Below are 56,801 nucleotides of genomic sequence, written 5' to 3' on the forward strand. Positions count from 1 at the left end.
CATTTCGCAAAACCCCTATCTGCGCATGCAGGTAGGGGTTTTGTCTTTGTGCGATGAAAAAGCGACGCTGGTCGGGCCCGTGAACCGTCGCCCCTTTGGGCCTGCCTAGACACAAGCGCCTCCCACAAACCCAGCCAAGGCCACTAGAATAACCCCACCCACCCAGTCAGAAGCACCCTATGCCCAACCCTGCCGAACCAGAAGCACTGGCCGACCTACCGCTGGACGAACTGGTCGCCTGCCATGAATGTGATCTGTTGCTGCGCAAGCCTGTTCTACACAATGGTGAAAAGGCGTTATGCCCACGCTGTGGATACGAGCTATACGCCCACCGGCACAACGTGGTGAACCGCAGCCTGGCCCTGGTGCTCACTGCGCTGCTGCTGTTCATCCCGGCCAACTTCCTGCCGATCATGCAGTTGCACCTATTGGGTCAAACCTCGGACGACACGGTCTGGAGTGGCGTACTGGGCCTGTACGACTCGGGCATGCGTGGCGTGGCCATTGTCGTGTTCCTGTGCAGCATGGCGATTCCGTTGTCCAAGCTGCTTTGCCAGTTGGCTGTGTTGCTGGCCATTCGGCTGAACGTTGGGCGCAAATTTGGGTTGCTGTTTTATCGCATCTATCACCACCTGCGAGACTGGGGCATGCTCGAGGTCTATTTCATGGGTGTGTTGGTGGCCATCGTGAAACTCGTGGACCTGGCCGAGATTACCGTGGGCCTTGGCCTGTTCTGTTTCATCAGCCTGTTGCTGGTTCAGGTGTGGCTTGAAGTGGTGATGTCACCGCACCAGATCTGGAGTGCGTTATCGGGGGAGGACCTGCATGCGGGCGATTGATGCAGGCATTGTTGTCTGCAATGAGTGTCATGAACTGAACCGGCAGGTGCCTGGCGACACTTCGCAAACCTGCACCCGGTGTGGTGCCTTGGTGCACGCACGCAGGCCCAACAGCATCGTGCGAACTTGGGCGCTGCTGGTGGCGGCGTTCATTCTGTACATCCCTGCCAATGTGCTGCCGATCATGACGGTCAGCTCATTTGGCCAGGGCAGCCCCGACACCATCATGTCGGGCGTCATTGCCCTGCTCAAACACGGCATGGTACCGATCGCTGCGGTAGTGTTCGTTGCCAGTATCCTGGTGCCGACGTTCAAGCTGGTGGGTATTGCCTTGCTGCTGTATTCGGTCCAGCGTCGCCAGCCACTGTCAGCACGGCAACGCATCTGGATGTACCGCTTCATCGAATTCATAGGGCGCTGGTCCATGCTCGATATCTTCGTCATTGCCATCCTGGTGGCAGTGGTGAATTTCGGGCGGATAGCCAGTGTCGAAGCCAATTTGGGCGCTGTCGCCTTTGCAACCGTGGTGATTCTGACGATGCTTGCTGCTTTGACCTTCGATCCCCGACTGATTTGGGACAATACGGAGTCGGATGACGACCATGAGTGACCTGCCAACGGCCAAAACCCGCCCCGCTTCCAACTGGTCGGCCATCTGGATCCTGCCCCTGATCGCCTTGATGATCGGCGGCTGGCTTGCGTGGCAGGCCTACCGCGAAGCTGGCGTGCAGATTGAAGTGCGCTTCGAGTCGGGCGAAGGCATCGTCGCCAACAAGACCGAGGTAATCTACAAGGGCATGCCTGTCGGTAAGGTGAAAAGCCTGGTGCTGGATGCCAAGGGTGAGAATCAGGGCGTCATCGCCACTATCGAAATGAACCAGGCGGCAGAGAACCACCTGAACAAAGGCACCCGCTTTTGGCTGGTGAAGCCCAGCGTCAGCCTGGCAGGTATTACCGGGCTAGAAACGCTGGTATCAGGTAACTACATTGCCGTCAGCCCAGGGGAGGGCGAGCCGACCAAGCGCTTCACCGCACTCAAGGTTGCGCCCCCGCTCTCGGATTCCGAACCGGGGCTGCACCTTGTGCTGAAGGCCGAGAGGCTGGGGTCACTCAACCGCGACAGCCCGGTGTTCTACAAGCAGATCCAGGTTGGGCGGGTGAAGAGCTATCGTCTGTCTGACGACCAGAGCACGGTCGAGGTAAAGGTCTTCATTGAACCTGCCTACGCCAACCTGGTGCGCAAGCACACGCGCTTCTGGAACGCCAGCGGCGTCAGCATCGATGCCTCGCTCTCTGGCGTGAAAGTGCGCAGCGAGTCGTTGTCCAGCATCGTTGCTGGTGGTATCGCCTTCGCTACGCCGGAGCATCGCAAGGACAGCCCGCCAACCGACCCGAGCCTGCCGTTCCGGCTTTATGAGGACTTCGATGCCGCCCAGGCGGGCATCCGTGTGAAGGTGAAGCTCAGCGACTACGAGGGCCTGCAGGCTGGCCGTACGCCGGTCATGTACAAAGGTATCCAGGTGGGGTCGCTGAAAACCCTGAAGATGGAGGACAACCTTTCCAGCGCCACCGCCGAGCTCACCCTGGACCCGCTGACCGAGGATTACCTGGTGGAGGGCACCCAGTTCTGGGTGGTCAAGCCGTCGATCTCGCTTGCCGGGATCACCGGCCTGGAAGCGCTGGTAAAGGGCAACTACATCGCCATCCGCCCGGGTGAGAAGGGCGCGAGGCCTGAGCGTGAGTTCGAAGCGCGGGCCAAGGCGCCGCCACTGGACCTGAAAGCGCCCGGCCTGCACATGGTGCTGTTCGCCGATACCCTGGGCTCGCTCGAAGTGGGCAGCCCGGTGATGTACCGCCAGGTGAAAGTGGGCAGCGTGCAAAGCTACCAGTTCGCCCGCGACAGCAACCGTATCCTGATTGGCGTTCACATCGAAAAGGAATACGAAAAGCTGGTCAATGCATCGTCACGCTTCTGGAATGCCAGCGGCATTACCCTTACCGGTGGCCTCTCGGGTATCAAGGTGAAGAGTGAATCCCTGCAAACCTTGATGGCAGGGGGTATCGCCTTCGACACGCCACGGGCGAATGCACCGCTCAAGCGCCACATTCCGCGCTTCCGCCTGCATGAGAACCAGGAGGCCGTAAACCGTGCGGGCACCCTGGTTACCATCCGGGTGCAGCGGGCTGATGGATTGAAGCCAGGTACCGCCATCCGCTTCCGTGGGCTGGATGTGGGTAGCATCGAGAGCGTCGACCTTACGGCAGACCTTCAGGCCGTGCTGTTGCGCGCGCGTATCACCGAGGCGGCTGACAAGATCGCCCGTGTTGGCACCCAGTTCTGGGTGGTCAAGCCGGCCCTGGGCCTGGTGCGTACAGAAAACCTTGATACCTTGATCAGCGGGCAATACCTGGAAGTGCAGCCTGCCGCCAAGGACCGGGGGCCGCAGCGTGATTTCATTGCCCTGGCTGATGCGCCGGAGGTAGCGGGCCCTGAAGTAGGCCTGCCGTTGACCCTCAGTGCACCGCGCCGCGGCTCGATCAAGGCTGGTGTGCCGGTGACCTACCGCGAGGTCGCAGTGGGCAAGGTCACTGGCTTCGAGCTTGGCCAGAGCGCTGACCGCGTGCTGATCCACATCCTGATCGAGCCCCGTTATGCCAGCCTGGTGCGCAGCGGCAGCCGTTTCTGGAACAGCAGTGGCTTCGGTTTCGACTGGGGTCTGTTGAAAGGGGCGACCGTGCGTACCGAGTCGCTGGAAACCCTGATCGACGGCGGCATCGCCTTTGCCACGCCGGATGGAGAGCGCATGGGTAACCCTGCGCGGCCGCAGCAGACCTTCGCGTTGTTCGACAAGGCCGAGGATGACTGGCTGCAATGGGCACCGAAAATTCAGCTGGGCAAGTGACCCATCGAGGGGCCGTTGGCAGCGGCCCCTTGATGTAGAGGGCTCAAACTACAAACTGCAGGCAACAAAAAACCGACCCTAGGGTCGGTTTTTCGACTAGCACGTCGCTTAGGCAGCTGCAGTTTCTTTCAGCGCCTTGATGTGGCCATTCAGACGGCCTTTGTGACGAGCAGCTTTGTTCTTGTGGATGATACCCTTGTCGGCCATACGGTCGATTACAGGTACAGCCAGAACGTAAGCAGCTTGTGCTTTGTCGGCGTCTTTTGCGTCGATGGCCTTGACTACATTCTTGATGTAGGTGCGGACCATGGAACGCAGGCTGGCGTTGTGGCTGCGACGCTTCTCAGCCTGTTTTGCACGTTTCTTGGCGGAAGGTGTGTTGGCCACCGTCGAGCTCCTCGAAAGACTTTAGGTAAATAGCAAACAAAATAGGCCGCGAATCATGCCGATGAGTCGACCGGATGTCAAGGCCACTTGCAAGGTTCCGCCGAGCGGTGCACCAACAGGCGGGAAAGATTCCTTTCTGCTGCGCGACCTGTAAACTCGGGAATTTTTGGCTCCCCTGCGAAGGCGCGGGAGTATCGCACATTCGGACGCTGTCTGGCAGCGTCCTCTGCCATTGGCGTGAATCTTTTCGATGAACCTGCTCAAATCACTGGCTGCGGTCAGCTCAATCACCATGATTTCCCGGGTGCTGGGCTTTGTCCGCGACACCATCCTTGCGCGCATCTTTGGCGCCGGGGTGGCCACCGACGCCTTCTTCATTGCTTTCAAACTGCCCAACCTGCTGCGGCGCATTTTTGCCGAAGGCGCGTTTTCCCAGGCATTCGTGCCCATCCTGGCCGAATACAAGAGCCAGCAGGGCGAAGAGGCCACGCGCACGTTCGTGGCCTATATCAGCGGGCTGCTGACGCTGGTGCTGGCCGTGGTCACCGCCATCGGCATCCTGGCCGCACCCTGGGTGGTGTGGGCCACTGCCCCAGGGTTCGTCGACAGCGCCGAGAAATACCAGCTCACCACCGACCTGCTGCGGGTGACGTTTCCTTATATATTGCTGATCTCGTTGTCGTCCCTGGTGGGCGCCATCCTCAATACCTGGAACCGCTTCACGGTGCCGGCCTTCACGCCCACCCTGCTGAACGTGGCCATGATCGCCTTCGCCGTGTGGCTGACGCCGTACTTCAACCCGCCGATCATGGCCCTGGCCTGGGGTGTGCTGGCGGGCGGCCTGGCCCAGTTGCTGTATCAACTGCCGGCGCTGAAGAAGATCGGCATGCTGGTGCTGCCGCGGCTGAACCTGCGCGACGCCGGGGTGTGGCGAGTGCTCAAGCAGATGCTGCCCGCCATCCTCGGGGTGTCGGTGAGCCAGATCTCGCTGATCATCAACACGATATTCGCGTCGTTCCTGGTAGCCGGTTCGGTATCGTGGATGTACTACGCCGATCGCCTTATGGAACTGCCTTCGGGCGTGCTGGGCGTAGCGTTGGGGACCATTCTGCTGCCGACCCTGGCCAAGACGTACGCCAACCGGGACCGTGAGGAATACTCGCGGATTCTCGACTGGGGGCTGCGCCTGTGTTTCCTGCTGGTACTGCCCTGCACGCTGGGCCTGGCCTTGCTGGCTGAGCCACTGACGGTTGCGCTGTTCCAGTACGGCAAGTTCAGTGCGGTAGATGCGGCCATGACCCAGCGTGCCCTGGTCGCCTATTCGGTAGGGTTGCTGGCAATCATCCTGGTCAAGGTGCTGGCACCCGGCTTCTATGCCCAGCAGAATATCCGCACACCCGTGAAAATTGCCGTGTTCACCCTGGTGTGCACACAACTGTTCAACCTGGTACTGGTAGGCCCCCTGGCACACGCTGGGCTGGCCTTGGCGATCAGCCTGGGCGCCTGCCTGAATGCCGGCCTGCTGTTCTGGAAGCTGCGCAGCCATCAGCTGTTCCAGCCGCAACCCGGTTGGGTGTTGTTCCTGTGCAAGCTGGTGCTGGCGGTCAGCCTGATGTCGGCGGTATTGCTGGCCGGCCTTCATTACCTACCCGCCTGGGAGCAGGGCAACATGCTTGAGCGCCTGTTGCGGTTAGGGGCGCTGATCATGGCAGGGGTGGTGACCTATTTTGGCTGCCTGTACCTGTGCGGTTTCCGGCCCCGGCATTTCGCCCGCAAAGCCTTGCACTGAAGCACGGCCGGGCCAGGTGTCGGTTTTTCACATTCCATGCCGCCCTTGGGCGCTGTTGCCTGTTACCGGCGCCCGGGTGTGGTTATAATCGGCCACTTTATGAGCAAGAAGCGCGTTATGCAGCTGGTTCGAGGTCTTCACAACCTGCGCCCCGAACACCGGGGGTGTGTCGCCACCATTGGCAACTTCGACGGGGTTCACCGCGGCCACCAGGCTATCCTGGCGCGCCTGCGTGAGCGCGGCCAGGCACTGGGCCTGCCCACCTGCGTGGTCATCTTCGAACCGCAACCGCGCGAATATTTCGCCCCCGATACTGCACCGGCCCGCCTGGCCCGCCTGCGCGACAAGGTCGAGCTGCTGGCCGACGAGGGCATCGACCGGGTGCTGTGCCTGGCGTTCAACCAGCGCCTGGGTGAACTCGGCGCCGATGACTTCGTCAAGGCCATCCTGGTCGATGGCCTGGGCGTGCGGCACCTGGAGGTGGGCGACGACTTCCGCTTTGGCTGCGACCGCGCAGGTGACTTCGCCTTTTTGGTCCAGGCCGGCCAGCAGTACGGTTTTACCGTCGAGGCCGCCAATACGGTGATCCAGGACGGCCTGCGGGTCAGCAGCACCGAAGTGCGCAAGGCCTTGGCCGATGGCAACTTCGAACTGGCCGAACACCTGCTGGGCCGCCCTTACAGCATCACTGGCCGCGTGTTGCACGGCCAGAAGCTGGCCCGCCAGCTCGGTACTCCCACTGCCAACATCCAGCTCAAGCGCCGCCGCGTGCCGCTGTCCGGGGTCTACCTGGCCAGCATCGAGATCGACGGCAAGGCCTGGCCGGGTGTCGGTAATATCGGCGTGCGCCCCACCGTTGCCGGTGATGGGCGCCCGCACCTGGAAATTCATCTTCTGGATTATGCCGGCGACCTGTATGGCCGGCGCCTGACGGTGGTGTTCCACCACAAGCTGCGTGAAGAGCAGCGATTCGCCTCCCTGGAGGCGCTGAAGTCGGCGATCGATGCGGATATCGCCGCCGCACGTGCACATTGGCACGCTCAACCGCTAACCAAGAGCCTGAAATGACCGACTACAAAGCCACGCTAAACCTTCCGGACACCGCCTTCCCCATGAAGGCCGGCCTGCCTCAGCGCGAACCGCAGATCCTGCAGCGCTGGGACAGCATTGGCCTGTACCAGAAGCTGCGCGAAATTGGCAAGGATCGTCCCAAGTTCGTGCTGCACGACGGCCCGCCCTATGCCAACGGCAAGATCCACATCGGTCACGCGCTGAACAAGATTCTCAAGGACATGATCGTCCGCTCCAAGACCCTGTCCGGCTTCGATGCGCCGTACGTGCCGGGCTGGGACTGCCACGGCCTGCCGATCGAGCACAAGGTCGAGGTTACCCACGGCAAGCACCTGTCTGCCGACCGCACCCGCGAGCTGTGCCGCGAGTACGCTGCCGAGCAGATCGAAGGGCAGAAAACCGAGTTCATCCGCCTGGGCGTGCTGGGTGACTGGGGCAACCCGTACAAAACCATGAACTTCGCCAACGAGGCCGGTGAAATCCGCGCCCTGGCCGAGATGGTCAAGCAAGGCTTCGTGTTCAAGGGCCTCAAGCCCGTGAACTGGTGCTTCGACTGCGGTTCAGCCCTGGCCGAGGCCGAGGTGGAATACGCCGACAAGAAGTCCCAGACCATCGATGTGGCGTTCCCGGTCGCCGACGAAGCCAAGCTGGCAGCTGCCTTCGGCCTGCCGGCACTGGGCAAGCCCGCTGCCATCGTGATCTGGACCACCACCCCGTGGACCATCCCGGCCAACCAGGCGCTGAACATCCACCCGGACTTCACCTACGCCCTGGTCGACACCGGCGAGCGTCTGCTGGTGCTGGCTGAAGAACTGGTCGAGCCGTGCCTCGCCCGCTACGGTCTGGAAGGCGCAGTCATCGCCACTGCCAAGGGCCAGGCGCTGGAACTGATCAACTTCCGCCACCCGTTCTACGACCGCCTGTCGCCCATCTACCTGGCCGAGTACGTCGAGCTGGGTGCCGGTACCGGCGTGGTTCACTCCTCGCCAGCCTACGGTGAAGACGACTTCGTTACCTGCAAGCGCTATGGCATGGTCAACGACGACATCCTCACCCCCGTGCAGAGCAACGGCGTGTATGCCGAGTCGCTGCCGTTCTTCGGCGGCCAGTTCATCTGGAAGGCCAACCCGGCCATCGTCGAGAAACTGAGCGAAGTCGGTGCGCTGATGCACACCGAAACCATCAGCCACAGCTACATGCATTGCTGGCGCCACAAGTCGCCGCTGATCTACCGCGCCACAGCGCAGTGGTTCGTTGGCATGGACAAGCAGCCAAGCACCGGTGAGCCGCTGCGCGAGCGCGCCCTCAAGGCCATCGAAGACACCAAGTTCGTCCCGGCCTGGGGCCAGGCACGCCTGCACTCGATGATCGCCAACCGCCCTGACTGGTGCATCTCGCGTCAGCGCAACTGGGGCGTACCGATTCCGTTCTTCCTCAACAAGCAGACCGGCGAGCTGCACCCGCGCACCGTCGAGCTGATGGAAGAGGTGGCCAAGCGAGTGGAGCAGGAAGGTATCGAGGCCTGGTTCAAGCTCGATGGCAGCGAATTGCTGGGTGCTGAAGCCGACCAGTACGAGAAGATCGCCGACACCCTGGATGTGTGGTTCGACTCCGGTACCACCCACTGGCATGTGCTGCGCGGCTCTCACAGCATCGGCCACGCCACCGGGCCGCGCGCCGACCTGTACCTGGAAGGTTCCGACCAGCACCGTGGCTGGTTCCACTCGTCGTTGCTGACCGGTTGCGCCATCGACGGCCACGCGCCGTACCGCGAGCTGCTGACCCACGGTTTCACCGTGGACGAGAACGGCCGCAAGATGTCCAAGTCGCTGGGTAATACCATCGAGCCAGAGAAGGTCAACAACACCCTGGGTGCCGACATCCTGCGCCTGTGGGTTGCTGCTACCGACTACTCCGGTGAAATGGCGGTTTCCGAGCAGATTCTGCAGCGCAGCGCCGATGCCTACCGCCGCATCCGCAACACCGCCCGCTTCCTGCTTTCCAACCTGTCTGGCTTCGACCCTGCGCGCGACCTGCTGGCGCCGCAAGACATGCTGGCACTGGACCGCTGGGCGGTTGACCGTACCTTGCTGCTGCAGCGTGAGCTGGAAGAGCACTACGGCGAGTACCGTTTCTGGAACGTCTACTCCAAGGTGCACAACTTCTGTGTGCAGGAGCTGGGCGGCTTCTACCTCGACATCATCAAGGACCGCCAGTACACCACCGGCGCCAACAGCGTGGCGCGTCGCTCCTGCCAGACCGCGCTGTACCACATCAGTGAAGCACTGGTGCGTTGGATTGCACCGATCCTGGCCTTTACCGCCGACGAAATCTGGCAATACCTGCCGGGCGAGCGTAACGAGTCGGTCATGCTCAACGGCTGGTACGAGGGCCTGAGCGAGCTGCCTGAAGGCACCGAGCTGGACCGCGCCTACTGGGACCGCGTGATGGCGGTCAAGGCGTCGGTCAACAAGGAGCTGGAAAACCAGCGCACCGCCAAGGTCATCGGTGGCAACCTGCAAGCCGAAGTCACCCTGTACGCCGACGAAGGCCTGAGCACCGACCTGGCCAAGCTGGGTGACGAGCTGCGCTTCGTGCTGATCACCTCAGCCGCCAGCGTGGTGCCGTTCGCTCAGGCGCCGGCCGAAGCCGTGGCCACCGAAGTGGAAGGCCTGAAGCTGAAAGTGGTGAAGTCCGGCTACATCAAGTGCGGCCGTTGCTGGCACTTCCGTGCCGACGTTGGCAGCCACCCGGAGCATCCGGAAATCTGCGGCCGTTGCGTCGAGAACCTGACCGGCCAGGGCGAGGTGCGCCACTATGCCTAACCCTGCAGCGGGGCGCTTCGGGCGCCTTGCATGGCTGTGGCTGAGCTTGCTGGTGCTGGTTCTGGACCAGGCCACCAAGCTGTATTTCGACAACGCCCTGACCATGTACCAGCAAATCGTGGTAATCCCTGATTACTTCAGCTGGACGTTGGCCTACAACACCGGCGCTGCCTTCAGCTTCCTGGCAGACGGGGCAGGCTGGCAGCGCTGGCTGTTCGCCCTCATCGCCGTGGTGGTCAGTGCCGTGCTGGTGGTGTGGCTCAAGCGCCTTGGGCGTGACGAAACCTGGCTGGCCGTGGCGCTGGCGCTGGTGCTGGGTGGCGCTATCGGCAACCTGTGGGACCGCGTCGTGCTGGGGCATGTGGTCGATTTCATCCTGGTGCACTGGCAGAACCGGCATTACTTCCCGGCGTTCAACCTGGCTGACAGCGCTATCACGGTGGGTGCGGTGATGCTGGCGCTGGACATGTTCAAGAGCAAGAAGACCGAGGAGCCGGCCCATGACTGACATTCGTATCGGCCAGAACACCGAAGTCACGCTGCACTTCGCCCTGCGCCTGGAAAACGGCGACACCGTCGACAGCACCTTCGACAAGGCCCCGGCCACCTTCAAGGTGGGCGATGGCAACCTGCTGCCCGGTTTCGAAACCGCACTGTTCGGTTTCAAGGCCGGTGACAAGCGTACGGTGGTGGTTGCCCCGGAGAACGCCTTCGGCCAGCCCAATTCGCAGAACGTGCAAGTCATGCCGCGGTCCCAGTTCGAGGGCATGGAGCTGTCCGAAGGGCTGCTGATCATTTTCAAGGATGCCGCCAACGCCGAATTGCCCGGTGTGGTCAAAGCGTTCGATGATGACCAGGTGACCATCGACTTCAATCACCCACTGGCTGGCAAGACCTTGACGTTCGAGGTGGAGATCCTCGAAGTGAAGGCCCTGTAAGCCTGGAGCCGAGCATGCAAATCAAACTCGCCAACCCCCGCGGATTCTGCGCGGGGGTCGACCGGGCGATCGAAATCGTCAACCGTGCCCTGGAAGTCTTCGGCCCGCCAATCTATGTGCGTCACGAAGTGGTGCACAACAAGTTCGTGGTCGAAGACCTGCGCAACCGTGGCGCCATTTTCGTCGAAGAGCTGGACCAGGTGCCGGATGACGTCATCGTCATCTTCAGCGCCCACGGGGTTTCCCAGGCCGTACGCCAGGAAGCAGCAGGCCGTGGCCTGAAGGTGTTCGACGCTACCTGCCCGCTGGTGACCAAGGTGCACATCGAGGTGGCCAAGTACAGCCGTGACGGCCGCGAATGCATCCTGATCGGCCACGAAGGGCACCCGGAAGTGGAAGGCACCATGGGGCAGTACGATGCCAGCAATGGCGGTGCCATCTACCTGGTCGAAGACGAGAGCGATGTCGCCAGCTTGCAGGTCAGAGACCCTGACCACCTTGCCTTCGTGACCCAGACCACGTTGTCCATGGACGACACCAGCCGGGTGATCGACGCCCTGCGTGCACGCTTCCCGAACATTGGCGGGCCGCGCAAGGATGACATCTGCTACGCCACGCAGAACCGTCAGGACGCTGTGAAGCAACTGGCCGACGAGTGTGACGTGTTGCTGGTGGTGGGCAGCCCCAACAGTTCCAATTCCAACCGCCTGCGCGAGTTGGCCGAGCGCATGGGTACACCGGCCTATCTCATCGATGGTGCCGAGGACCTGCAACAGGGCTGGTTCACCGAGGCTGCGCGGGTTGGCATCACGGCAGGTGCGTCGGCCCCCGAGGTACTGGTACGGGGTGTGATCGAACAGCTCAAGGCCTGGGGCGCAACCGGTGCCGAGGAGCTGGACGGGCGTGCGGAGAACATCACCTTCTCCATGCCCAAAGAGCTGCGCGTGCGCTCGCTGCTTTAAGGCGGGCCTCAACTGCCGCCTTTGGTCAGGTGCCCCGGCACTGTGGCGTCTCATTCACTTCGGTCGCCACCCTGACCCTGCCGCTCGAAGCCAGCACCACCTGATGCCGGCTTAGCGCGGTGTCCCGCTCGCAAATGTCCAGCGTGCCCCCCAGCCAGCCACCGCCAGGCCTCATGGGGATGCCCACCGCGCTGAACTTCAGGGTTGCGCCAACGTTGCCCGCAATGCGCAGTGGCCGTGGCAGGCGGTGTTCGCGCAGCACCTGCCCATTGTGCTCGAGCATCACCACCCAACCATTGCCCCACGCGTTGTCCAGTGCCTGCACCCGTACCGGCTGGCCCTGCAGCATGGCGTGCCCACGAGCGCTTCGCAGGGCTTGTGCCAGGTCCCGCGCGGCAGCGGCCCGATGTAGGTCGTCGCTGAACGTGGCGTAGGCCGGCATGCCCAGCTGTGACAGCAGCATCGCGATGGCCAGTGCCGACAATATTTGTATCAGTGTTACGCCACGTTGCTTCACCGTGCATTCCTCCCGGGAAGTGCTTGGCTGTAGCTTCACGGGCGTTGAGCAACCCTGCCAGTGGCAGGTGTACACCACACCTGCGCGAAAAGTCACAGGAGGTGCAAGGATGCACGCAAGGGAACAAGGCATGACCTTGCTGGAAGTGCTGCTGGCAGTGCTGGTGCTGGGCGCCGGCCTGTTCGCGGCAGCGGCGCTCCAGGTAAAGGCACTGCAGGCCACCGACAGGGCCAGGGTCGACGTGCAGGCGGCGCTGGCGGCTCACAGTGATCGTGAGCGGGCGCAACCATGAGGCGCGTCGAACGGGGCTTCGGCTTACTGGAGCTGCTGCTGGCGCTGGCGATTGGGCTGATGTTGCTGACAACTGCCAGCCAACTGTTCGCTTCTGCCCATCAGGTGTGGCGGTTGCAGGGCGCTGCCTTGCGCATGCAGGAGGACGCACGCCTGGCGTTGCTGCGCATGGCCCAGGATATTCGCATGGCTGGCATGTTCGGTTGCCTGCGCTTGCTGCCTGGCGACTTTCCCGACAGTGCCACCCGCCTGGCTTTCACCCGGCCAGTGGAGGTAGGCCCGTCGAGCCTGAACCTGATCGTGGCGGATGTGGCCGGCCACGTTCTGCACCCGGACTGGACCGTGCTTACCAATTGCCGGGACCACGCCCAGGTTGCCGTGGGGCAGGTGCAGGGCAGCGGTGAACTGGCTATTCCCATCAGCCGGCACCGTTACGAACTAAGGGGCAGCACGTTGTATTTCACTCGCAGTAACAGCACCCAGCCGCTGATGGAGCACGTGCGGTCGTTGGATATCGCCTACCTCACAAGCGCTGGCAGCCAGCGTATCGACCTGGACCTTGCGTTGCATGACCCCGCCTTGCAGCTGCAGCAGCGGCACCGCTTGAGTGTTGCCCTGCGCAACCCTGTTTTGCCATGAAGCGTCAGCGCGGGGTGGTGCTGTTGCTGGCGCTGGTCATCAGCCTGTTGCTGGGTGTACTCGCAGCCTCGGCCTTGCGTGCCGCGCTGGTTGAGACGCAGATGGCCGGGGTGCTGCGTGATGGCTTGCTGGCATTTGAGCAGGCCGAGGCAACGTTGCTGGCAGGGCAGGGGGCTTTGCATCACCAGGCGCCTGCACCGTGCCAACCGTGCGCCCCGCCTGAACGCCCCCACGCACTTGAGGGCCACTGGCACAAAGCGCCGGAGGGGTTCTATCAGGTACAGCAGTTGGGTATCAGCACGCGTGCCGCCCATGTGCCGGAGGGGCTGCCTGTCACGTTGTTCAGAGTCACGGCCGTAAGCCTGCAGGCGCAGCCGCGGCATGTGCTGGAGGCGGTCTACGCCACCAACGGCGATCAAATCCGCCGCATCGCATGGCGGCAAAGAGTGCAGGGAGACTGACATGCAGCAAGGCTTGAGCTTGATCGAGCTGTTGATTGTGCTGGCCGTGACCGGCATTCTGGCAGCCATTGCCTACCCCGCCTACAGCGACCACCTTCGGCAGGCCGCCCGTAGCGAAGTGGCCGGCCTGCTGCACGACGCTGCGCTACGGCTTGAGCGGCATCGTGTGCTCACCGGCCAGTATGCCGAGGGCGAGCTGTACCTGCCCGCCGGTAACCGTGACTACAGCCTGCAGGCCCTGCGTGGCAGCGATACCTTCACGCTGCGCGCCCTGCGGCTGCCGCAGGGGCGCATGGCCGACGACCGTTGTGGCGACTTCCAGCTCGACCATGCTGGGGTACGCGGCAACCCAGGTGCCATCGACAGCACGCATTGCTGGGGAAGCTGAAGGTTCAATGATGCCCGGTGCATTGCAGTTTAACTTCAGGTGTTGGATCTACACATGAGCAAGCAAGTAGTGGTGGTTGGGGGCGGGGTAATCGGCCTGCTGACCGCATACAACCTGGCGGCGAGCGTCGGGCAGGTAGTGGTGTGCGATCAGGGCGAAGTTGGCCGTGAGTCGTCCTGGGCTGGCGGTGGCATCGTGTCGCCGCTGTACCCGTGGCGGTACAGCCCTGCCGTCACCGCGTTGGCGCACTGGTCGCAGGATTTCTATCCACAGCTGGGCCAGCACCTGTTCGCCACCACCGGCGTTGACCCGCAAGTGCACACCACCGGCCTGTACTGGCTGGACCTGGACGACGAGGCCGAGGCACTGGCCTGGGCGGCGCGTCAGCAGCGGCCCTTGAGTGCCGTGGATATTGCAGCGGTTTACGCTGCAGTGCCGGTGTTGGGGCCGGGGTTTGGCCGGGCCATCTACATGGCCGGCGTAGCCAATGTGCGCAACCCGCGCCTAGTGAAATCGCTTAAGGCAGCGCTACTGGCATTGCCCAACGTCACCCTGCGTGAACACTGCCAGATCTCCGGCTTCGTCCAGCAAGGCGGGCGGGTTACCGGTGTGCAACTGGCCGACGAGGTGCTGGCAGCGGATGATGTGGTGCTCAGTGCTGGTGCCTGGAGTGGCGACCTGTTGCGCACCTTGGGCCTGGCATTGCCGGTGGAGCCGGTGAAGGGGCAGATGATCCTGTTCAAATGCGACGAGCATTTTCTGCCGAGCATGGTGCTGGCCAAAGGGCGATATGCAATCCCCCGGCGAGACGGCCACATTCTGGTGGGCAGCACGCTCGAACACGCCGGCTACGACAAAACCCCGACGGACGAAGCGCTGGGCAGCCTGAAGGCGTCGGCGGTGGAGTTACTGCCCGAGCTGGAAGGGGCGCCCGTGGTGGCGCATTGGGCGGGGCTACGGCCCGGTTCGCCTGAAGGCATTCCGTACATCGGGCCAGTGCCGGGCCATGATGGGTTGTGGCTGAACTGTGGGCATTACCGCAACGGGCTGGTACTGGCGCCTGCGTCCTGCCAACTGCTTGCAAACCTGCTGACCGGGGCCGAGCCCATCATCGACCCGGCACCGTATGCCCCGCAGGGGCGCTTGGGTTAGCAGCCCGGGCGCAGTTTCAGCCCTGACGGCCAGGCCCCTGTTGCAGGTGGGCCTGGCTGCAATACCACTCGTTGCCTTGGGTGAGCGCACGGTCGGTGGGCAAGTGCACGCCGCAATGGGCGCACCGCACCATTTTCAGGGGCGCATCCAGCTTCGTTTCGGGGCGGGATTGCTGGCTGACTTTGAACTTGCGCCACAGCCAGAACGCGGCGGCGATCAGGACGATCCAGAAGAGTAGGCGAACCATGGTGTTCAGCTTGTCGAATGATGAAGCCGACAGTCTAGGACGGCGCCAGAGAAAAAGGGAGGCCTAATTCGGGGTCACCCCAGGCCTCCCTCTCGGCAGATCAGTCAAACATGCCGAAGGTCATGTAGCTGAACCACGAACGATCCTTCTCGGCTTCCTTCGGCCCTTGCGGCTCGATCGGGTCGCCGTTCTCGTCCTTGGGCAGCAGCTCTTTCGGGATTTCGTCGCGCGCGTCCTGGAACTGCTTGACCACGTCCTGGTTGGCGCGGGTTTCGCCTGGCGGCAGCGGCGTGTCGGTTTCGATCAGGCCCAGCGTGGCCTTGGACAGCCAGCCGCGGCCGTCAGACTCGGTCTGCTTGGGCTGGAACTCGCCATCGGCCAGGCTCGGGTGGTCGGGGTAGTTGAGCTTGAGGGTTTCCAGGCTGGTGGCGGCCAGGTCGTCCAGGTGCATCTTCTGGTACGACTCCACCATCACTGCCAGGCCATCGCCAACCGAAGGGGTTTCCTGGAAGTTCTCGACCACGTAACGGCCACGGTTGGCCGCTGCCACGTAAGCCTGGCGGCTCAGGTAGTAGTCAGCCACATGGATTTCGTACGAGGCCAGCAGGTTGCGCAGGTAGATCATGCGCTGCTTGGCGTCCGGCGCGTAGCGGCTGTTGGGGAAGCGGCTGGTCAGCTGGGCGAACTCGTTGTACGAGTCGCGGGCGGCACCCGGGTCACGCTTGGTCATGTCCAGCGGCAGGAAGCGCGCCAGCAGGCCGCGGTCCTGGTCGAACGAGGTCAGGCCCTTGAGGTAGTAGGCGTAGTCCACGTTCGGGTGCTGCGGGTGCAGGCGAATGAACCGCTCTGCAGCCGACTTGGCAGCCTCCGGCTCGGCGTTCTTGTAGTTGGCGTAGATCAGCTCGAGCTGCGCCTGGTCGGCATAACGGCCGAACGGGTAGCGCGACTCCAGGGCCTTGAGCTTGTTCACGGCGCTGGTGTAGCTGGAATTGTCGAGGTCAGCCTGGGCCTGCTGATACAGCTCGGCCTCGCTGAGGTTCTCGTCGATGACTTCCTTGTTAGAGGAACAGGCCGCGGTGAGCCCGAGGATGGCGATCAGCAGCAGGTGTTTCACTTGCATGGCGGCTTGCGTCCCTTTGACGGCCGCTGTCTTGGGCGGGGCCGTCCTGTTATGATGAGCGCCCCGGCCAACCCCGGGACAAAAGAAGCCGTATTTAACCACAAGCTCGCAGCCGAAACCAAAGGCTGTGCGCCCGCCGAATCGAGCATGTCCGAGATCATTCAACTTAGCGCAGAGGTACCGTCCGAACTGGGCGGTCAACGCCTCGACCAGGTCGCCGCCCAATTGTTCGACGAGTATTCGCGCTCGCGGCTGACTTCGTGGATCAAAGAAGGCCGTCTGACGGTCGATGGCGCTGTCCTGCGCCCGCGTGACACCGTCCATGGTGGCGCCGTTCTGGCCCTTGAGGCCGAACAGGAAGCCCAGGGCGAGTGGGAAGCCGAGGACATCGCACTCGACATCGTCTATGAAGACGACCAGATCATGGTCATCAACAAACCCGCCGGTCTGGTAGTGCACCCGGCTGCCGGGCATGCCAGCGGTACCTTGCTCAATGCCCTGCTGCACCATGTGCCAGACATCATCAACGTGCCCCGTGCCGGTATCGTTCACCGCCTGGACAAAGACACCACGGGGCTGATGGTGGTGGCCAAGACCCTGCAGGCGCAGACCAACCTGGTCGACCAGCTGCAAAAGCGCTCGGTCAGCCGGATCTACGAATGCATCGTGGTCGGTGTGGTAACCGCAGGTGGCAAGATCGATGCCCCCATCGGCCGCCACGGCGGCATGCGCCAGCGCATGGCAGTAACCGACGGCGGCAAGCCTGCGGTCAGCCATTACCGGGTGCTCAAGCGCTTCCGCTCGCACACCCATGTGCGGGTGAAGCTGGAAACCGGGCGTACCCACCAGATCCGTGTGCACATGGCCCACGTCGGGTTCCCCCTGGTGGGTGACCAGACCTACGGCGGGCGCTTCCGCATTCCGCCGGCTGCCAGCCCGACCATGGTCGAGGCCGTGAAAACCTTCCCGCGCCAGGCGCTGCATGCACGCTTTTTGGCGCTGCACCACCCGACCACCGGTGAACGCATGGAGTGGGAATCGCCGCTGCCGGACGACTTTGTGTGGTTGCTGTCCTTGCTGAACCAGGACCGCGAGAGCTTCATCGGATGAGCGAGCTGACGCAGACGCTGCTGATACCTGACTGGCCCGCGCCAGCCTCGGTTCGCGCCTGCGTCACCACTCGTCGGGGCGGTATCAGCCTGCCGCCTTACGACACGCTCAACCTGGGCGACCACGTGGGGGATGACCCTGTTGCGGTCGCCGAGAACCGTCGTCGCCTGAGCTGTGAGTTCGCCATTCAGCCAGCCTGGCTCAAACAGGTGCACGGGCTGGTGGTCGCCGACGCCGACCCCACTGCGGTAGCCGAAGCGGACGCCAGCTGGACACACCAGCCCGGTATCGCTTGCACGGTCATGACCGCCGATTGCCTGCCTGCGCTGTTCTGCGACCGCGCCGGTACCCGTGTGGCCGCAGCCCATGCCGGCTGGCGCGGGCTGGCAGGTGGCGTGCTGGAAGCCACGCTGCAACGCCTGGCCCTGGCGCCTGAAGAGGTGCTGGTGTGGTTGGGCCCGGCTATCGGCCCGCAAGCGTTCGAAGTGGGGCTGGAAGTGCGCGATGCTTTCACCGCCGTGCACCCCGAAGCAGCGCGTGCCTTCGTCGAGGGCGCGCGGCCTGGCAAGTTGATGGCCGACATCTATGAGCTGGCGCGTATTCGCCTGGCAGCCAGCGGTGTAACGGCTGTTTATGGCGGCGGGCTGTGTACCGTCAGTGATGAGCGGTTCTTCTCTTACCGCCGTACACCGCAAGGTGGGCGTTTTGCATCGCTGGTCTGGCTCGGTCAGCGCTAACCGCTCTGGCTTCATCGCCTGCACTAATCCATCCCAATGACTTCGGTCAACCCCGCTAAGCTTGAATCTTCCAGAATCAGCCTTATCTATAAGGCATCTCAGGCAGGTTTCTTCATAACAGGCGCTGTCCATCGCTCCGACCTGCCCTTTTAAAGGAAGGTAACCCATGCGAATAGACCGTTTGACCAGCAAGCTGCAGCTTGCAATATCCGATGCGCAATCCCTCGCCGTTGGCATGGACCACCCGGCCATCGAGCCCGTGCACCTGTTGCAGGCACTGCTCGAGCAGCAGGGCGGCTCCATCAAGCCACTGCTGATGCAGGTGGGCTTCGATATCCACAGCCTGCGCCAGGCGCTGGTAAAAGAACTCGACCAGCTGCCGAAAATCCAGAACCCCACTGGCGACGTGAACATGTCCCAGGACCTGGCGCGCCTGCTCAACCAGGCCGACCGCCTGGCCCAGCAGAAAGGCGACCAGTTCATCTCCAGCGAGCTGGTGGTGCTGGCGGCCATGGATGAGAACAGCAAGCTCGGCAAGCTGCTGCTGAGCCAGGGCGTGAGCAAGAAAGCCCTGGAAAACGCCATCAATAACCTGCGCGGCGGCGCTGCCGTCAACGACGCCAATGCCGAAGAGTCCCGCCAGGCCCTGGACAAATACACCGTCGACCTGACCAAGCGTGCCGAAGAGGGCAAGCTGGACCCGGTGATCGGCCGTGACGACGAAATCCGACGCACGGTACAGGTGCTGCAGCGTCGCACCAAGAACAACCCTGTGCTGATTGGTGAGCCCGGCGTGGGCAAAACGGCCATCGCCGAGGGCCTGGCCCAGCGCATCATCAACGGCGAAGTGCCCGATGGCCTGAAAGGCAAGCGCCTGCTGGCGCTGGACATGGGCGCGTTGATCGCCGGTGCCAAATACCGGGGCGAGTTCGAAGAGCGCCTGAAAGGCCTGCTGAACGAGCTGTCCAAACAGGAAGGGCAGGTAATCCTGTTCATCGATGAGCTGCACACCATGGTCGGTGCCGGTAAAGGCGAGGGCGCCATGGACGCCGGCAATATGCTGAAACCCGCATTGGCCCGTGGTGAACTGCACTGCGTGGGCGCTACCACGCTGAACGAGTACCGCCAGTTCATCGAGAAAGACGCAGCCCTGGAGCGCCGCTTCCAGAAAGTACTGGTGGAAGAGCCCAGCGAGGAAGACACCATTGCGATTCTGCGTGGCCTTAAAGAGCGCTATGAAGTGCACCACAAGGTCGCCATCACTGACGGTGCAATCATCGCCGCCGCCAAGCTCAGCCACCGCTACATCACCGACCGCCAGTTGCCCGACAAGGCCATCGACCTGATCGACGAGGCGGCCAGCCGCATCCGTATGGAAATCGACTCCAAGCCGGAAGTGCTCGACCGCCTGGACCGTCGCCTTATTCAGCTGAAGGTTGAATCCCAGGCGCTGAAGAAGGAAGAAGACGAGGCTGCGAAGAAGCGCCTGGAAAAGCTGACCGAAGAAATCGAGCGGCTTGAGCGCGAATATTCCGACCTGGAAGAGATCTGGGCATCGGAAAAAGCCGAAGTGCAGGGTTCGGCGCAGATTCAGCAAAAGATCGAGCAGGCCCGCCAGGAGCTGGAAGCCGCACGCCGCAAAGGTGACCTCAGCCGCATGGCCGAGCTGCAGTACGGGGTAATCCCGGACCTGGAGCGCAGCCTGCAGATGGTCGACCAGCACGGCAAAACCGATAACCAGTTGCTGCGTAACAAGGTCACCGAGGAAGAAATTGCTGAAGTTGTTTCCAAGTGGACCGGCATTCCTGTGTCGAAGATGCTGGAGGGCGAGCGCGAGAAGCTGCTGAAGATGGAAGACTTGCTCCACCAGCGTGTGATTGGGCAAGGCGAGGCGGTTACCGCGGTGGCCAACGCCGTGCGCCGTTCCCGCGCAGGGTTGTCCGACCCCAACCGGCCAAGTGGTTCATTCCTGTTCCTTGGCCCTACCGGTGTGGGCAAGACCGAGCTGTGCAAGGCCTTGGCCGAGTTCCTTTTCGACACCGAAGAGGCCATGGTGCGCATCGACATGTCCGAGTTCATGGAGAAACACTCCGTGGCTCGCCTGATCGGCGCCCCACCAGGCTATGTGGGCTATGAAGAGGGCGGCTACCTGACCGAAGCCGTACGGCGCAAGCCTTACTCGGTGGTGCTGCTGGACGAAGTGGAGAAGGCGCACCCTGATGTGTTCAACGTGCTGTTGCAGGTGCTGGAAGATGGCCGCCTGACGGACAGCCATGGCCGCACCGTGGACTTCCGCAACACGGTCATTGTAATGACCTCCAACCTGGGCTCTGCACAGATCCAGGAACTGGTCGGCGACCGTGAAGCCCAGCGTGCGGCGGTGATGGATGCAGTAGGGGCGCACTTCCGCCCCGAGTTCATCAACCGTATCGACGAGGTGGTGGTGTTCGAACCGCTGGGCCGCGAGCAGATCGCCGGCATTACCGAGATCCAGCTGGGCCGCCTGCGCAGCCGCCTGCTGGAGCGCGAGCTGTCGCTGAGCCTGAGCCCAGAGGCGTTGGACAAGTTGATTGCGGTCGGTTACGACCCGGTGTATGGCGCACGGCCGTTGAAGCGTGCGATTCAGCGCTGGATCGAAAACCCCTTGGCGCAGCTGATCCTGGCCGGCAAGTTCATCCCCGGGACGGCGATTACCGCCAAGGTGGAAGGCGACGAGATCGTCTTCAGCTGATTACCCCGTTTGAAAGCCCCGCTTCGGCGGGGTTTTTTTTGGGTGATAGTGCCATCTCCCCGAGCTGTGCAGTACCAGTGGGGGCGGGTTTGCCCGCGATGCCGCCGGCACAACCCCAGTAAAATCGGGCCTTTCCGGGCGGGTTTGTTAACTTGCTGAAAATTTTGAAATTTTTGCTTGCATCAATTTTAGAGTGCCCCTAATATACGCCGCGTTGTCAGGCACTAAGCGAATCACCAGCAACACCGGTGACCGCAAAACAACTTACAAATCAGTAAGTTGAATGAAAAAAAGTGGTTGACAAGCAAAACGAAGACTGTAGAATAGCCGGCCTCAGCAGCGACAACGCGAAAGCGGATAGCCAAAGAGACCGAAGCTAACACAAGCTTCGAAGTAGCAAAAAAGTTGTAAAGTTGTACCGAAGTTCAGTTCCGCGATAGCTCAGTCGGTAGAGCAAATGACTGTTAATCATTGGGTCCCTGGTTCGAGTCCAGGTCGCGGAGCCAATCTCGGGGTGTAGCGCAGTCCGGTAGCGCGCCTGCTTTGGGAGCAGGATGTCAGGAGTTCGAATCCCCTCACCCCGACCATTTTCAGGGTCGTTAGCTCAGTTGGTAGAGCAGTTGGCTTTTAACCAATTGGTCGTAGGTTCGAATCCTACACGACCCACCATGTAAAAAGGGCATCTCAAATGAGATGCCCTTTTTCTTTTGTCTCGATTTTTCCAAACCCTTGGTTGTGCCGTAAATCCGCTATCCTGCCTCGTGTCACTGGGCGGTATAAGGACGATTTGGCATGGTAGCCAATACATCAAGCGTCGTGGTTGTAGGCGCGGGCATCATGGGGGCCTCCGTTGCCTGGCACCTGGCCAGGCTGGGGGCCAGGGTCACGGTGTTGGAGCAGGGGGCCAGGCCCGCAGCAGGTGTTACCCGGTGGTCGTATGGCTGGGTGGGTACTGCCAGCGCCTCTGCCTCTGAAAACCCGGTTGCGCTTAACGCAACGCTGCAGGCCATCGCCGACTTCCGCCGCCTGGCACTCGACCTCGGGCCTTTGCCTGTCGCTGCCCGTGGGGCGCTGGTATGGCTAGACAACGACGAGCAAACCGCTTGCCTGATCGACCAGCAGCAGGCCGCGGGTGTGCGGCTGCACCCCTTGGATGCCCAGCAGGCCAGTGCCCTGGAGCCCTGCCTGGTAACCCCACCCAGGCTGGCCGCCTGGGCCCCAGACGATTTTGCGGTCGAGCCCGTCGCGCTGACCCGCCAGTTGCTCCATGGCGCCAAGCAAGCGGGTGCGCAGGTGCTGTATGGCCGTTGCGTTGATGGGCTGGAGATGAACAACGGGCGTGTCACGGCAGCACTGTGTGCAGGTGAACGCTTCGCCGCACACACCGTGGTATTGGCCAATGCCGATGCGGCCATTGGCCTGGCCGGGCAGCAGGCATTTCAATTGCCCATCCTCACCAAGCCTGCAGTGTTGATGCGCTTCTCGGCGCCTGCGGGTGTGGTGAGGCACCTGGTCTACGGCAATGGCCTGGAACTGCGCCCGGCGCTGGAAGGTGGTGTGGCCTGCGCGGAAGATGCCCCTGCAGAAGGCGAGGCAGGCTTGCCGGCCCTTGCCGAACACACCGCCGAGGCGATCAAGCGCATGTTCATCGGCACCTCTGGGCTGTCGCTGCGTGCCGTCAGCATCTGCCGGCGGCCAATGACCCAAGGGGGCGAACCCGTGCGGGGTTACTTGCCGGGCGCGCATGGGGTGTATGCGCTGATAGCCCACCCCGGGGTCATCCTGGCGCCGTACCTGGGCCGCCTGGCTGCCGAGGAAATTGTTCAGGCCGGGTGCTAGGCCGTGTTTTTAACTGGACGTGGCTGATGCGCAACTGCTGCAATGGGTGTTGAGGGTTTCCATGCCCTCTTGAGGCTGCTTCCCCAACACCCTTCGCAGGAGCGCAGTAATGCAGTGGCAACGTAACTTGGCAATCTGTTTTTTTGGATCGTTCGTCAATATCGTTGCCATGACCGTGCTGCTACCGTTTCTGCCGGTGTACGTGGAACATCTAGGTGCCACGGGCGATGCAGATATTGCCCGCTGGTCAGGCATCGCCTATGCCGCGACCTTTTTTAGCGCCGCGTTGGTAGCGCCGTTGTGGGGGCACCTGGCAGACCGCTACGGCAGCCGGCAAAACCTGATCCGGGCCAGTTTCGGCATGGTTGTCAGCATGGCGCTGATTGGCATGGCGCAGACTGTGGAGCAGTTGGTGGTATTGCGCTTGCTGGTCGGCCTTGCCGGTGGTTATACCTCGGGGTCGTACGTGCTGGTGGCGGCGCAAACGCCGAAAGAGCGCTCCGGCTGGGCGCTTGGCATGCTCTCGTCGGGCATCATGGCCGGTGGGTTGGTGGGGCCGCTGCTCGGCGGCATTCTGCCGACCGTCATGGATATCCGCACCATCTTCCTGGGCGCCAGCGGGCTGATCTTCTTCAACTTCCTGGCGACGTGCCTGTTCATTACCTCGCCACCCCGTCAGAGCAAGGCCGACAAGGCCCGGGCCGACAGCGCGCCTGCGCCCCGGCCAGACATGTCTGTCGTCTTCACCATGCTGTTCGTTGCCATGATCCTGATGATGGCCAACATGTCGATCGAGCCGATCGTCACGCTGTATATCCGCAGCCTGGACGTGGGCGCGCAGTCTGTCACCTGGCTGGCGGGGTTGTGCATGGCGGCCTCGGCGCTGGGCAGCATCATCTCGGCACCCAGGCTGGGCAAGCTGGCCGACCGCGTCGGGGCGTTGAAGGTGGTGGTGGTATGCCTGGGCATCGCCGGGTTGCTGTTGATTCCCCAGGCGCTGGTCACCCAGGCCTGGCAACTGATCGTGTTGCGCCTGGCCATGGGCTTGGCATTGGGCGGGTTGATCCCCTGTGTGTCGGCTGTCATCCGGCAGAACGTCGGGGCCAACAGGGTGGGCAAGATGCTGGGCTATTCCACCTCGGCTCAATACCTGGGCCAAGTCGCCGGCCCGGTGCTTGGCGGCTTTGCGGCCGGCTCACTGGGCCTGCGGTTTGTGTTCGGCGTTACCAGCGTGGTGCTGCTGGCAACGGCCGGTTGGTGCCTGTTGCTACTGCTGCGTGGCCCGGCGGCGGCCAACCGTACATCGCTCAACGATGGCTGAATGGGCACCACCGGGCAGGTGCAGCTGGGGTCAGTGCAGCTTCAACCGCGGCTCTGTACCCCGGCCAATCTTGCTGCCCAGCATCATCAGTGCCGTGCGGAAAAACCCGTACAGGGCCATCTGGTGCATGCGGTACAGCGACACATAGAACATGCGCGCCAGCCAGCCTTCCAGCTTCACACTGCCCATCAGGTTACCCATGAGGTTGCCCACTGCCGAAAAGCGTGACAGCGAGACCAGCGAGCCGTAGTCCTTGTATGCATAGGTCGGCAGCGGTTTGTTCTCCAGCCTTGCCTTGATGCTTTGCGCCAGCATCGACGCCTGCTGGTGCGCGGCCTGTGCACGTGGCGGCACATTGCGGTCGGTGCCAGGCTGCGGGCAGGCGGCGCAGTCGCCGAAGGCAAAGATATCGTCGTCGCGGGTAGTCTGCAGGGTAGGGCGCACCACCAGCTGGTTGATGCGGTTGGTCTCCAGCCCGTCGATGTCCTTGAGGAAGCCCGGTGCACGAATGCCCGCCGCCCATACCTTCAGGCTGGCCTGGATCACTTCGCCGTCCTTAGTCTTCAGGCAGTCGCCCGTCACCTCGCTCACCGCCGCATTGGTCATCACCTTGACCCCCAGTTTTTCCAGGGTCTGGTGCACCGGCACGCTGATGCGCTCGGGCAGCGCCGGCAGCACGCGCGGGCCGGCCTCGATCAGGGTGATGTGCATGTCCTTGGGCTGGATGCGGTCCAGGCCATAGGCTGCCAGCTCGTGGGCGGCATGGTGCAGTTCGGCGGCCAGTTCCACACCCGTGGCGCCGGCCCCGACGATAGCAACGCTGATTTTTTCGCTGGCCACATCCCCGGCGTGAGCGCGCAGGTAGTGGTTGAGCAGTTGCTGGTGGAAGCGCTCGGCCTGCTTGCGGGTATCCAGGAACAGGCAGTGCTGCGCCGCGCCCAAGGTGCCGAAGTCGTTGGTGTTGGACCCCACGGCAATCACCAGGGTGTCGTAGCCCAGCGTACGGGCCGGCAGCAGTTCACGGCCCTCTTCATCAAGGGTAGCGGCCAGCTGGATCTGCTTGCCTTCGCGGTCCAGGCCGCTCATGCGGCCCAACTGGAAATTGAAGTGGTTCCACTTGGCCTGGGCCACGTAGTTCAGCTCGTCTTCCGAGGAGTTCAGCGAGCCGGCCGCCACTTCGTGCAGCAGGGGCTTCCAGATGTGCGTGAGGTTGGCGTCCACCAGGGTGATGTAGGCCTGCTTGCGCTTGCCCAGGGTTTTACCCAGGCGGGTCGCCAGTTCCAGGCCGCCGGCGCCGCCGCCGACAATCACGATGCGATGAGTCATGGGGGTATCTCATAAGGTTTACGGAATTCTTGGCCCAATGGGCCGGCCGCACCGTGCACGAGGGGAGGGCGAGCGCCAGGCAGCTCATAGCACCAGTCCACTCAGCAGGCGGCTGACAAGGCCCAACCCGATGGTCACTGCCAGCACCACCACCAGCAGCAACCATGGCCGAAAAGGCCGGCGCTGCACCTGGTGTTGCGGGGCTTGCAGGTATTCATCGACGCGACGCTGATCTTCAGGGTTCAGGCGGCTGGTCATGGTGGGCCTCGTCAGATAGACGTTTGTGACTGCGCAAACGCTACAGTGTTCGTGCAGGCGCATGAAACAAATGATAATGCTTTCTATCTTGGCCGCCGAGTGTACGGCATCCTGATCAGCGGCGGCACAGGATCAAAGGCTGATACCCACATCGAACACGATGCTGCGGCCCAGGTTGCCGCGCAGAAAATCCGGTGCATCGGGGTGGGCGAACAGCACCCGGGCAAAGGTCGGCCCCACCAGCGACAGCGAGCGCCAGCCCTGGCGCAGGTATTCGGTGGGGGGCGGAAAGTGCGTGTTCAGGTCCAGCACTTCGCGCTTGAGGCTGGCGAAGGCAATGATGTCCAACTCGTTCAGCTCAAGCCCGCGCTCGCGGTAGTTGTGCGCCTTCTTGCGCAACGTGGGCGCCAGCCGCCCCAACAGCTCGGTGGCACTGATACGCCGGGGCCTGGCTTCGCGGCGTACCAGTTGCGCCAGGGAAAATGCACTGCGCCGGCGTTGCAGCTCTTCACGCCATTCATCGTTCAGCCGGCGCCCCTCGTCCAGTACGAAAAACACCTCGAACGCCGCGTCACGGAACAATACGTCAGGTGGCTCCTGCCCGGCGGGGGTGAAGTCGTCAGTGCGGTAGGGGATGTTCAGGCCCTGCAAAAGGCGCTGGCACACCCAACGCTCACGCTCCCATTTACGTGCATTGGAAAGAAAGGCATTGGCTTGTTCGGCCTGGATGGTAAGCAGGCGCAGGTAGTCTGAGTCATCCATGTAGCTAGCTTAGCTGCTATTAGATGACGATAAGATGCTGTTTGTGCGCAGAAATCGGTTTGGCCGGGGCCAGTCGCCTGGGCAGGCGTGGAATGGGTGTAGACTCAGGTTTGTCCATGCTTTTTTCAGGGGTATTTGGCAGGTGATCAGCGCACACGTTTTGTCCGGTACCACCCTGACACTGGGTTGGCTCGGTTATGTGCCATTGCTGGTGTGGGCTGCGAGCCGGGTGTACTGGGTAGAGCTGGTAACCGACCGGCGCCGCCAGCACCTGCTGTTTGGCACAGTGGTCTGCCTGTTTGCCTTGTGGTTGGTGCGGCGTGATTTCGATACCGGCGTGTCGTACCACTTCATCGGCATGACGGCCGTGACCCTGATACTGGACTGGCCGCTGGCGGTGGTGGGTGGGTTCATGGCCCAGCTAGGTCTGCTGGCGCTGGGGCGGCAGGACCTGGCGGCACTAGGGGTTAACGGCCTGCTGCTGGTGGGCCTGCCGGTGTTGATTACCGAGGCCTGCGCCCTGTGGGTAGAGCGCGCCCAACCAAGAAACCTGTTCGTGTATATCTTCTGTTCCGGGTTTTTCCCGGCAGCCTTGACGGTGGTCGCCTGCCTGGCCGCTGCATTGGGTGTGTTGTGGCTGGACGGCATTTTCGACATGCCCGAGTGGCTCAGCGACTTTGCCGGCTTCTTGTGGTTGATGATGTTTCCAGAGGCATTTATCAACGGCACCATTATCAGTGCGCTGGTGGTGTTCTGCCCGGAGTGGTTGGAAACCTTCAACCGCACCCGCTATTTGCAGGCGCCGTGGAAGGAAGAGGACCGCTGAGCATCAGGATGGGGTTAGTGGCGCGGCTCCAGGTCGCCGGAATACAGCTCATCTTCCGACTCTTCTGCCCCCGGGATCTTGTGTTCCTCCGAAGCCCAGGCCCCCAGGTCGATCAGTTTGCATCGGTCCGAGCAAAACGGCCGAAAGGCGCTTTTCTCATTCCATTCCACAGGTGCGCCACAGGTTGGGCAATCCACGGTCATTGGCTGGCTCATGGCTGGCCTCCTCGTAAAGTCAGGTAAAAATGGTGCAGGCGGTCAATCTGCTCGTGTAGCGCGGCCAGGTCGCCGTCGTTCACCACCACATCGTCGGCATGGCGCAGGCGATCCTCCCGGCTCAGTTGCGCCTTGAGAATGGCCTGCACCTGCTCGGCGCTGGTGTTGTCGCGGGCCAGGGTGCGGGACACCTGCAGGTGGTGCGGTGCATCGATCACCAACACCCGCTGGGTTTTCCGATACTGCCCCGACTCGATCAGCAAAGGTGATACGTACACCGCATAGGGCGATTGCCCCTTGGCCAGGTAACTGAAAATCTCCTGCCCGATCAGCGGGTGCAGCAGCTGCTCCAGCCATTTGCGCTGTACCGGGTCGGCAAAAATCAGCTGCCGCAGCGCGGCGCGGTCCAGTTGCCCGTCTGCCTGCAACACGCCGGGCCCGAAGTGTTCGACGATGCTGGCCAGGGCAGGGCGGCCAGGCTCCACTACCCAGCGCGCCGCCTGGTCGGCATCAACCAGGTGCACGCCCAGCTCGACAAAGCGCTGGGCAGCCGCGCTCTTGCCGCTGCCAATACCGCCGGTAAGGCCAAGAATCCAGGGGGTGAAGGCCGCAGTGGTCATCGGTATCCAAGCAGTTGCATGTAGGAGAGGTGTATTTCATCACCCCAGAGCACAGCAATCCACCCCGCGATGGCCAGATAAGGCCCAAAGGGGATTGGCGTACCCAGCGCATGCCTGCGCAAACCCACCAGGCACAGGCCAACCACCGCACCCACTACCGACGACAACAGCAACGTCAACGGCAGTACCTGCCACCCGCCCCAGGCCCCAATCAGCGCCATCAGCTTGAAGTCGCCAAAGCCCATGCCCTCTTTGTTGGTGAGCAACTTGAACGCCCAGTACACGGCCCACAGGCTCAAGTACCCCGCCACCGCACCCCACAGCGCATCGGAGAGCGGCACATAGAGCCCGGCGCAGTTCACGATCAGCCCCAGCCACAACATTGGCAGCACCAGCACATCCGGTAGCAGCTGGTGTTTGGCGTCGATCAGGCTCAGCGCCAGCAGGCACCAGGTCAGCAGCAATGCCATCACAGCCTGGGCCGAGGGCCCAAAGTGCCACGCCACCGCCAGCGACAACAACGCGCAGGCTGCTTCAATGAACGGGTAGCGCAGGCTGATGCTGGCCTTGCAGGCCCCGCAGCGCCCACCCAAGGCCAGGTAACTGAGCAGCGGAATGTTCTGCCACGCCCGAATGCGCTGCCCGCACCCCGGGCAGTGCGAGGCCGGCAGGCACAGGTCGAAACGCTGGTAGAGCGTAACTGGCAGGTTCAACACCGCTTGCGCTTCACGCCGCCACTGCCGCTCCAGCATGATCGGCAGACGGTGCACCAGAACGTTCAGGAAGCTACCCGCCAACAAGCCAAGCAGGGCCACCAGGGTAATGAAGTACGCCGGCTGCATCGCCAGCAAGTTCCATACAGTCATCGTCAGATCAAACTACCCAGCTGGAAAATCGGCAGGTACATGGCCACCACCAGGCCACCGACCAGCACCCCCAGCACCAGCACGATGGCGGGCTCCAGCAGGCTGGTCATCTGGTCCAGCGTCTGGCTGACCTGTTCTTCATAGTGGCTGGCGGCCTTGTCCAGCATCTGGTCCAGCGTGCCGCTGGACTCGCCGATGGCCGTCAGCTGCACCAGCAACGGCGGGAACAACACCTCCCCAGCCATCGCCCGATGCAGCCCCAGCCCATTGGCCATGCCCTGGCGCAGCCGCAGCACCGCCTGCTCGTGCAGCTCACCCCCGCACACCTTGGCCACCGTGCCCAGCGCATCCAGCAGCGGCACGCCCGCCGTGTACGATGTAGCCAGGCTGCGCGCAAACCGCGCCAAGGCTGCCTGCCCCAGCAGCGCCCCGAACACCGGCACCTGCAGCGCCCTGTGCGCCCACCATAAACGTACCGGCAGATGCCGCCGATACAGCTGCCGCACAGCCACACCCAGCCCCACTGCCACCAACAGCAGCCAGGGTGCATGCCGCCCAAACCCCGCCGCCAGGTCGATCACAAATTGCGTGAACGCAGGCAACGCGGTATTCATGCCTGCGAACAAAGACTCGAACTGCGGAATCACCTCCAGCAACAACACCGCCGACACCCCCAGCCCCGTCAGCAACAGCAACAACGGGTAGATCATCGCTTTACGCACCTTCTTCTGCAGCGCCCGCCGCTGCTCCAGCATGCCGGCAAGCTGTTCCAGTTGCCGGTCGAGCGTGCCCGACTGCTCACCCACCCGCACCAGGTTGCAGTACAGCGCATCGAACCATCCCGGGTGACGCTGCAGTGCATCCGCCAGCCCAAGCCCCGCGTGCAAATCCTGTTTCAATTTACCCAGCAACTGCGCCTGCCCCGCATCGCAACCACTGCGGCCCATCACCTCCAGCGCCTGCAACAGCGGCACGCCGGCCTTGAGCAACGTTGCCAGTTGCCGGCTGAAACCCGCCGGGTCCGCTTTCGCCTGCCGCTTGGGCAACCCCAGCGCCAGCCCGCCAGCAGGCCGCAGACTCACCACATTGATGCCTTGGCGTATAAGCCCCGCCCGCACATAGGCAGGGCTGCGCCCTGCCGTTTGCCCAGTGACCGGCGTGCCGTGGGCATCCGTGCCACGCCAGGTGTAGCGCTGTGTTGTCGCGTTCATAAAAAGGCCTTTTGTGCCCGTGGGACAAGCCTGGAAACAGCTTGCCCCGTCCATGGAAGGGCGCGCGTCCGTGATGCTCACTAGAGTAGATCAGCGATGGCGAAGCCCACGCAGGCAGGGGTGACAAAAGGTGTCTGTTCAGGCCTACTGCGCCGCTGCCGGTGGGGCGCGCCGGCTTTCCAAGTGCATGCGTATCGAAAAGGAAACTGTTCATGAAAGGGCAACGCGGTATCACCCTGATCGAACTGATGATCGTTGTCGCGATCATCGGCATTCTGGCGACCATCGCCTTACCGATGTACACCAACCACCAGGCCCGTTCCAAGGCCGCCGCCGGCCTGCTGGAAATCAGCGCGCTCAAAACCCCGATGGACCTGCGGCTGAACGGTGGCCGCGACGTCACCGACGTCGCCAGCCTGGGCGGCCAGCCCACCACCGCACACTGCGCCATTACCGCCAGCGGCAAGGCCGCAGACGCCAGCGCCAGCATCGTCTGCACCCTTGTCGATGCCCCGGCCAATGTGCTGGGCAAGGCCCTGACCCTGACCCGTTCTCCTAGTGGTTGGGCGTGCAGTACTGACATCGAAGAAGAGCTGGCGCCCAAGGGGTGCAAGGCGCCGTGAGGGTAGGGGAATAAGCCAGCGGAAACAGAGGTTTGCGTAACGGGTGCGGCAGTGGTACGTTGCGCTACACGCCGGTGTAGCTCAGTCGGTAGAGCAGCGCACTCGTAACGCGAAGGTCGCAGGTTCGATTCCTGTCTCCGGCACCAGTTCAGGTTCCAGCGAAGGCCAGCAAAATCTCTGGAACCCCGTAAAACCCGCCTTCTGGCGGGTTTTTTCGTTATGGCGTTCCGTCGGATTCCGACAGCTGCCAGCCGATTTAGGGGTAGCGTTTGGGATAAAGTCGATTCGATAAAGGGGTTTACCCTTATGGCTCGTACTACTGCTCCCCTGACTGACACCGCATGCCGCTCGGCCAAGCCTACTCACCGCCCCTACAAGCTTTTTGACGGTGATGGTCTTTACCTCCTCGTTTACCCCAATGGCCGCAAAGGCTGGCGCCTCCGGTATGTAAAGCCGGATGGGCGCGAGGGGCTGACCTCGTTTGGCAACTATCCCGTCATCGGTCTCGCAGATGCTCGACAGAAGCGTCTGGAGACTAAGCGGATGCTGGCGGAAAGCATTGATCCGCTCGCGTCCAAGCAGCAGGCCAAGGCCGAAGCGGTTGTCAGAGGACACACATTCGAACGCGTTGCCCTGAACTGGCATAAGGAAATGTCCGTGAAGTGGGCGCCTGGCCATTTCAGGACCGCATCGAGAACTACAAGGGGCGCATGCTCACTCGGCTGACAGTCATGCTGTCACTGCATCTGTTTGTTCGGTCCAGCGAATTGCGCTTCGCACGTTGGAGTGAGTTCGACCTGAAGCGCGGCATATGGGGGATACCGGATACGCGACCCGGGTTGGACGGCGTTCCGTATTCGACCAGAGGGACGAAGATGGCGGGCGATATCCATGTGGTCCCTCTGTCACCGCAAGCGGTGGCGTTACTCAAACAGATTCATGCGATCAAGGGGTACTTCGATCTGGTGTTTACCAGTGACGCTCGCTCGTGGAAGCCTATGTCTGAGAACACGGTCAACAGCGCTTTGCGGAACATGGGCTACGACACTAAGACCGAACTTTGCGGGCATGGCTTCCGGTCTATGGCGTGCAGTGCCTTGGTCGAATCCGGGCTGTGGTCAGAGACGGCTATTGAGCGGCAGATGAGCCACAGGGAGCGCAACAACGTTCGAGCGGCGTATATCCACAAGGCTGAGTTTCTGGAGGACCGGCGAAAGATCATGAGTTGGTGGAGCCGTTACCTGGAAGCGAACCGGCAGGAGCATATCTCGCCGCATGAGTTCCCGAATCAGGCCGGGGCAAACGTTTCTAGCCTAAGAGCAAGGCGTGGCGCAGTCGAGTGAGCGCACGGCTTTGAAGCTTCGGTGATCCGCTTTTCCATGCGGGTCCATCCAAACAGGGCTGCGAAGCCGCCCTGTTTGGATGGACCTCACCTAAAAAATCAAAAGCACCCAATCGGCCACTGGAAACCACCGGATTCCGTACACGCCTAACGCCATTTTAAACCGCAAAATCCCGCGGGCGAGTCGCTTGACCCACTCGGATTGCGGGCGTAGAAAAAACAGTGCAAAGGCTGTCGTTGACAGCACCCCAGGTGACCCGAGCCTTCAAAGTCACGCCGCTCTCGCGGTGGCTCTACCCAAGGGCGATTCTCATCCGGCAGCTCGCCCGGTCACTACCCATGTGATGGATGCTCTTACACATATAGCGATCGTGCGCCAGATACGCCGTACCTCGCTGCCCTGCAGCAACCTATCCGCTTGGCCGAAATATTGCGCCAACCTGTGCCCGTCTCTTTCTGCTGGAAAAAGACGGGCACTTCTACCAGTGCTGCAGCCCTGATCGCACAAGGCTTTGCGGCATTCCCCCTCGTGACAATCGGCGTGTGACACGATCGGCGCGAAGACTACGACGCGGTGTATGGCGCTAGTCTGACCGGTGAACCCTCTTGAAAAATGCAAGACAAATACCTAGACCGCAACCCTCCGCCCGATTGCCCACGACCATTCATCCAAGCTACCATTGCTAATAATTCCTATTAGCACAATGGCGTCCTCCCATGAATGCCCCTCCCCGTGCTCCAGCCCCGGGTTTCGAACTGGAGGCACTCTACCGTGCCCACCACGGCTGGATCCGCCAGTGGCTACAGCGCAAGCTCGGTAATGCCCATGATGCAGCGGAGCTGGCGCAGGATGTGTTCGTGCGGTTGCTGACCAAACCCCGCGCCTTCAATGACCACGACCATGCCCGTGCGTACTTGGGGCGCATGTCGCGCAATGCCTGTGTGGATTTCTGGCGGCGGCGGCGGGTGGAAGAGGCCTACCTGGAAGTGTTGGCAGCCCAGCCAGAGCACCTGGTGCCTTCGCTGGAGCATCAGGCCGTAATTCTCGAAACGCTGGGGCAATTGCAGGCGATGTTTGAACGCATGCCCAAGCGGGTGGTCGAGGCGTTTTGCATGGCGCAGTTGCAGGGCATGAAGCAACGCGAGATCGCCGAGCAACTGGGCGTGAGCGAGCGTAGCGTGAACACATACCTGGCTCAGGCGATGTACCAGTGCTTGCTGCTGGAAGTGCAGCTGGATGACGCGCTGACATGAGCAGGGCACACCTGGACCATGCCGTGCTGCAAGCGGCTGCCGGATGGTTTGCGCGGCTGTACGCAGCCCAGCATGATCCAGCTGCCAACGCGCAATGGCGTGCCTGGCTGAACGAAGATGCGCGCCACCGCCTGGCCTGGTCCTATGTAGAAAACATCAACCAGCGTTTCGGTACCCTCGACGGCCAAGCAGAGCAGGCGCGGCAGGTATTCGACAGCGTCCGCCGAGGCCAGCAATCGCGCCGTGCCGTGCTTGGCAGCATCTGCGTGGCGGGTGCAGCAGGGCTGTTGGGGTGGGGCGGCTGGCAGCGGGGTTGGGTGGACTCGCCACGGGCGTGGTTTGCCACATACCGCACCGGCTTGGGCGAGGTGCGGTCGCTCACCTTGGCCGATGGCAGCCAGCTGTGGCTGAACGGCGAAACGGCGCTGGATGTGCAGTTTGATGAGGGCGTGCGGCAGATGCGCCTGTATCACGGTGAAGTCCTGATTGAAACCGGCAAGGACCTTCGGCCCCTGGCCGTGGTGACGCGGGCAGGCCGCATGCAACCGCTTGGCACGCGCTTCAGCGTGCGGGATCAGGGCTTGCAAACGACCTTGAGCGTGTTCGAGGGCAGCGTGCAGGCAACCTGTTCAGACAGTGGTTTGCAAACCACACTGGGCGCCGGGCAAATGCTGGTGTTCGATGCGCAGCAGGCCAGCACATCCACGGCTGCACAAGCCCTGCGCCAGGACTGGAGCCGTGGAGTGCTGGTTGCAGAAGACATGCCGTTGGGCCGAGTGATCGACGTTCTGCGCGACTACCGCCATGGTCACCTGGGCATCGATCCTTCGCTGAACAGCTTGCGCGCGGTAGGTACCTTCCCGTTGCTGGACACGGACCGAACCCTGGCAATGCTTGAGCGTGCGTTGCCCATTCGGGTAGTGCGCACCTTGCCTTGGTGGGTCTCCGTCGAGGCGAACTGAAATAAAACAAAATTCTTTTTCTGGTTTTGAGGTGCTCATGCGCTTGGTGGGATGAGGCTATTTCATTCTACTTCCGCAAGGACCCCTTCATGCTGCTTCGCGACTCTGCTTCCTCGCGCCGTCACCCGCTGGCGCTGGCCATTTTCCTTGCCCTTGGCTGCCACACTGCTGCCGCCCAGGCCGACAGCAACGGCGCAGCGGCACAAGGGGTAATGTATGACATGCCGGCCGGGCCGCTGGCGCGGCAACTGAATCTGCTGGCCAGCCAGGCCGGGTTGTTGATTGGCGGTGATGCCACGCTCACCGCCAACAAGCAGAGCCAGGCGGTGCACGCTACCAGCGTGGAGCAGGCGCTTGCGCAGATACTGGCAGGCAGTGGTGTGCAAGCGGTGCGCACCGGCGAGCGGGAATTCCAGTTGACGCGTCAGGCCGAGGACCCAGCGGGTGTAGTGACCCTGGGCAGCACCACCATCTCCAGTCAGGGCCTGGGCGATGTGACTGAGGGCACCGGGGCTTACGCCACGGGCCGTTCGTCCACCGCCACGAAGCTACCTATGAGCCTGCGCGAGACGCCGCAGTCGGTCACCGTGGTCACCCGCCAGCGCATTGACGACCAGAACATGCAGAACCTCGACGACGTCATGCGCAACGCTACCGGCATCACCATCGTCAAGAACGGCGGCGAGCGTTCGGTGTACCAGGCGCGCGGTCAGTCGGTGGACAACCTGCAGATCGACGGGGTGCCGACCAATATCAGCAACCCTTACTCGATGGATGCCATCTCCAAGCCCAATACCGATATCTACGACCGCGTGGAAATCGTCCGGGGCGCCACCGGCCTGATGGAAGGCGCAGGCAACCCTTCGGCATCGATCAACCTGATCCGCAAGCGCCCAACTTCCGAGCGTCAGGCATTGATCGAGACCTCGGTCGGTTCGTGGGACGACTACAAGACCATGGTCGATCTGTCCTCTCCGCTCAACGAAGCCGGTACCCTGCGCGGCCGCTCGGTGATCTCCTACAACAACGCCAACAGCTACCTGGATACCGCCCAGAAGGAAAACCAGCTGTTCTACGGCATTCTCGAAGCCGACCTGAACGACTCGACCATGGCGACCTTCGGTTTAACCTACCAGAAAGAGCGCAACTCGGGCTACGACTGGTCCGGCCTGCCGACCCAGGAGAGCGGCGAGTTCTACCCGATCTCGCGCTCGACCTCGCTGACCGGTGACTGGAACAAGCTGGACAAACGCAACACGACGATCTTCGCCGACCTGCAGCACACCTTCGACAATGGCTGGAAGTCGGTGATCGCGGTCAACCAGATGTGGGCCAAGTCCGACTTCCTAGGCAACTACACCTTCCCGGGCGGTGCCACCGACCTGTTCACCCTCAATCCCCGGCACTTTCGCTACGACGACACCCAGACCAGCATCGACGGCTACCTGACCGGCCCGTTTCAGCTGCTCGGTCGCCAGCACGACCTGATCATCGGCGGCAACTGGCGCAAGGATGACTTCGACTATCACGGTGGTCGCGATGTGTCCTACCGCTACATCGTCGACATGAACAACCTAGGCGCCTTCGACCCGCCCAAGCCTACCGGCCTCAATGTCAACCAGTGGCAGTACAACCGCACCCAGGAACAGAAAGGTATGTATGTGGCCAGCCGCTTCAGCCTGACCGACAGCACCAAGTTCATCCTCGGCAGCCGTATCAGCTGGTTCACCTACGACACCCTGAACGACACCAACGGCATCCGTACCGCCGATGACTACGATCACTTCTCCAAGAGCGGCGAAGTCACGCCGTACGCAGGCCTGGTGCAGGACCTCAACGAGAACTTGACCGCCTACGCCAGCTACACCGAAGTGTTCAAACCGCAGGACGTCGAAGCCGAGGACGGTGGCATTCTCAAGCCGATGACCGGAAGCAACTACGAGATTGGCCTCAAGGGCGAATTCTTCGACAAACGCCTGCAGACCTCGATGGCCATCTTCCAGGCCGACCAGACCGGTCGTGCCGAGCTGGTCACCTCCAACACCTGCGCCGGCGGCTGCTACCGCTCTTCCGAAAAGGTTCGCAACAAGGGTATCGAGCTGGAAATGAACGGCGAGATCCTGCCGGACTGGAACCTGTCCGCCGGCTACACCTACACCCAGTCTAAGTACATCAGCGGCGAACAGAAGGGCGACGACTTCAACGGCGCCTCGCCACGCCATCTGTTCAAACTGGCCACCGACTACCGTCTGCCGGGTCAGCTCAACCACCTGCGCGTGGGCGGCAGCTTCTATGCCCAGAGCAAGATGACCCAGACCGAGGTCGGCGAAGACTACAAGATCCAGCAGGACGCCTACCACTTGACCAACTTGCATGCGATCTACGAGATCAACAAGAACCTCGAAGTACAGTACAACCTGGATAACGTGTTCAACAAGAAGTATTACCAGACCTTGGGCAACCCCAACTACTGGAACTTCTATGGCGAGCCACGCAATTTTAACGTGGCGCTGCGGGCAAGGTTCTAACTAGCTAATGCGCCGGCAAACTCATTGGCGGCGCTTTGGGAGAGCGGGCTCAGTCGCAAAGCATTCAACGCGGCGGATGGCGCCGGCTTGGCCGGTGTTCGCGGCTGAAGGCGCATCTACGAGGGGCAGCTACAGGTCCAGCCTGTGTGAAAACGCAAGTATGTACGTCAAGTAGCGAAAGAAGCTGAGGCAGCTTGAAATTCGCAGCTGTAAGTGGAGATCGATCCCAGTTGGGCACCGGCCGCGGCCTGTGCTATCTGAGCCGAGGCAGCGGCGAGGATAGCCGCATCCGGGCGCAAAAAACGATTGGACTCATGTCCTGATCGCTTCAATCAGCCCAGCGATGCCAAAGATGCTCATCATTCGTTTGGGATTGTAGGCAGCACGTGAAGGCATCATTTCGATGCTAACTCTCGGTAGGGTTATGGTCAGGCCTCACCTTCAATAAACCGTTTCGTGAACGTCCCCGCCACAATCTCGACGATCAGAAGGTTAGACAATCGCAGTTGTTTTCATAGAGTCTGGGTCGCTAGCTGCCATCTTCGCACGGATTCTGTCGTTCCTCACCTAGCATTTGAGGCGGGGGGGGGCGCTCTTGCTCCCACTAGAGTTCAAAAATCCGGACTCGATTCCACGGAAAGCCATTACTAGCTGATTTATTTATAGATACCCTATGAGATACATCAAAAAATCTACTAAATTCCAACCCCACGGAAACCGGGCGCTCACGGCCAGTAACCGTCCGTCTGTCTCCGCGCCAGTTCAGGTTCCAGCGAAGGCTATCAAAATCTCTGGCCCCCCGGAAAACCTAATGGTCTTGTCATTCACACCCATTTGAGATTCGCCTCCTGCGATTTTCCAATACTAGTGACCCTTCCTTTTTCTCGCCACGGGTCGGTGTCCTAGCGTGACTGCTCCATAACCCCATATTCAAGGCGCCATACATGATTCCCATGCTCTGCTCCCGATATCTTTCTGCAGCCCATCCCGCCCCAACACCGTCACCCCACATGACGATTCCTTCACAGACCTAACCGAACACCCCCCACCCCACGCCTGTCTCTATTCCCATCGATCACTTCTTCCCGTTCGCACCAGGAGTTCTCATGGCAAAGATCAACATGGCCCAGCAACTGGCTTCCACCCTCGAACAGGCCGGTATCAAACGGATCTGGGGTCTCACCGGCGACAGCCTCAACGGCCTTACCGACGCCCTGCGCAGCATGGACAGCATCGAGTGGATGCACGTGCGCCATGAGGAAGTCGCAGCCTTCGCCGCCGGTGCAGAGGCTGCGGTCACCGGCGAGCTGACGGTATGCGCAGGCAGTTGCGGGCCGGGTAACCTGCACTTGATCAATGGCTTGTTCGACTGCCACCGCAACCGGGTGCCGGTGCTGGCCATCGCCGCACAAATCCCGTCCTCGGAGATTGGCCTGAACTACTTCCAGGAAACCCACCCGCAGGAGCTGTTCAAGGAATGCAGCCATTTCATCGAGCTGGTCAGCAACCCGGCGCAGATGCCGCAGGTACTGCACCGGGCGATGCGCTCGGCCATTCTCAATCGCGGTGTAGCAGTGGTGGTGATACCCGGTGATGTGTCGCTGTTGGAGGTGGAGGAAAAGCCGGCAGCCTGGCCTGCGTTGCAGCAGCCGCGCATCCTGCCAGCCGAAGCCGACTTGCAGCGCCTGGCCGAGTTGCTGGAAGACAGCCACAAGGTAACCCTGCTGTGCGGCAGCGGTTGCGCGGGTGCTCATGACCAGGTGGTGGCGCTGGCCGATGCGCTTGGCGCGCCGGTGGTCCATGCGCTGCGGGGTAAGGAGCACGTGGAGTGGGACAACCCTTTCGACGTTGGCATGACGGGGTTGATTGGCTTCAGCTCCGGTTACCACGCGATGTTGGGCTGCGACACGCTGGTCATGCTGGGCACCGACTTCCCTTACCGGCAGTTCTACCCGAGCGATGCCAAGATCGTACAGGTTGACCGTGACCCGCAAGCGCTTGGGCGCCGTGCCACCCTGTCGCTTGGCATCGCTGCCGATGTCGGCGAAACGCTCAACGCGCTGCTGCCGCGCCTGACGCGCAAAACTGATCGCCGTTTCCTGGAGGACTCACTGAAAGCTTACGGAAAGGCGCGCCAGGGCCTGGACGACTTGGCGGAGCCATCCAAGGGCGACCGGGCGATCCATCCGCAATACGTCACGCGTCTGCTCAGCGAACTGGCCACCGAAGACGCGATATTTACCGCTGACGTGGGTTCGCCCACTGTCTGGGCAGCGCGTTACCTGAAGATGAATGGGAAGCGTCGCCTGGTTGGCTCGTTCAACCACGGCTCGATGGCCAATGCCATGCCACAGGCCATGGGCGCGCAGGCAGCCTTCCCGGGTCGCCAGGTCATCTCGATGAGTGGCGACGGTGGGTTCAGCATGTTGATGGGGGACTTCATTTCGCTCTCGCAGCTGAAATTGCCCGTGAAGGTAGTGGTGTTCAACAACGCCTCACTGGGTTTCGTCGCCATGGAAATGAAGGCGGCTGGCTATCTCGACACCGGCACCGACCTGCACAACCCTGATTTTGCCGCCATGTCCAATGCCATGGGCATCCTGGGGATTCGCGTAGAGCACTCGGAAGACCTGGAAGACGCCCTGCGCCGTGCACTGGCGCACGATGGCCCGGTGCTGGTCGACGTGGTCACCGCTACTCAGGAGTTGGTCATGCCGCCGGCGATCAAATTGGAGCAGGCCAAGGGCTTTAGTCTGTACATGCTCAAAGCGGTAATGAGCGGGCGCGGTGACGAGGTGCTGGACTTGGCGAAGACTAACCTGCTGCGCTAGCGGCTGCGCGTGGGAGGCATTCACGGTTCAGGCCGATGGGTATACATTCAGAGCCTGTGCCGTGAGTCTTCAAGTTAGTTTCCTATACTAGAGAAACGCCATGACTGATGAAAAAAGCGATGATCGCCCTGTTTACCAAGCAGCCTGCCATTGCAGGACAGTGCGGTTTTCGCTGCGCTTGACCGACGGCCTGCGAACCGCACGCAGGTGCAACTGCTCACTCTGCCGTATGCGAGGTGCTGTGGCGGTATCGGCCAGTCTGGGGGATATCACTGTCACCCAGGGGCAAGAGGCGCTGACCCTTTATCAGTTCAACACTCGCGAAGCCAAGCACTACTTCTGCTCGAAGTGCGGTATCTATACCTTCCACCAGCGCCGCTCTTCGCCCGACCAGTACGGGGTCAATGTTGCGTGCATTGAGGGGATGAGCCCGTTTGATTTTGCAGAGGTGCCTGTTAATGAAGGGCGTGTTCATCCCAAGGATCGCGCAGGGGGAGGCTCCAGTATCGCGGGATGGTTGCGGTACGAAAGCAATCCAGATTCTGTTCAGGAGAAGGGCTAGAAGGGTAGGGCCATGTCTGGTCAAATCCTTCCAGACATGGACCATGGTGACGAATCCGCCGCTCCTTCAAAATTTCTGACGTTCCTGAACGAGCGGCTGTTTGCGATCTGTCATGGCATCTGCGTCGACGCCAATCCCGTCGAACCAAGCGTCCCATGTCCCGTTACCGATGGCTGTAATCTGGTCTCGATCAGCGTTGATCCCACCATCCAGCCCTAAATCATCAATCAGCGAAACCACATCGGACTGGTTCAGTGCTTGGTCCTCGCAACTCGCCATTACTTTTGACTTTTCCATGGTGCACCTCGCATAAGTCCTCAGCCCCCGCACCCCCGTCGCCACACGGTTAAGGTGGCCGCTGTACGCAGGTTGGCGAACCGAGGAAAAGGAACCCGGCAGACCCTAAGGTCTCCCACGCACAGCCGCCATTACTCGAAACAGCACCCCTAAAAAAGCGCCTGCAGTCGTGGTTGTAATGCTGTCGCGCCTTCTCGTTCAGGTCGCCGAGAGCGATCAAGCAATGTACGTCGACTAAAACAACGTATCGCTGGCTGTGGCTGTTCGCAAGTCGCGCTCCTGTAAGGCTTCTCGCTGGATCACGTAGGGGCAATCTGCACAAGCTCAGTCGTTCCCCTAATGAAACATGATGGCCTGCCGATATCATTGCAACACCCACGCCCGGCAGGACGCCCCCATGGTTTCGATAACAGCAACCTATCGCCTGGACCAAAGCGCCACCCTTTCGCATTCATCTCCAGCGATCGCGGGCAAGCAGGCCGCTACTCCAATCGCCGATACGCCATCCTCGCCGAGCAGTCACGTCGTTCTCGCCCAGGCCCCTACCGGCAATGATCCAGACATCTATTCCCGCCATAGCCTGCTCTCAGCCCGCACCCGCTATGCCTGGGAAAGTGACAGCCAGAATACGTTATCCACAACCCTGCAAACTGCGTTCGAGTCGTCCAGAACCGCCAGCCGCTTCAAGGGTATCGGCGGCGCGCTCATGCAGCAGCTGGCGCTAAATGGCGGTAACAGCATTTCCCAATCGCTATTCACCTACACAGATAACGCGCCGCTAACTGCGGATGAACTCAAGCTCCAGCAACAGAACCTGCGCAATCACCCGGACAACGGCGTTACGTTCAACCTCACCACCGCTTCCGGGGCTACTGTAAAGCTGTTGTTGGCCAGCAGCGAAAAGGGCTTGGCTGCCAGCGCCGAAGTTGAAGGTGCTGAACTCACTGCTGATGAGCTGAAGGGGCTAGGCGAACTGGCTGATTCATTCCAGTCCGCTATCGATGGCTTGTATGAAGTACCGCCGCAACTGAAATTGGGCAGCCTGGTAAAGCTTGATCCAGCGGTGTTTACGTCACTGCAAATGACGGCAAAGCTGGAAACCCCGAGCGGCGAGCAGGCCTTTGATCTGGCACTCAATGACAAGGCGCGAAGCCTCAGCCTCAAGGGCCCATCCGGCCAGGTGAAACTTAGCCTGGACACACAGGATGCCGAGTTACTGGGTAACCGCGCCCAACGCAAAACCGCAATCGACAATTACCTGAACCAGTTCGACGCGGCGCAAAGTCGTGGGCATGGCGACAGCCACCTGGTGGGCCTGCTCAAAGATGCATTCACCGCGCTCAACAGCATGGATGACAACCGCCAGCCGGTTACTCAGCGGCCGTTGCCGCTGACCGATAAGGACCGTGCCCTGTTGAGTGGCTTGGCAGACTTCAAAGCATCGATCAGCGAGAACGCACGCAGTTCAAACCCGATGCGGCCAGATGAAGTGGACAGTTTCAGCTTCAACCTGTCGCAGACCACGTCTATCAATGGGCGGGCCTTGCAGAACTTGTCCGTTGAGCAGCATCAGCAGAGCAAACTGCAGGCTTCGTTCCATCGCGCTATTGGCCAGCAGGGAGCCCTCAATCTGGATAACGACCGCAAGTCGCAGAACTACACCTATCACCTGATCGATGACCAGGCGAGCAGCAGTACGCGCCTGGCCTACGATGAGGGGATTCTGGTAGAGGCCAGCGCCACTCAGCAGGCAAGCCAGAAAGAGCGAGTGCTTACTTACATCCAGGGCGATCTCAAGGACGATGTGACCACGCCCAAAGCTGTTACCCAGTCGCGTAACTTGCTGAAGGTTCTGAACGATACATTTGAGCAGAGCCGCCATGCGCAGAACGGTTGGGACGCCTCGGTGCTTGAAGAGGCGCTTCAGTCCCAGCGGAGCCGCTGGATGCTACAGGTAAATCCCGCGAAGATTGCTCCCTGATGAGGCTGGCTTGTGCGTGCGGGCAGGGCACGGGAGGGGTATCGTTCATACCAAGCCCACTGCACTACGGACCGTACCATGACCAACAGCATCGTCTACGCGCTGGGCGCCGCATTACTGTTCGGTGCAAGTACCCCATTGGCCAAGTTCCTGGGGCTGGGCATGTCTCCGGTCCTGCTGGCCGGCTTGCTCTACCTGGGTAGCGGCGCAGGGCTGACCATCACCCGCCTTGTTCGCGACCGTGGCTGGACGCCTACCGGCCTGGCCGCAGCAGAGTGGCCATGGTTTTTGGGCGCAATCGCCTTTGGTGGAGTGCTGGGGCCGGTCGCATTGATGTTTGGCTTGGCCCTCACCTCTGGGACTACCGCGTCGCTGCTGCTCAACCTTGAGGCCGTGCTGACGGCGGTACTAGCCTGGATCGTGTTCAAGGAAAACGCCGACCGCCGGATTGTCGCTGGCATGGTGGCCATTGTCGCGGGGGGCGTGTTGCTGGCCTGGCCGCAGGGCCCCACTGGCGTCCAGGGCTGGTTGGGGCCATTTGCAGTGGCGATCGCGTGCATGTGCTGGGCTGTGGATAACAACCTGACGCGCAAGATCTCGGCGTCCGACGCGTTGTTCATTGCGGGCACCAAAGGCGTGGTAGCGGGTGTGGTGAACACAGTGCTGGCCATTGCGCTTGGCGCGCATCTACCAGAGCTGGCGCGGCTTGGGCCGATCTTGATCGTGGGCTTTTTGGGCTATGGTTTCAGCCTAGTGCTGTTCGTGCTGGCATTGAGAGGGCTCGGGACTGCACGTACGGGGGCGTACTTCTCGATTGCGCCGTTCCTTGGGGCTGCCATCTCCATTCTGTTCATGGGCGAGGCTGTGACCGGGTTGTTCTGGGTAGCTGCTGCGCTGATGGCGCTCGGCGTGTGGATACACCTGACCGAAAGCCATGCCCACGAACATCAGCACCTGCGCCAGCTACATGCTCACCGGCATGTGCATGATGAACACCATCAGCACGACCATGACTTCGAATGGGATGGGACGGAGCCTCACAGCCATCGGCATGAGCATTTGCCGATGCGCCACAGCCATGCGCACTTTCCGGATATTCATCATCGGCATCAGCATTGATGAAGCAATGAGTTCTTGCACTGCATTCTTGCCTCCTACGCCAAGGCGGGCTTTATCCGACCTTTGGGATGTTGCCTCCACAGCCGCGCCCCAATAGAGTCTTCAGTCGCCATCGCAGGCGCCGCTGTGTGCAGGATGTCACTCTAATGGTGGCTGTGTGTGGGCAGGCCTCGGCCTGGCCGGGTTTCCAAGCTTCCCGGTATTCCTACCCTGCACACAGCTGTCACCCAATCTCGTGGAAAGGATCGTGGCAGTTCCAACCTGAACTTGGTACCTCATGGATGCTTGTTTCAAGTGCACACACGATGCTCATCAGCCAGAGCGTCAGCGGACATTGCGGCAAGCTCATGTGCGGGCGAAGCGTAGCAACCAAGGGCTGCCGTTCCCGCACCGACATCAACAACACCCCTCATTCGAAAAGGAGTTCACGTGCAAAGGGTCATGATCGTCGGCCAACCCGGCGCCGGTAAAAGCACATTGGCCCGCCAACTGGGCGAGCGCACGGGCCTGCCGGTTATCCACATCGATACCATCCATTGGCAACCTGGCTGGGTAGAACGCAGCCGGGACGAGAAAACCCGTCTGTGCCATGAAGTAGAAGCCGGTGATCGATGGATCTTCGAAGGCGGTCATTCGCAAACCTGGGATACCCGCCTGGCCCGTGCCGACGTTCTCATCTGGGTCGACCGCTCCCTCGCGCTCAGGTGCTGGCGCGTGGTTTTCAGAACCTTGTCGAACCGGGGCCACACGCGCCCAGACCTGCCGGAGAATTGCCCGGAATTGCTCGGCAACCTTCCCGAGTTCTTCAAGTACATCTGGTCATCGAGAAACACTGCGCGTGCCAAGATGGAACAGTTGGCGGCCACCGCGCCTGCGGAGTGCCAGGTGGTGCGCCTGCGTTCCAACCGGGAAACCACAGAGTTTCTAGCGTCAGTAGGGCCAGTGCTCACTTAACACCGCCCCGCCTTCCGGCCCACCCTCACACCCTGTACTATCGCCCCCAGGCCAATGCTGCCTGCCGCTCGCTCCGTTCCGGAAAGGTGAAAGCATTTCAACACCTCATTCCTGCACATCCTCTCTTCAGCCGAGGTTTGGCAATGCGAGCACCGGTCTGCTTCGGCTTCAGGAGGCAAGATGTCGACTATTGATACCGCCAAGCGCATGGCCAAGGCACTGCGTGCATCCCTGGCAACCCGGGACCAGAACCTGCCCCATTCCGCGGCGCTGGAAATCGTGGCGCAACAGTTGGGTTACAAGGACTGGAACACCGCTTCGGCAATGCTCCCCACGGCACCCGACCCTTCAGCAATCCGGTTCGAAACAGCCATCCCCATTCTGCGCATGTTCGATGAAGCGAAAGCCCGAGAGTTTTACCTGGAGTTCCTCGGCTTCACGGTCGAGTTCGAACATCGCTTTGAAGCGGACCTGCCGTTGTATATGGGTATTCAGCGCGACGGGCTGAAAGTGCATCTGTCCGAGCACCATGGGGATGCCAGCCCGGGGAGCACGCTGTTTGTACCAATGGTGAACATCGAACGCCTGCGCGATGAGTTGGCCGCCAAGCGGTATGGGTATGGGCGGCCGGATATTGTCGAGCAAGGGTGGGGCAAGGTGCTGGAGGTTTACGACCCGTTTGGCAACCGTATTCGGTTTTGCCAGGGGTAGGCCGCGCAGCCTGCAAGTGATCGAGCGATGGCGCCCTGCGGTCACGGTTGGGTTGTGGTGTTTGCCTCGGTAAACATGCCTTCCACACAGGCCTTGAACTGCTGCAGGGTAAAGGGCTTGGGCAGTAGACGGGTGCGGTCCTGGCGCTCTGCCAGTTCGGCGGCACCGTCGATCAACCCGGAAATGAACAGCACCCGCAGCCCCGGCACCCGTGCCCGGGCGCCTTCGGCAATGTGGTCACCGGCCAGGCTGCCAGGCAGCACCAGGTCGGTCACCACCAGTTGCAGGTCTGGGCGCTGGTCGATGTGCTGCAAGGCCTCAGCAGGGGCGGTCACCTCGATCACCTCGAAGCCGAGTTCCTTCAGGGACTCGGCAACCAGTTCACGGATCGCTGCCTCGTCCTCGATCACCATGGCACACCCACGCTGGCTGGCGGGTTCACCTGCTGATTCGTCTACAGGCGCCGCAACAGCGGCAGGTGCGGGGTCACGGTAAATCGGCAGCAGCAAGCTGACGGACGTCCCTTCGCCCATCACCGAGTCAATCAGTGCCGTGCCCGACGCCTGGCGGGCGAAGTCCTTGACCATCGACAGCCCCAGCCCGGTACCCGAGCCGAGCGGCTTGGTGGTGAAGAAGGGCTCGAACGCCCGCTCCGCCACGCTGGCCGGCATGCCCATGCCCGTGTCGGTCACACAGATTTCCACGTATTCGCCGGCTGCCAGCTCGGCATGGCCCGCCCCGATCGCCACCTTGCTCACCCGCACCTGCAAGCGGCCCCCCTGTGGCATGGCGTCGCGGGCGTTAATGCACAGGTTCAGCAGGGCGTTCTCCAGCTGATGCGCATCGCAGTAGCACAGCGCCGAGCCCTGCGAGGGCTCGAACTGGAATTCGATGCGCGGTGTAAGGGTTCTGGACAGCAGGTCTTTCATGTCCTCGATCAACAGCACCGCGTCCACCGTCGCGCTGGCCAGCGGCTGCCTGCGGGCGAACGCCAGCAACCGGTGGGTAAGGGTGCTGGCCTTGCGCGTGGCCGTTCTGGCCAGCGCCAGGTAGCGGTCCAGCTCGCCGTGGCGGCCTTGGGCCAGGCGCTGCTCGATCATGTCGTGGCTGCCGCTGATCACGGTGAGCAGGTTGTTGAAGTCATGGGCCAGGCCACCGGTCAGTTGCCCCAGCGACTCCATCTTCTGGCTTTGCTGCAGTTGCGAACTCACCCGCTCGAAGGCCTGTTGGCGCTCGCGGTACTGGGTAACGTCCCGGGCTACGGCGCAATACATACCGGCAAGGCTGGTGATGCGCCAGTTCAGCAGCAAAGGCTGGCCGTTGCTGCGCACGCTTTGCGTGTCCAGTTCGGCGATGGGCTTGCCGTTGAGTTCGCGCAATGCATCTGCCAGCTGCGCTGGCGAGATAAAACTGTAGAATGCGCCGGCTTTGAGCTGCTCCTCGCTCCAGCCTGTCGCCAGCTGCCACGTCGGGTTCATGGCCAGTAGCTGGCCGCTGTCGGACAGGGTGCAGATCAGGTCCGGGGATACGTTCCAGATACTGTCCCGTTCATCGGTACGGCGTTCCACTTCGTCTTCCAGGGTTCTGTTCAAGTGGTCCACGGCGTTGAGGTTGCTGCGCAGCAGCGAGCAGATCGTCGCCATGCCCAGCGTCACCAAACCGAAACTCAGGCTGTTGGCCCAAGCTGTCCAGTCTGCGGCGAACCCTAGTGGGCCGATGAAAAAGTACTGTGCAGCCAGCACCGCCAGGGTGCAACCCAGTACCGAAGGCCCGGCGCCGAACCAGAAGCCGATCAGCATCAGGCCGGGTATGAAGAACAGATAGGGGAGTGCGGCAGGCGACATCTGCGCACGGGCGGCGCAACACAACGCCACTACCAGCACGGCGCCGAGGTAACGGCTGGCAACACTCAGTTGCACCCGTTCCAGGCGCTGCAAAAGGGCGACGATTACACGTTTCAACCAGGTCAAGAATCACTCCGGAATAGTCTGGAATTCATCAGTACGAACCTGCAACACAACAGCAGAGCCTCAGGGACTCATAGGCGAGATAACAGGCACCGTCCAATAGATTTTTTTGGCCGCAGCCCCCTTGGGCTTTCATTGTCCTTAACAATAAATGCCAGATAAGCTGGCATTGTGCCTTATAGGCTACGATTCAAAGGTACTTCAACCGGAGTTTTCATGGACAATTTAACGATCCTGCAAGACGAGCGCTTGCGCCTGGTTGAAGTGGACCGCCTGACTTCCGAGCTGGCGGGCGGCTCCGACCCGGTACTCAACAGCATAGTCAACATGCTGTGTGCCTACTTCGACGTGCCCACCGTACTGGTCAGCGTGGTAGACCGCGACTATCAGGTGTTCAAGGCCAAGATCGGCCTGGCGGATGACCGCACCCCCCGGGACGTGTCGATCTGTGCTCACGGGCTTTGGCAGGAGTCGGTGCTGGAAATCTGCGACACCTTGCAGGACGCCCGCACTGTGGATAACCCGCTGGTACAGGCCAGCCCGCATATTCGTTATTACGCGGGTGCCCCCTTGGTGATTCGCCCCGGGGTGAGCCTGGGTGGCCTTTGCATCATCGACCATGAGACTCGGCCGGCGTTGTCCGAGCGGGACCGCAACCTGCTCAGCAACGCCGCCAGGGTTGTGGTCGAGCGCCTGCAGTCGATCCACCAGCAGAACTTCTACGACCCCATGACCGGCCTGCCCAACCGCCGCCGTTTCGAAGCCGACTTCAAGGATGCGGCGGCGCTGACGGGCCAGGTGGCTATCTTCATCGAGCCGATATCGGCCGCCGGCATGGACAGCCTGTTCAAGGCACTCGGTATCGAGTTCTTTACCAATTTCATGCTGGCGGTGAAAGAGGTCCTGATGGCGGCGCTACCGGACGGTTGCCGCCTGTACCGGCCCAGCACCCTGGGCTTCATGACTGTGGTGGGTGCCTGTGACGCGTCCGTGTTGGGCGCCCGGCTGGGTGAACTGGTGCGTTCCCTGAGCGGCCCGCTGCACAGCGGTAACGTGCCCGTTGTGCCGGACGTGGGCATCAGCGTGCTTGCATTGGGCGTGGATGTCGACCCGTCGCTGGACATTCTGCGGCTGATGGCGAGCATGACGGACGCCGCGCGCAAGGCCGACCAGCGCTGGCTTGCCTACGACCCGGTGGTGGATGCCAGCCTGCGGCGCAACACCGCCATTCTCAACGCCCTGGAAGCGGCACTTGCCGCGCCAGACCAGCTCAGCCTGGTGTACCAGCCGCGCATGGACCTCAACAGCAACCGCTGCGTGGCGGTGGAGGCGCTGTTGCGCTGGGTGCACCCAACCCTGGGCCAGATCAGCCCGGCAGAGTTCATCCCGCTGGCAGAAACCACGGCGTCCATCCGCGGCATTACGCGCTGGGTCATCAGGCAGGTGTGCCAACAGATCGCTGACTGGCGGGCCCACCAGATCACCCTGCAGGTGTCGCTCAACATCTCGGCGCTCGACCTCGGTGACGGGCAACTGTATGACGACCTGAACAAGGCACTGGCTGAATATGACGTCAGCCCTGCGCAGGTCGAGCTGGAGTTCACCGAAAGCGCACTGGTTACCGACTTCGACACGGTGCATGAGCAGCTTCAGCGTTTCCGCGCCCTGGGCGTCGCGATCGGCATCGATGACTTCGGCAGCGGTTACAGCAACTGGATCTACCTGCGCAAAATCCCCGCCACCAGCGTAAAGCTCGACCGCTCCCTGCTGGTGGAACTGCAACCGGGCGGCAACGACTGGCATATCGTACGTGGCCTGGTCAGCCTGCTGCGTGACCTGCGCCTGACCGTGGTCGCCGAAGGCGTGGAGACCGACCTGCATCACCATGTGTTGCGTGGGTGGGGCTGCGATCAGGGGCAGGGCTATTATTACGCCAGGCCCATGCCGGCAGCGGACCTTGCCGCGTGGTTACAGCAAGGGCGGCAAACCTGAGGCTTGTTTCCAGTGTCCTACCATTACCGGGGCTGTGCAGGCCCGCGAGTTGCTGCCCAACCATGCGAGGTGTTCCATGTTCAACCAACGGCTTAAGGAAGAGGTCGAGGCGCTCAGGCAGGAACTGTCCAGGCTGCGCGCTGCAGAACAGAGCAGGTCCGACGAGATGCTTGAAATCACCGTGGACCGGGGCATGCAGATCACCGCAGTCAATGAACGCTTCGCACAGTTCATCGGCATCGACGCCTCGCGGCTGGTAGGCAGTTCTCTGGGTACGCTGGCGCCCAGCTACGTCAAGGAGCTGCCGTGTTACAAGAACTTCCAGGCGGCGATTGCCAAAGGTACCGGTGTAAGCGACGCCTACCGTTACTTTGCCGCCGATGGCCGCATGGTGTGGATGCGTGCAGCCTGGTGCCCTGTGAAATCGCCCACAGGTGAAGTCACGCACATGTCTGCCTACGCCATTGACGTGACAGCTGGCATCGACCAGGCCCGCGAGAATGAAGAGCTGATCAAGGCGCTGTCCCGCTCGACGGCGGTGATCGAATTCAAGCTCGACGGCACCATCCTTACGGCCAACGAGAACTTCCTCGACACCGTGCATTACACCCTGGCGGAAATCGTCGGCAAGCACCACAGCCTGTTCTGCGACCCGGTCTACACCAGGTCTGCGGAGTATCAGCAGTTGTGGGCCAGCCTTAATGACGGCCGCTTCGTTGCCGAGCGGTTCAAGCGGCTCGACAAGCACGGGCGCGAGCTGTGGCTGGAGGCGTCTTACAACCCGGTGCGCGACACCCGTGGGCAGCTGTACAAGATCGTGAAGTTTGCCGTGGATATCACCGAGCAGGTTGAACACGAGCAGCAGGTCAACTCGGCGGCAGACGTTGCCTACGAAATTTCCCGGCAAACCGACAGCTCCGCCCAGCGTGGCGCCGAGGCTGTGCGCGATACGGTCGACACCATGAACCGCATCGTCACCCAGGTCACCAGTGTGTCCACGGGCGTCGAGGCGCTGGGGCACCAGTCGCACCTGATCACATCCATCGTTTCCACCATTGGTGGCATTGCCCAGCAAACCAACCTGCTGGCGCTTAACGCAGCCATCGAAGCGGCACGTGCCGGCGACCAGGGCCGTGGGTTCGCGGTGGTAGCGGACGAAGTGCGCAAGCTGGCTGGCCGCACCAGCGCCGCCACCCAGGAAATCGTCGAAGTGGTGCAGAAGAACAACGCCTTGGTGGAAGAGGCGGTGGTCAGCATGGGGGAGAGCCGAAAACAGGCAGAAATTGGCCTGAGCCTGGCCCAGCAGGCTGGCAGTGTGATCAGCGAGATCCAGTCCGGGGCGCAGCAGGTGGTGACGGCGGTGGGGCAGTTTTCTTCGAAGTTGGTGGCGGACGGGGGGCGTTAAAGCGCTGTTTTTTCAACACCTGCCTGGCCATTGCCACGCGTCGGAACACCTGCGTGGCGATGGCTGCCAGGCTCAACGCTTATACGCCTTCCCGTAATGCCCCTCCAACCGCGCCTGCACCAGTTCCAGCACAATCGACAGCACCCAATAGATCACCGCCGCCGTGGTCAGCATTTCCAGGTAGCGGTAGCTGGAGCGGCCGTAGGACTGGGCAAGGAACATGACTTCCCATACCCCCATCACCGAGATCAGCGACGAATCCTTCAGCATCGAGATGAACTGGTTGGCCGTGGGCGGGATGATCACGCGCATGGCCTGGGGCAGCACGATGCTGCTGAAGATTTGCGGCGGGCGCATGCCCAGAGCCAGTGCGGCCTCACGCTGGCCCCGGGCCACGCCCAGAATACCGGCGCGGAAGATTTCGCTGAGGTAGGCGCCGTAGTTCAGCGACAGGGCGATGATGCCGGCACTGATGGCGCCTGGCACCAGCCCCACCTGGGGCAGGCCCAGGTAGATGAGCAGGATCTGGATCAGCAGCGGCGTACCGCGGAAGAACGAGGTATAGAAGCTGGCCACGCCCACCAGCACCGCACTGCCCGACAGCCTGGCCAGGGCCGCAGCAAAACCCAGCAGCACCGACACCACCATCGAGCACAGGCACAGGAACAGCGTCAGTGCCGCCCCTTGCAGAAACCCGTTTGGCCCAAGCTTGAAGCCCGCCAGGTTGGGAAACTTCTCCACAATGATCGAGAACTTCAGGTCGAAGCTGAGAAAGAACCCGATAAACAGCGCAAACATCACCAGCCAGGTCAGCAGCAACCGGGTTTTGAAGCCCAACAGGCGGGTGCCTGTGGGTTTGGGGGCGGAAGGGAAGGTACTCATTTGCTGATATCGGCGCCGATCCATTTCTGCGACAGCTTGCTCAGGGTGCCATCCGCTTTCAGCTCGGCGAATACCTGGCGTACCTTGGCATCCCACTCGGCGTCGCCTTTTTCGATGGCAACGGCGTTCGGCTCTTCATAAAGCGGCGCACCGGCCAGCTTGAAGCGCTTGTCCTGGTTCAGGCGCGGTTGTGCGGTTACCAGGTTGGTGAGGATGGCGTCCAGGCGCACGCCGGCGCCCAGCCCCAGGTCCTGGAAGGCGACGTTGTCGGTATCGTAGGGCGCGATCTGCACGAAATCGAACGGGTAATCGATCTTGCGCCCCTCGTCACCTTCAATCACCAGGTTCTTGTTCAGGTAGCTTTCGTAGCTGGAGGCGCTGGTCAGGCCTACCTTGCGCCCGTCCAGGTCCTTGGCGCCATGAATGCGGTCGTCCTTGGCGTTGACCACGATCACCGCAGGCGATGCGTAGTACTCAACCGGGAAGTCGAACACTTCGCCGCGGGCCTTGCTCGGGGTCATGGAGCAGATACAGATGTCGTAGCGGCCGCTCCAGCGCCCTGCGGCGATCACGTCCCAGGACGGGGTTTCGAGGCGCAGTTTCACGCCCAGCTTGGCGGCCACGGCCTTGGCCACATCCACGTCGAAGCCATCCAGCTGGTTCTGGTCGTTCAGGAAGGAAAACGGCGGGTAACTCTCCATCAGCACATTGACCAGTTCCTTGCGCGATTCGACTCGCTCCAGCGTGGCACCGGCAAAAGCCTGGGAAGCGGTGGCAAGCAGCACGAGGCCCGCGCCGAGCAATGCAGAAAATCGCATGTTCATACCTGAAAAGTTGGCCAAAAAAGGGATTGGGTATTTAATAGTTATATATGTGGTCAACATAATGAATTTTATTCATAAGCACCTTTAGAGTAGTTATATGAAACAGCGAGCGATGGTGATTCTTGACGGTGGCATGGGCCGTGAACTGCAACGCAGCGGGGCGCCGTTCCGCCAGCCCGAGTGGTCGGCACTGGCCCTGAGCGAAGCGCCGGAGGCTGTGGTGGGTGTGCATGCGGCGTTCATCGCTGCAGGTGCCCAGGTGATCACCAGTAACAGCTACGCGGTGGTGCCCTTCCATATTGGCGAAGCGCGCTTCGCTGAAGAGGGGCGCCAGCTCGCCAACATTGCCGGGCAACTGGCCCGTCACGCCGCCGACAGCGGGGCGCACCCGGTGAAGGTGGCAGGCTCCTTGCCACCGCTGTTCGGCTCCTACCGCCCAGACCTGTTCCAGCCAGAGCGCGTGGCAGAGGTGCTGCTGCCACTGCTGCAAGGCCTGTCGCCCCATGTGGACCTGTGGCTGGCAGAAACCCAAAGCGCCATTGCCGAAGTGCGGGCCATTCATCAGCACCTGCCTGAAGACGGCCGCCCGTTCTGGGTGTCGTTCACCTTGCAGGACGAAGACGTGGATGCCGTGCCACGCCTGCGCTCCGGTGAACCGGTAGCCGATGCCATCGAGGCCGTGGTTGCCCTCGGTGCTGCTGCGGTGCTGTTCAACTGCAGCCAGCCAGAAGTGATTGGCGCTGCAATCGATGTGGCCCGCCAGGTGATCGAGCAGCACGGGGCCGAGGTGGCAATAGGGGCGTACGCCAACGCCTTCCCGCCGCAGCCCAAGGAGGCCACGGCCAACGACGGCCTGGATGAACTGCGTGAAGACCTCGACCCACCGGGCTACCTGGCCTGGGCCACCGACTGGCGCGAGCGGGGTGCCAGCATGGTAGGTGGCTGCTGCGGCATCGGCCCGGAGCACATTGCCGCGCTCAAACGCGACCTGGGCTGACCTGCTGGCGAATGCCTGGCGGTAAAACACAGCGGTTAAGTTTGGGAAATGCCGGAACTGACGGTAAGGTTTCAGCATCTCTCATTCATCACGCGCCGAGGGTGGTCGTGTCCTGACCACCCATTCACGATGCGCAGCGCTGAACGCCAGGAGTAATACTGCCTATGACTGCAGAGCAAAAACGCAGGAGCACCATCAACCCGCCCGTCTTCTTCACCAGTGCCATACTCGTATTGTTGCTGGTGCTGTATGCCACTGTTTTCCAGGAACACGCCCAGCGCGTATTCGAACACGTCCAGCAATGGATCATCACCAACGCCAGCTGGTTCTACATCCTCACCGTGGCGCTGGTACTGATCAGCGTGGTGTTCCTGGCGGTCAGCCGTTATGGCGACATCAAGCTGGGCCCGGACCACAGCGAGCCGGATTACCCCAACAAAAGCTGGTTCGCCATGCTGTTCTCCGCAGGCATGGGCATCGGCCTGATGTTCTTCGGCGTTGCAGAGCCGGTGATGCACTTCATCAACCCGCCGGTGGGTGAGCCCAACACCATCGCGGCAGCGCGCGAAGCGATGAACATCACGTTCTTCCACTGGGGCCTGCATGCCTGGGCCATCTACGCCATCGTGGCGCTGATCCTGGCTTACTTCAGTTTCCGCAACGGGCTGCCGCTGACCCTGCGTTCGGCGCTGTACCCGTTGATTGGCGAGCGTATCTACGGCCCCATTGGGCATGCGGTGGACATTTTTGCCATTCTGGGCACGGTGTTTGGCGTCGCCACTTCGCTGGGCTACGGCGTGCTGCAGATCAACAGCGGCCTGCACCAGCTGTTCGGCTTGCCCATCAGCACCACCATCCAGGTCATTCTGATTGCCGTCACCTGTACCCTTGCCACCCTGTCGGTGGCCAGTGGGCTGGATAAAGGCATCCGTATCCTCTCCGAGCTCAACCTGGGCCTGGCGGTGATTCTGATGCTGTTCGTGCTGATTGTGGGCCCGACCGTGTTCCTGCTGCAGGCCTACGTACAGAACACGGGCGCTTACTTGTCCGATATCGTCAATAAAACCTTCAACCTGTTCGCCTACGAGCCCACCGACTGGATCGGTGGCTGGACGTTGCTGTACTGGGGCTGGTGGCTGTCCTGGTCGCCCTTCGTCGGGCTGTTCATCGCGCGTATTTCCCGCGGCCGCACCATTCGCGAGTTCGTCTGCGGCGTCTTGTTCGTACCGGCCGGCTTCACCCTGCTGTGGATGACCGTGTTCGGCGATACCGCCATTCACATGATCCTGCACGGCGGCATCAAGGACCTGGCCACGGTCGTCGACCAGGACAGTTCGCTGGCGCTCTTCGCATTCCTTGAGCACTTCCCGTGGTCAACGGCCGTGTCGATGCTGGCGGTGCTGATGGTGGTGGTGTTCTTCGTGACCTCTGCCGACTCCGGGGCACTGGTAGTCGACATGCTTGCCTCGTCGGGCAAAGGCCATTCGCCGCTATGGCAGCGGGTGTTCTGGTCGGTCACCATGGGCGCCGTGGCTATCGCCCTGTTGCTGGCCAACGGCCTGAAAGCGTTGCAGGCGGCCACTATCGCCAGCGCCTTGCCGTTTGCGGTCATTCTGCTGGTGGCAATCTGGGGGCTGTTCAAGGCGCTTGGCCTGGATGCCACCCGGCGCGGCCTGCGCACCCAGGCCCTGCCCGGCCAGCGCCAGCACCGGCAGAACCACGGCGGCTGGCAGCGGCGCCTGCGCAACATTGCCATGATGCCGCGCCGGGCTCACGTGACGCGCTTCATCAACGATGTGGTGAAACCTGCCTGTGAGGAAGTGGCCCAGGAACTGCGCAAGCAGGGTTACGACGTCACGGTAGATGAACGCGACGACGGCCGTGTCACGCTGGAGTTGTCCCATGCGGGTGAAGGCCGCTTCAAATACGAAGTTCGCCCCCGCGCGTTCAATACCCCCAGTTTTGTCATCCGCGAGTCGGACGACAACAACGATGCGCGCAAGTACTTCCGCGCCGAGGTGTACCTGCGTGAAGGTGGCCAGGACTACGACGTCATGGGCTGGAGCCGTGAAGATGTGATCGGCGACATCCTGGACCAGTACGAGCGCCACCTGCACTACCTGCACGTGGTCAGCTGAGCCCTTTACGTGCGGGTGAGCCTCGGGATCGCCCGCACGTAGATCAGCTCGCACACCAGCTCCACCAGTGTTTGCGTAATCACCGCCGCCGCTGCCAGGGTGCGTAACGGCTCTGGCAAGGCCAGTGCCAATGGCAGCACCACCAGTGAATTACGGGTGGATGCACTGAACATCACCGAGCGTTGCTGGGGTACCGGCAGCCGCATCAGCCGTGCGGTCGCCCAGCCGATCAGCGGTGCCAGTACTGCAAAGGCCAGGTACACCGGTACCACGGGTAGCAACTGGCCCAAGTCCCTCTGCATCACGCTGATCTGCGGTGCGATCACCACGAACAGCACCAGCGCCATTGCCGGCACTGGCATCCAGGCCCAGGCATCATTCCACGCAGCCACCGCACTGGACCGTTTGACGCTTGCGCTGCTCAGCACCGCCAGCCCCAGCGGCAGCACGATCAGTAACAGAAATGCCTGCAGAAACGGACTGATCGCCAAGCCTACCTGCGCGCTGTCCCCCAGCAATACCGCCAGGTAAACCGGCAGCAGCACCAGTTGCAGCAACAGCAACATGGGCGTGGCCGCCAGGGTCAACCGTGCATCGCCCTTGCCCAAGTGGGTGAACACCACCACGTAGTCGATACAGGGCGTCAGCAGTACCAGCAATGCGCCCACCAGCAGTGCTGGGTGGTGCACCAGGCCGCGGGTAATGGCCGCTACCAGCAACGGCACCAGAATGAAATTGGCCAGCAGCAAGGCAGCCATGAAACGGCGATTGCTCAGGCCCTCGCGCAGGCTCAGAAACGGAATCTGCAGGAACATGGCGTACATCAGTACGGCAATAGTGGGCGTGGCCAGTGCCTCCAGATAGCGCGCGGAGGTGCTGGACAGCAAGCCAAACACGATGGCCGCCAGCACGGCGGCGAAGTAGATCGGGGTCTGGTGGGTTTCGAGTTGGTCTCTGGTCAAGGGGAGCCTGTGAGCTTGAGCAAAAAACCACAGGTTAATCTGAAAAGTAGCCGGTTGCCGAGACAACGGCATTTGCGGCCCGGCTACGCGGCTGCTTTCCTGGCCTTAGGCTAATGATT

Annotated in this window: 49 protein-coding genes, 4 tRNA genes and 3 pseudogenes; 40 read left to right on the top strand and 16 right to left on the bottom strand. The window is 61.8% G+C overall.

What is annotated here, in order from left to right; translation table 11 throughout:
* Positions 1-179: 179 nt before the first annotated feature.
* The 3 genes from IAE33_RS11010 to IAE33_RS11020 are packed head-to-tail and all read left to right on the top strand — an operon-like array spanning position 180 to position 3,742.
* Entirely contained in the window at positions 180-839 is a 660-nt protein-coding gene (locus IAE33_RS11010) for a paraquat-inducible protein A (RefSeq protein WP_201163532.1), read from the top strand.
* Positions 826-1,449 carry a paraquat-inducible protein A gene (locus IAE33_RS11015; RefSeq protein ID WP_028631793.1) on the top strand — a complete coding sequence of 208 codons (624 nt, stop codon included), beginning with the start codon at positions 826-828 and terminating at the stop codon, positions 1,447-1,449. Before IAE33_RS11010 ends, IAE33_RS11015 begins: the two co-directional genes overlap by 14 nt.
* Positions 1,442-3,742, top strand: a complete 2,301-nt coding sequence (locus IAE33_RS11020; RefSeq protein WP_201163533.1) for a PqiB family protein — start codon at positions 1,442-1,444, stop codon at positions 3,740-3,742. The genes IAE33_RS11015 and IAE33_RS11020 overlap by 8 nt, the downstream gene beginning before the upstream one ends.
* Before the next feature lie 108 nt (positions 3,743-3,850).
* Here IAE33_RS11020 and rpsT read toward each other — a convergent pair whose 3' ends face one another.
* The gene (rpsT, locus tag IAE33_RS11025; RefSeq protein WP_028631791.1) at positions 3,851-4,129 is read right to left on the bottom strand and encodes a 30S ribosomal protein S20; all 279 of its coding nucleotides are present in this window, start codon (positions 4,127-4,129) and stop codon (positions 3,851-3,853) included.
* A 250-nt stretch (positions 4,130-4,379) separates the two neighbouring features.
* Here rpsT and murJ point away from each other — a divergent pair, with 250 nt between their 5' ends.
* The 6 genes from murJ to ispH all read left to right on the top strand — a co-directional run bounded on the left by murJ (position 4,380) and on the right by ispH (position 11,714).
* Entirely contained in the window at positions 4,380-5,918 is a 1,539-nt protein-coding gene (murJ, locus tag IAE33_RS11030; RefSeq protein ID WP_028631790.1) for a murein biosynthesis integral membrane protein MurJ, read from the top strand.
* A gap of 117 nt (positions 5,919-6,035) precedes the next feature.
* On the top strand, positions 6,036-6,986 hold the full coding sequence (gene ribF / locus IAE33_RS11035; protein ID WP_201163534.1) for a bifunctional riboflavin kinase/FAD synthetase: 951 nt from the start codon (positions 6,036-6,038) through the stop codon (positions 6,984-6,986).
* Positions 6,983-9,814, top strand: coding sequence for an isoleucine--tRNA ligase (ileS, locus tag IAE33_RS11040; protein ID WP_201163535.1), 2,832 nt, complete (start codon positions 6,983-6,985; stop codon positions 9,812-9,814). The genes ribF and ileS overlap by 4 nt, the downstream gene beginning before the upstream one ends.
* Positions 9,807-10,322, top strand: coding sequence for a signal peptidase II (lspA, locus tag IAE33_RS11045; RefSeq protein ID WP_060482371.1), 516 nt, complete (start codon positions 9,807-9,809; stop codon positions 10,320-10,322). Before ileS ends, lspA begins: the two co-directional genes overlap by 8 nt.
* Positions 10,315-10,752, top strand: coding sequence for an FKBP-type peptidyl-prolyl cis-trans isomerase (locus IAE33_RS11050; RefSeq protein WP_028631786.1), 438 nt, complete (start codon positions 10,315-10,317; stop codon positions 10,750-10,752). The genes lspA and IAE33_RS11050 overlap by 8 nt, the downstream gene beginning before the upstream one ends.
* Positions 10,753-10,766: 14 nt before the next feature.
* Positions 10,767-11,714: a 4-hydroxy-3-methylbut-2-enyl diphosphate reductase gene (gene ispH, locus IAE33_RS11055; RefSeq protein ID WP_028631785.1), complete on the top strand. Its 948-nt coding sequence runs from the start codon at positions 10,767-10,769 to the stop codon at positions 11,712-11,714.
* Positions 11,715-11,739: 25 nt separating this feature from the next.
* Here the strand turns inward: ispH and IAE33_RS11060 are convergent, their stop codons facing one another.
* Complete coding sequence (locus tag IAE33_RS11060) at positions 11,740-12,231, bottom strand: GspH/FimT family pseudopilin (RefSeq protein WP_201163536.1); 492 nt, start codon at positions 12,229-12,231, stop codon at positions 11,740-11,742.
* A 109-nt stretch (positions 12,232-12,340) separates the two neighbouring features.
* Between IAE33_RS11060 and IAE33_RS11065 the strand changes: the two genes are divergently transcribed.
* Genes IAE33_RS11065 through IAE33_RS11085 form a run of 5 tightly spaced genes read left to right on the top strand, consistent with a single transcriptional unit; the run spans position 12,341 to position 15,162 of the window.
* On the top strand, positions 12,341-12,523 hold the full coding sequence (locus IAE33_RS11065) for a prepilin-type N-terminal cleavage/methylation domain-containing protein (RefSeq protein WP_201163537.1): 183 nt from the start codon (positions 12,341-12,343) through the stop codon (positions 12,521-12,523).
* Positions 12,520-13,161, top strand: coding sequence for a PilW family protein (locus IAE33_RS11070; protein WP_201163538.1), 642 nt, complete (start codon positions 12,520-12,522; stop codon positions 13,159-13,161). The genes IAE33_RS11065 and IAE33_RS11070 overlap by 4 nt, the downstream gene beginning before the upstream one ends.
* On the top strand, positions 13,158-13,622 hold the full coding sequence (locus IAE33_RS11075; RefSeq protein WP_201163539.1) for a hypothetical protein: 465 nt from the start codon (positions 13,158-13,160) through the stop codon (positions 13,620-13,622). Before IAE33_RS11070 ends, IAE33_RS11075 begins: the two co-directional genes overlap by 4 nt.
* 1 nt (position 13,623) lies before the next feature.
* The gene (locus tag IAE33_RS11080) at positions 13,624-14,010 is read left to right on the top strand and encodes a type IV pilin protein (RefSeq protein WP_201163540.1); all 387 of its coding nucleotides are present in this window, start codon (positions 13,624-13,626) and stop codon (positions 14,008-14,010) included.
* Positions 14,011-14,064: 54 nt separating this feature from the next.
* Positions 14,065-15,162, top strand: a complete 1,098-nt coding sequence (locus IAE33_RS11085) for an NAD(P)/FAD-dependent oxidoreductase (RefSeq protein ID WP_201163541.1) — start codon at positions 14,065-14,067, stop codon at positions 15,160-15,162.
* Positions 15,163-15,178: 16 nt separating this feature from the next.
* On the opposite strand, the gene IAE33_RS11090 is transcribed toward IAE33_RS11085, so the two are convergent.
* Complete coding sequence (locus IAE33_RS11090) at positions 15,179-15,409, bottom strand: PP0621 family protein (RefSeq protein ID WP_201163542.1); 231 nt, start codon at positions 15,407-15,409, stop codon at positions 15,179-15,181.
* Positions 15,410-15,509: 100 nt separating this feature from the next.
* Entirely contained in the window at positions 15,510-16,529 is a 1,020-nt protein-coding gene (locus tag IAE33_RS11095) for an outer membrane protein assembly factor BamD (protein ID WP_028631777.1), read from the bottom strand.
* Between the two features lie 147 nt (positions 16,530-16,676).
* On the opposite strand from IAE33_RS11095, the gene rluD reads away from it, so the two are divergent.
* The 8 genes from rluD to IAE33_RS11135 all read left to right on the top strand — a co-directional run bounded on the left by rluD (position 16,677) and on the right by IAE33_RS11135 (position 24,267).
* Positions 16,677-17,639, top strand: coding sequence for a 23S rRNA pseudouridine(1911/1915/1917) synthase RluD (gene rluD / locus IAE33_RS11100; protein WP_028631776.1), 963 nt, complete (start codon positions 16,677-16,679; stop codon positions 17,637-17,639).
* The gene (pgeF, locus tag IAE33_RS11105) at positions 17,636-18,376 is read left to right on the top strand and encodes a peptidoglycan editing factor PgeF (protein WP_201163543.1); all 741 of its coding nucleotides are present in this window, start codon (positions 17,636-17,638) and stop codon (positions 18,374-18,376) included. The genes rluD and pgeF overlap by 4 nt, the downstream gene beginning before the upstream one ends.
* A 166-nt stretch (positions 18,377-18,542) precedes the next feature.
* Positions 18,543-21,107: an ATP-dependent chaperone ClpB gene (clpB, locus tag IAE33_RS11110; protein WP_028631774.1), complete on the top strand. Its 2,565-nt coding sequence runs from the start codon at positions 18,543-18,545 to the stop codon at positions 21,105-21,107.
* 430 nt (positions 21,108-21,537) lie between these two features.
* Positions 21,538-21,613: transfer RNA gene (locus IAE33_RS11115), tRNA-Asn, on the top strand.
* 4 nt (positions 21,614-21,617) lie between these two features.
* A tRNA-Pro gene (locus IAE33_RS11120) sits at positions 21,618-21,694 on the top strand.
* Positions 21,695-21,700: 6 nt separating this feature from the next.
* Positions 21,701-21,776: transfer RNA gene (locus IAE33_RS11125), tRNA-Lys, on the top strand.
* A 123-nt stretch (positions 21,777-21,899) separates the two neighbouring features.
* Positions 21,900-22,946: an NAD(P)/FAD-dependent oxidoreductase gene (locus IAE33_RS11130; protein ID WP_201163544.1), complete on the top strand. Its 1,047-nt coding sequence runs from the start codon at positions 21,900-21,902 to the stop codon at positions 22,944-22,946.
* A gap of 109 nt (positions 22,947-23,055) precedes the next feature.
* A complete protein-coding gene (locus IAE33_RS11135; protein WP_201163545.1) occupies positions 23,056-24,267 on the top strand; it encodes an MFS transporter in 1,212 nt (403 codons plus the stop codon).
* Positions 24,268-24,297: 30 nt separating this feature from the next.
* Here the strand turns inward: IAE33_RS11135 and IAE33_RS11140 are convergent, their stop codons facing one another.
* The 3 genes from IAE33_RS11140 to IAE33_RS11150 form a co-directional block, all read right to left on the bottom strand.
* Positions 24,298-25,593 (bottom strand): NAD(P)/FAD-dependent oxidoreductase, encoded by a 1,296-nt coding sequence (locus IAE33_RS11140; RefSeq protein ID WP_028631772.1) that lies wholly within the window; start codon positions 25,591-25,593, stop codon positions 24,298-24,300.
* 84 nt (positions 25,594-25,677) lie between these two features.
* Positions 25,678-25,851 carry a DUF3094 family protein gene (locus IAE33_RS11145; protein WP_033727895.1) on the bottom strand — a complete coding sequence of 58 codons (174 nt, stop codon included), beginning with the start codon at positions 25,849-25,851 and terminating at the stop codon, positions 25,678-25,680.
* Positions 25,852-25,983: 132 nt separating this feature from the next.
* Positions 25,984-26,613, bottom strand: a complete 630-nt coding sequence (locus IAE33_RS11150; RefSeq protein ID WP_028631771.1) for a DUF1780 domain-containing protein — start codon at positions 26,611-26,613, stop codon at positions 25,984-25,986.
* A gap of 142 nt (positions 26,614-26,755) precedes the next feature.
* Between IAE33_RS11150 and IAE33_RS11155 the strand changes: the two genes are divergently transcribed.
* The gene (locus IAE33_RS11155; protein WP_328804855.1) at positions 26,756-27,439 is read left to right on the top strand and encodes an energy-coupling factor ABC transporter permease; all 684 of its coding nucleotides are present in this window, start codon (positions 26,756-26,758) and stop codon (positions 27,437-27,439) included.
* A gap of 14 nt (positions 27,440-27,453) precedes the next feature.
* On the opposite strand, the gene yacG is transcribed toward IAE33_RS11155, so the two are convergent.
* From yacG to IAE33_RS11175, 4 genes are read right to left on the bottom strand one after another with little or no spacing between them, the layout of a single operon-like run.
* Entirely contained in the window at positions 27,454-27,654 is a 201-nt protein-coding gene (yacG, locus tag IAE33_RS11160) for a DNA gyrase inhibitor YacG (RefSeq protein WP_028631769.1), read from the bottom strand.
* Entirely contained in the window at positions 27,651-28,274 is a 624-nt protein-coding gene (gene coaE, locus IAE33_RS11165) for a dephospho-CoA kinase (RefSeq protein WP_201163547.1), read from the bottom strand. The genes yacG and coaE overlap by 4 nt, the downstream gene beginning before the upstream one ends.
* The gene (locus IAE33_RS11170) at positions 28,271-29,140 is read right to left on the bottom strand and encodes a prepilin peptidase (RefSeq protein ID WP_201163548.1); all 870 of its coding nucleotides are present in this window, start codon (positions 29,138-29,140) and stop codon (positions 28,271-28,273) included. The genes coaE and IAE33_RS11170 overlap by 4 nt, the downstream gene beginning before the upstream one ends.
* A gap of 2 nt (positions 29,141-29,142) precedes the next feature.
* Positions 29,143-30,351 carry a type II secretion system F family protein gene (locus tag IAE33_RS11175; RefSeq protein WP_201163549.1) on the bottom strand — a complete coding sequence of 403 codons (1,209 nt, stop codon included), beginning with the start codon at positions 30,349-30,351 and terminating at the stop codon, positions 29,143-29,145.
* Between the two features lie 212 nt (positions 30,352-30,563).
* On the opposite strand from IAE33_RS11175, the gene IAE33_RS11180 reads away from it, so the two are divergent.
* From IAE33_RS11180 to IAE33_RS11215, 8 genes and pseudogenes are all read left to right on the top strand, one after another.
* A complete protein-coding gene (locus IAE33_RS11180) occupies positions 30,564-30,974 on the top strand; it encodes a pilin (protein WP_201163550.1) in 411 nt (136 codons plus the stop codon).
* A gap of 70 nt (positions 30,975-31,044) precedes the next feature.
* A tRNA-Thr gene (locus tag IAE33_RS11185) sits at positions 31,045-31,120 on the top strand.
* A 160-nt stretch (positions 31,121-31,280) separates the two neighbouring features.
* Positions 31,281-32,317: pseudogene (locus IAE33_RS11190) on the top strand (tyrosine-type recombinase/integrase).
* 716 nt (positions 32,318-33,033) lie between these two features.
* Positions 33,034-33,570, top strand: a complete 537-nt coding sequence (locus IAE33_RS11195; protein ID WP_060482387.1) for a sigma-70 family RNA polymerase sigma factor — start codon at positions 33,034-33,036, stop codon at positions 33,568-33,570.
* Complete coding sequence (locus tag IAE33_RS11200; protein ID WP_201163551.1) at positions 33,567-34,532, top strand: FecR domain-containing protein; 966 nt, start codon at positions 33,567-33,569, stop codon at positions 34,530-34,532. The genes IAE33_RS11195 and IAE33_RS11200 overlap by 4 nt, the downstream gene beginning before the upstream one ends.
* Before the next feature lie 89 nt (positions 34,533-34,621).
* Entirely contained in the window at positions 34,622-37,060 is a 2,439-nt protein-coding gene (locus IAE33_RS11205; RefSeq protein WP_201163552.1) for a TonB-dependent siderophore receptor, read from the top strand.
* 1,106 nt (positions 37,061-38,166) lie between these two features.
* Positions 38,167-39,891 (top strand): ubiquinone-dependent pyruvate dehydrogenase, encoded by a 1,725-nt coding sequence (gene poxB / locus IAE33_RS11210; RefSeq protein WP_201163553.1) that lies wholly within the window; start codon positions 38,167-38,169, stop codon positions 39,889-39,891.
* A gap of 100 nt (positions 39,892-39,991) precedes the next feature.
* Positions 39,992-40,453, top strand: a complete 462-nt coding sequence (locus IAE33_RS11215; protein WP_201163554.1) for a GFA family protein — start codon at positions 39,992-39,994, stop codon at positions 40,451-40,453.
* Between the two features lie 66 nt (positions 40,454-40,519).
* Here the strand turns inward: IAE33_RS11215 and IAE33_RS11220 are convergent, their stop codons facing one another.
* Positions 40,520-40,750, bottom strand: a complete 231-nt coding sequence (locus IAE33_RS11220; protein WP_201163555.1) for a hypothetical protein — start codon at positions 40,748-40,750, stop codon at positions 40,520-40,522.
* Between the two features lie 397 nt (positions 40,751-41,147).
* Between IAE33_RS11220 and IAE33_RS11225 the strand changes: the two genes are divergently transcribed.
* From IAE33_RS11225 to IAE33_RS11240, 4 genes are all read left to right on the top strand, one after another.
* Positions 41,148-42,731: a hypothetical protein gene (locus tag IAE33_RS11225; protein WP_201163556.1), complete on the top strand. Its 1,584-nt coding sequence runs from the start codon at positions 41,148-41,150 to the stop codon at positions 42,729-42,731.
* Between the two features lie 78 nt (positions 42,732-42,809).
* Entirely contained in the window at positions 42,810-43,850 is a 1,041-nt protein-coding gene (locus IAE33_RS11230; protein WP_201163557.1) for a DMT family transporter, read from the top strand.
* A gap of 429 nt (positions 43,851-44,279) precedes the next feature.
* Complete coding sequence (locus IAE33_RS11235; protein WP_201163558.1) at positions 44,280-44,804, top strand: AAA family ATPase; 525 nt, start codon at positions 44,280-44,282, stop codon at positions 44,802-44,804.
* 180 nt (positions 44,805-44,984) lie between these two features.
* Positions 44,985-45,515, top strand: coding sequence for a glyoxalase superfamily protein (locus tag IAE33_RS11240; RefSeq protein ID WP_028631756.1), 531 nt, complete (start codon positions 44,985-44,987; stop codon positions 45,513-45,515).
* A 41-nt stretch (positions 45,516-45,556) separates the two neighbouring features.
* Here IAE33_RS11240 and IAE33_RS11245 read toward each other — a convergent pair whose 3' ends face one another.
* Positions 45,557-47,485: an ATP-binding protein gene (locus IAE33_RS11245; RefSeq protein WP_201163559.1), complete on the bottom strand. Its 1,929-nt coding sequence runs from the start codon at positions 47,483-47,485 to the stop codon at positions 45,557-45,559.
* 213 nt (positions 47,486-47,698) lie between these two features.
* Between IAE33_RS11245 and IAE33_RS11250 the strand changes: the two genes are divergently transcribed.
* The 3 genes and pseudogenes from IAE33_RS11250 to IAE33_RS24930 form a co-directional block, all read left to right on the top strand.
* Positions 47,699-49,474, top strand: a complete 1,776-nt coding sequence (locus IAE33_RS11250) for a putative bifunctional diguanylate cyclase/phosphodiesterase (RefSeq protein WP_201163560.1) — start codon at positions 47,699-47,701, stop codon at positions 49,472-49,474.
* A 76-nt stretch (positions 49,475-49,550) separates the two neighbouring features.
* A pseudogene (locus IAE33_RS24925) lies at positions 49,551-50,327 on the top strand (PAS domain-containing protein); the annotation flags it as partial.
* 102 nt (positions 50,328-50,429) lie between these two features.
* Positions 50,430-50,879, top strand: a pseudogene (locus IAE33_RS24930) (methyl-accepting chemotaxis protein); the annotation flags it as partial.
* A gap of 72 nt (positions 50,880-50,951) precedes the next feature.
* Here the strand turns inward: IAE33_RS24930 and IAE33_RS11260 are convergent.
* Both IAE33_RS11260 and IAE33_RS11265 read right to left on the bottom strand, forming a co-directional pair.
* A complete protein-coding gene (locus tag IAE33_RS11260) occupies positions 50,952-51,761 on the bottom strand; it encodes an amino acid ABC transporter permease (RefSeq protein ID WP_201163562.1) in 810 nt (269 codons plus the stop codon).
* Positions 51,758-52,579, bottom strand: a complete 822-nt coding sequence (locus IAE33_RS11265; RefSeq protein ID WP_201163563.1) for an ABC transporter substrate-binding protein — start codon at positions 52,577-52,579, stop codon at positions 51,758-51,760. Before IAE33_RS11265 ends, IAE33_RS11260 begins: the two co-directional genes overlap by 4 nt.
* A gap of 118 nt (positions 52,580-52,697) precedes the next feature.
* Here IAE33_RS11265 and IAE33_RS11270 point away from each other — a divergent pair, with 118 nt between their 5' ends.
* A complete protein-coding gene (locus IAE33_RS11270; protein WP_201163596.1) occupies positions 52,698-53,582 on the top strand; it encodes a homocysteine S-methyltransferase family protein in 885 nt (294 codons plus the stop codon).
* Between the two features lie 164 nt (positions 53,583-53,746).
* Positions 53,747-55,720 (top strand): BCCT family transporter, encoded by a 1,974-nt coding sequence (locus IAE33_RS11275; protein WP_201163564.1) that lies wholly within the window; start codon positions 53,747-53,749, stop codon positions 55,718-55,720.
* A 5-nt stretch (positions 55,721-55,725) separates the two neighbouring features.
* On the opposite strand, the gene IAE33_RS11280 is transcribed toward IAE33_RS11275, so the two are convergent.
* Complete coding sequence (locus IAE33_RS11280) at positions 55,726-56,682, bottom strand: bile acid:sodium symporter (RefSeq protein ID WP_201163565.1); 957 nt, start codon at positions 56,680-56,682, stop codon at positions 55,726-55,728.
* Between the last annotated feature and the right edge of the window lie 119 nt (positions 56,683-56,801).

Source organism: Pseudomonas sp. S60 (genome assembly GCF_016647865.1).
Lineage (GTDB): Bacteria > Pseudomonadota > Gammaproteobacteria > Pseudomonadales > Pseudomonadaceae > Aquipseudomonas > Aquipseudomonas parafulva.

Bases quoted from the DNA above. Each gene is read 5' to 3' on its own strand.
- ispH (WP_028631785.1), top strand. From the start codon at position 10,767: ATGCAAATCAAACTCGCCAACCCCCGCGGATTCTGCGCGGGGGTCGAC.
- IAE33_RS11080 (WP_201163540.1), top strand. From the start codon at position 13,624: ATGCAGCAAGGCTTGAGCTTGATCGAGCTGTTGATTGTGCTGGCCGTG.
- IAE33_RS11200 (WP_201163551.1), top strand. From the start codon at position 33,567: ATGAGCAGGGCACACCTGGACCATGCCGTGCTGCAAGCGGCTGCCGGA.
- IAE33_RS11085 (WP_201163541.1), top strand. From the start codon at position 14,065: ATGAGCAAGCAAGTAGTGGTGGTTGGGGGCGGGGTAATCGGCCTGCTG.
- IAE33_RS11275 (WP_201163564.1), top strand. From the start codon at position 53,747: ATGACTGCAGAGCAAAAACGCAGGAGCACCATCAACCCGCCCGTCTTC.
- IAE33_RS11270 (WP_201163596.1), top strand. From the start codon at position 52,698: ATGGTGATTCTTGACGGTGGCATGGGCCGTGAACTGCAACGCAGCGGG.
- IAE33_RS11065 (WP_201163537.1), top strand. From the start codon at position 12,341: ATGCACGCAAGGGAACAAGGCATGACCTTGCTGGAAGTGCTGCTGGCA.
- IAE33_RS11220 (WP_201163555.1), bottom strand. From the start codon at position 40,750: ATGGAAAAGTCAAAAGTAATGGCGAGTTGCGAGGACCAAGCACTGAAC.
- rluD (WP_028631776.1), top strand. From the start codon at position 16,677: ATGTCCGAGATCATTCAACTTAGCGCAGAGGTACCGTCCGAACTGGGC.
- IAE33_RS11090 (WP_201163542.1), bottom strand. From the start codon at position 15,409: ATGGTTCGCCTACTCTTCTGGATCGTCCTGATCGCCGCCGCGTTCTGG.
- IAE33_RS11130 (WP_201163544.1), top strand. From the start codon at position 21,900: ATGGTAGCCAATACATCAAGCGTCGTGGTTGTAGGCGCGGGCATCATG.
- IAE33_RS11075 (WP_201163539.1), top strand. From the start codon at position 13,158: ATGAAGCGTCAGCGCGGGGTGGTGCTGTTGCTGGCGCTGGTCATCAGC.
- IAE33_RS11015 (WP_028631793.1), top strand. From the start codon at position 826: ATGCGGGCGATTGATGCAGGCATTGTTGTCTGCAATGAGTGTCATGAA.
- IAE33_RS11205 (WP_201163552.1), top strand. From the start codon at position 34,622: ATGCTGCTTCGCGACTCTGCTTCCTCGCGCCGTCACCCGCTGGCGCTG.
- ileS (WP_201163535.1), top strand. From the start codon at position 6,983: ATGACCGACTACAAAGCCACGCTAAACCTTCCGGACACCGCCTTCCCC.
- IAE33_RS11010 (WP_201163532.1), top strand. From the start codon at position 180: ATGCCCAACCCTGCCGAACCAGAAGCACTGGCCGACCTACCGCTGGAC.
- coaE (WP_201163547.1), bottom strand. From the start codon at position 28,274: ATGACCACTGCGGCCTTCACCCCCTGGATTCTTGGCCTTACCGGCGGT.
- yacG (WP_028631769.1), bottom strand. From the start codon at position 27,654: ATGAGCCAGCCAATGACCGTGGATTGCCCAACCTGTGGCGCACCTGTG.
- IAE33_RS11250 (WP_201163560.1), top strand. From the start codon at position 47,699: ATGGACAATTTAACGATCCTGCAAGACGAGCGCTTGCGCCTGGTTGAA.
- IAE33_RS11135 (WP_201163545.1), top strand. From the start codon at position 23,056: ATGCAGTGGCAACGTAACTTGGCAATCTGTTTTTTTGGATCGTTCGTC.
- pgeF (WP_201163543.1), top strand. From the start codon at position 17,636: ATGAGCGAGCTGACGCAGACGCTGCTGATACCTGACTGGCCCGCGCCA.
- IAE33_RS11150 (WP_028631771.1), bottom strand. From the start codon at position 26,613: ATGGATGACTCAGACTACCTGCGCCTGCTTACCATCCAGGCCGAACAA.
- IAE33_RS11020 (WP_201163533.1), top strand. From the start codon at position 1,442: ATGAGTGACCTGCCAACGGCCAAAACCCGCCCCGCTTCCAACTGGTCG.
- IAE33_RS11175 (WP_201163549.1), bottom strand. From the start codon at position 30,351: ATGAACGCGACAACACAGCGCTACACCTGGCGTGGCACGGATGCCCAC.
- IAE33_RS11145 (WP_033727895.1), bottom strand. From the start codon at position 25,851: ATGACCAGCCGCCTGAACCCTGAAGATCAGCGTCGCGTCGATGAATAC.
- IAE33_RS11240 (WP_028631756.1), top strand. From the start codon at position 44,985: ATGTCGACTATTGATACCGCCAAGCGCATGGCCAAGGCACTGCGTGCA.
- IAE33_RS11140 (WP_028631772.1), bottom strand. From the start codon at position 25,593: ATGACTCATCGCATCGTGATTGTCGGCGGCGGCGCCGGCGGCCTGGAA.
- murJ (WP_028631790.1), top strand. From the start codon at position 4,380: ATGAACCTGCTCAAATCACTGGCTGCGGTCAGCTCAATCACCATGATT.
- IAE33_RS11050 (WP_028631786.1), top strand. From the start codon at position 10,315: ATGACTGACATTCGTATCGGCCAGAACACCGAAGTCACGCTGCACTTC.
- lspA (WP_060482371.1), top strand. From the start codon at position 9,807: ATGCCTAACCCTGCAGCGGGGCGCTTCGGGCGCCTTGCATGGCTGTGG.
- clpB (WP_028631774.1), top strand. From the start codon at position 18,543: ATGCGAATAGACCGTTTGACCAGCAAGCTGCAGCTTGCAATATCCGAT.
- IAE33_RS11230 (WP_201163557.1), top strand. From the start codon at position 42,810: ATGACCAACAGCATCGTCTACGCGCTGGGCGCCGCATTACTGTTCGGT.
- IAE33_RS11260 (WP_201163562.1), bottom strand. From the start codon at position 51,761: ATGAGTACCTTCCCTTCCGCCCCCAAACCCACAGGCACCCGCCTGTTG.
- IAE33_RS11180 (WP_201163550.1), top strand. From the start codon at position 30,564: ATGAAAGGGCAACGCGGTATCACCCTGATCGAACTGATGATCGTTGTC.
- poxB (WP_201163553.1), top strand. From the start codon at position 38,167: ATGGCAAAGATCAACATGGCCCAGCAACTGGCTTCCACCCTCGAACAG.
- IAE33_RS11225 (WP_201163556.1), top strand. From the start codon at position 41,148: ATGGTTTCGATAACAGCAACCTATCGCCTGGACCAAAGCGCCACCCTT.
- IAE33_RS11095 (WP_028631777.1), bottom strand. From the start codon at position 16,529: ATGCAAGTGAAACACCTGCTGCTGATCGCCATCCTCGGGCTCACCGCG.
- IAE33_RS11195 (WP_060482387.1), top strand. From the start codon at position 33,034: ATGAATGCCCCTCCCCGTGCTCCAGCCCCGGGTTTCGAACTGGAGGCA.
- IAE33_RS11265 (WP_201163563.1), bottom strand. From the start codon at position 52,579: ATGCGATTTTCTGCATTGCTCGGCGCGGGCCTCGTGCTGCTTGCCACC.
- IAE33_RS11215 (WP_201163554.1), top strand. From the start codon at position 39,992: ATGACTGATGAAAAAAGCGATGATCGCCCTGTTTACCAAGCAGCCTGC.
- ribF (WP_201163534.1), top strand. From the start codon at position 6,036: ATGCAGCTGGTTCGAGGTCTTCACAACCTGCGCCCCGAACACCGGGGG.
- IAE33_RS11170 (WP_201163548.1), bottom strand. From the start codon at position 29,140: ATGACTGTATGGAACTTGCTGGCGATGCAGCCGGCGTACTTCATTACC.
- IAE33_RS11070 (WP_201163538.1), top strand. From the start codon at position 12,520: ATGAGGCGCGTCGAACGGGGCTTCGGCTTACTGGAGCTGCTGCTGGCG.